General features: G+C 63.2%; 47 protein-coding genes. 20 read left to right on the forward strand and 27 right to left on the reverse strand.

Annotated elements, in window-relative coordinates; translation table 11 throughout:
- Together Q0S16_RS05385 and Q0S16_RS05390 are read right to left on the reverse strand one after the other, a co-directional pair.
- Positions 1-1,412 (reverse strand): ABC transporter substrate-binding protein (locus tag Q0S16_RS05385; protein ID WP_295845894.1); only part of this gene is annotated, 1,412 nt, incomplete at its 3' end.
- Positions 1,413-1,462: 50 nt separating this feature from the next.
- Positions 1,463-2,236 (reverse strand): class II aldolase/adducin family protein, encoded by a 774-nt coding sequence (locus tag Q0S16_RS05390; RefSeq protein ID WP_295845895.1) that lies wholly within the window; start codon positions 2,234-2,236, stop codon positions 1,463-1,465.
- 128 nt (positions 2,237-2,364) lie between these two features.
- On the opposite strand from Q0S16_RS05390, the gene Q0S16_RS05395 reads away from it, so the two are divergent.
- The 4 genes from Q0S16_RS05395 to Q0S16_RS05410 all read left to right on the forward strand — a co-directional run bounded on the left by Q0S16_RS05395 (position 2,365) and on the right by Q0S16_RS05410 (position 6,950).
- On the forward strand, positions 2,365-3,063 hold the full coding sequence (locus Q0S16_RS05395; RefSeq protein WP_295845896.1) for a GntR family transcriptional regulator: 699 nt from the start codon (positions 2,365-2,367) through the stop codon (positions 3,061-3,063).
- Positions 3,060-4,085: a histone deacetylase family protein gene (locus Q0S16_RS05400; protein ID WP_295845897.1), complete on the forward strand. Its 1,026-nt coding sequence runs from the start codon at positions 3,060-3,062 to the stop codon at positions 4,083-4,085. Before Q0S16_RS05395 ends, Q0S16_RS05400 begins: the two co-directional genes overlap by 4 nt.
- A 136-nt stretch (positions 4,086-4,221) precedes the next feature.
- The gene (gene gabT, locus Q0S16_RS05405; RefSeq protein WP_295845898.1) at positions 4,222-5,499 is read left to right on the forward strand and encodes a 4-aminobutyrate--2-oxoglutarate transaminase; all 1,278 of its coding nucleotides are present in this window, start codon (positions 4,222-4,224) and stop codon (positions 5,497-5,499) included.
- A 161-nt stretch (positions 5,500-5,660) separates the two neighbouring features.
- On the forward strand, positions 5,661-6,950 hold the full coding sequence (locus tag Q0S16_RS05410; RefSeq protein ID WP_295845958.1) for an ArgE/DapE family deacylase: 1,290 nt from the start codon (positions 5,661-5,663) through the stop codon (positions 6,948-6,950).
- Positions 6,951-7,003: 53 nt separating this feature from the next.
- Here the strand turns inward: Q0S16_RS05410 and Q0S16_RS05415 are convergent, their stop codons facing one another.
- Positions 7,004-7,876: a LysR family transcriptional regulator gene (locus Q0S16_RS05415; RefSeq protein ID WP_295845899.1), complete on the reverse strand. Its 873-nt coding sequence runs from the start codon at positions 7,874-7,876 to the stop codon at positions 7,004-7,006.
- A gap of 151 nt (positions 7,877-8,027) precedes the next feature.
- Between Q0S16_RS05415 and Q0S16_RS05420 the strand changes: the two genes are divergently transcribed.
- The 10 genes from Q0S16_RS05420 (at position 8,028) to Q0S16_RS05465 (ending at position 18,550) form a co-directional block, all read left to right on the forward strand.
- Entirely contained in the window at positions 8,028-9,182 is a 1,155-nt protein-coding gene (locus Q0S16_RS05420) for an ABC transporter ATP-binding protein (RefSeq protein ID WP_295845901.1), read from the forward strand.
- Complete coding sequence (locus Q0S16_RS05425; protein ID WP_295845902.1) at positions 9,175-10,122, forward strand: sugar ABC transporter permease; 948 nt, start codon at positions 9,175-9,177, stop codon at positions 10,120-10,122. Before Q0S16_RS05420 ends, Q0S16_RS05425 begins: the two co-directional genes overlap by 8 nt.
- On the forward strand, positions 10,119-10,955 hold the full coding sequence (locus Q0S16_RS05430; RefSeq protein WP_295845903.1) for a carbohydrate ABC transporter permease: 837 nt from the start codon (positions 10,119-10,121) through the stop codon (positions 10,953-10,955). Before Q0S16_RS05425 ends, Q0S16_RS05430 begins: the two co-directional genes overlap by 4 nt.
- Positions 10,956-10,984: 29 nt before the next feature.
- The gene (locus Q0S16_RS05435) at positions 10,985-12,265 is read left to right on the forward strand and encodes an ABC transporter substrate-binding protein (RefSeq protein WP_295845904.1); all 1,281 of its coding nucleotides are present in this window, start codon (positions 10,985-10,987) and stop codon (positions 12,263-12,265) included.
- A gap of 80 nt (positions 12,266-12,345) precedes the next feature.
- Complete coding sequence (locus Q0S16_RS05440) at positions 12,346-13,170, forward strand: phosphodiesterase (protein ID WP_295845907.1); 825 nt, start codon at positions 12,346-12,348, stop codon at positions 13,168-13,170.
- Positions 13,167-13,985: a phosphodiesterase gene (locus Q0S16_RS05445; RefSeq protein ID WP_295845909.1), complete on the forward strand. Its 819-nt coding sequence runs from the start codon at positions 13,167-13,169 to the stop codon at positions 13,983-13,985. Before Q0S16_RS05440 ends, Q0S16_RS05445 begins: the two co-directional genes overlap by 4 nt.
- Before the next feature lie 352 nt (positions 13,986-14,337).
- Positions 14,338-15,333, forward strand: coding sequence for an ABC transporter ATP-binding protein (locus tag Q0S16_RS05450; protein ID WP_295845911.1), 996 nt, complete (start codon positions 14,338-14,340; stop codon positions 15,331-15,333).
- A 53-nt stretch (positions 15,334-15,386) separates the two neighbouring features.
- The gene (locus Q0S16_RS05455; RefSeq protein WP_295845913.1) at positions 15,387-16,679 is read left to right on the forward strand and encodes an extracellular solute-binding protein; all 1,293 of its coding nucleotides are present in this window, start codon (positions 15,387-15,389) and stop codon (positions 16,677-16,679) included.
- Between the two features lie 97 nt (positions 16,680-16,776).
- Positions 16,777-17,658, forward strand: a complete 882-nt coding sequence (locus tag Q0S16_RS05460) for an ABC transporter permease (RefSeq protein ID WP_295845964.1) — start codon at positions 16,777-16,779, stop codon at positions 17,656-17,658.
- Between the two features lie 13 nt (positions 17,659-17,671).
- A complete protein-coding gene (locus Q0S16_RS05465; RefSeq protein ID WP_295845915.1) occupies positions 17,672-18,550 on the forward strand; it encodes an ABC transporter permease in 879 nt (292 codons plus the stop codon).
- 2 nt (positions 18,551-18,552) lie between these two features.
- Here the strand turns inward: Q0S16_RS05465 and Q0S16_RS05470 are convergent, their stop codons facing one another.
- Complete coding sequence (locus Q0S16_RS05470) at positions 18,553-18,933, reverse strand: hypothetical protein (RefSeq protein ID WP_295845917.1); 381 nt, start codon at positions 18,931-18,933, stop codon at positions 18,553-18,555.
- Positions 18,934-19,152: 219 nt separating this feature from the next.
- On the opposite strand from Q0S16_RS05470, the gene Q0S16_RS05475 reads away from it, so the two are divergent.
- Positions 19,153-19,563, forward strand: coding sequence for a DUF6455 family protein (locus Q0S16_RS05475; protein ID WP_295845918.1), 411 nt, complete (start codon positions 19,153-19,155; stop codon positions 19,561-19,563).
- 222 nt (positions 19,564-19,785) lie between these two features.
- Here the strand turns inward: Q0S16_RS05475 and Q0S16_RS05480 are convergent, their stop codons facing one another.
- Genes Q0S16_RS05480 through Q0S16_RS05500 form a run of 5 tightly spaced genes read right to left on the reverse strand, consistent with a single transcriptional unit; the run spans position 19,786 to position 23,536 of the window.
- Entirely contained in the window at positions 19,786-20,568 is a 783-nt protein-coding gene (locus Q0S16_RS05480) for a MetQ/NlpA family ABC transporter substrate-binding protein (protein WP_295845919.1), read from the reverse strand.
- Between the two features lie 50 nt (positions 20,569-20,618).
- Positions 20,619-21,284 (reverse strand): methionine ABC transporter permease, encoded by a 666-nt coding sequence (locus Q0S16_RS05485; protein WP_295845920.1) that lies wholly within the window; start codon positions 21,282-21,284, stop codon positions 20,619-20,621.
- The gene (locus tag Q0S16_RS05490) at positions 21,274-22,344 is read right to left on the reverse strand and encodes a methionine ABC transporter ATP-binding protein (RefSeq protein ID WP_295845921.1); all 1,071 of its coding nucleotides are present in this window, start codon (positions 22,342-22,344) and stop codon (positions 21,274-21,276) included. The genes Q0S16_RS05485 and Q0S16_RS05490 overlap by 11 nt, the downstream gene beginning before the upstream one ends.
- A 32-nt stretch (positions 22,345-22,376) precedes the next feature.
- Entirely contained in the window at positions 22,377-22,592 is a 216-nt protein-coding gene (locus Q0S16_RS05495; RefSeq protein WP_295845922.1) for a hypothetical protein, read from the reverse strand.
- Positions 22,574-23,536 (reverse strand): aliphatic sulfonate ABC transporter substrate-binding protein, encoded by a 963-nt coding sequence (locus Q0S16_RS05500; protein WP_295845923.1) that lies wholly within the window; start codon positions 23,534-23,536, stop codon positions 22,574-22,576. The genes Q0S16_RS05495 and Q0S16_RS05500 overlap by 19 nt, the downstream gene beginning before the upstream one ends.
- A gap of 415 nt (positions 23,537-23,951) precedes the next feature.
- On the opposite strand from Q0S16_RS05500, the gene Q0S16_RS05505 reads away from it, so the two are divergent.
- From Q0S16_RS05505 to Q0S16_RS05515, 3 genes are all read left to right on the forward strand, one after another.
- Complete coding sequence (locus Q0S16_RS05505) at positions 23,952-24,878, forward strand: aliphatic sulfonate ABC transporter substrate-binding protein (protein ID WP_295845966.1); 927 nt, start codon at positions 23,952-23,954, stop codon at positions 24,876-24,878.
- Positions 24,879-24,918: 40 nt separating this feature from the next.
- Positions 24,919-25,737, forward strand: a complete 819-nt coding sequence (locus Q0S16_RS05510; RefSeq protein WP_295845924.1) for a MetQ/NlpA family ABC transporter substrate-binding protein — start codon at positions 24,919-24,921, stop codon at positions 25,735-25,737.
- A 164-nt stretch (positions 25,738-25,901) separates the two neighbouring features.
- Complete coding sequence (locus tag Q0S16_RS05515; RefSeq protein ID WP_295845925.1) at positions 25,902-26,600, forward strand: dihydrofolate reductase family protein; 699 nt, start codon at positions 25,902-25,904, stop codon at positions 26,598-26,600.
- Between the two features lie 535 nt (positions 26,601-27,135).
- Here the strand turns inward: Q0S16_RS05515 and Q0S16_RS05520 are convergent.
- Together Q0S16_RS05520 and Q0S16_RS05525 are read right to left on the reverse strand one after the other, a co-directional pair.
- Entirely contained in the window at positions 27,136-30,588 is a 3,453-nt protein-coding gene (locus Q0S16_RS05520) for a YhaN family protein (protein WP_295845927.1), read from the reverse strand.
- Positions 30,585-31,811, reverse strand: a complete 1,227-nt coding sequence (locus tag Q0S16_RS05525) for a DNA repair exonuclease (protein WP_295845928.1) — start codon at positions 31,809-31,811, stop codon at positions 30,585-30,587. The genes Q0S16_RS05520 and Q0S16_RS05525 overlap by 4 nt, the downstream gene beginning before the upstream one ends.
- A 581-nt stretch (positions 31,812-32,392) precedes the next feature.
- Here Q0S16_RS05525 and Q0S16_RS05530 point away from each other — a divergent pair.
- Together Q0S16_RS05530 and Q0S16_RS05535 are read left to right on the forward strand one after the other, a co-directional pair.
- A complete protein-coding gene (locus Q0S16_RS05530) occupies positions 32,393-33,385 on the forward strand; it encodes a hypothetical protein (RefSeq protein ID WP_295845929.1) in 993 nt (330 codons plus the stop codon).
- Between the two features lie 67 nt (positions 33,386-33,452).
- Complete coding sequence (locus Q0S16_RS05535; RefSeq protein ID WP_295845930.1) at positions 33,453-33,740, forward strand: hypothetical protein; 288 nt, start codon at positions 33,453-33,455, stop codon at positions 33,738-33,740.
- A gap of 114 nt (positions 33,741-33,854) precedes the next feature.
- Here Q0S16_RS05535 and Q0S16_RS05540 read toward each other — a convergent pair whose 3' ends face one another.
- The 16 genes from Q0S16_RS05540 to Q0S16_RS05615 all read right to left on the reverse strand — a co-directional run.
- Positions 33,855-34,916, reverse strand: coding sequence for an isocitrate/isopropylmalate family dehydrogenase (locus tag Q0S16_RS05540; RefSeq protein ID WP_295845967.1), 1,062 nt, complete (start codon positions 34,914-34,916; stop codon positions 33,855-33,857).
- Positions 34,913-35,779, reverse strand: a complete 867-nt coding sequence (locus Q0S16_RS05545; protein ID WP_295845931.1) for a TauD/TfdA family dioxygenase — start codon at positions 35,777-35,779, stop codon at positions 34,913-34,915. Before Q0S16_RS05545 ends, Q0S16_RS05540 begins: the two co-directional genes overlap by 4 nt.
- 86 nt (positions 35,780-35,865) lie before the next feature.
- Positions 35,866-36,591: an ABC transporter ATP-binding protein gene (locus Q0S16_RS05550; protein ID WP_295845934.1), complete on the reverse strand. Its 726-nt coding sequence runs from the start codon at positions 36,589-36,591 to the stop codon at positions 35,866-35,868.
- Positions 36,584-37,354: an ABC transporter ATP-binding protein gene (locus Q0S16_RS05555; protein WP_295845935.1), complete on the reverse strand. Its 771-nt coding sequence runs from the start codon at positions 37,352-37,354 to the stop codon at positions 36,584-36,586. The genes Q0S16_RS05550 and Q0S16_RS05555 overlap by 8 nt, the downstream gene beginning before the upstream one ends.
- A complete protein-coding gene (locus Q0S16_RS05560) occupies positions 37,351-38,310 on the reverse strand; it encodes a branched-chain amino acid ABC transporter permease (protein ID WP_295845936.1) in 960 nt (319 codons plus the stop codon). The genes Q0S16_RS05555 and Q0S16_RS05560 overlap by 4 nt, the downstream gene beginning before the upstream one ends.
- A gap of 1 nt (position 38,311) precedes the next feature.
- Positions 38,312-39,211 carry a branched-chain amino acid ABC transporter permease gene (locus Q0S16_RS05565; protein WP_295845938.1) on the reverse strand — a complete coding sequence of 300 codons (900 nt, stop codon included), beginning with the start codon at positions 39,209-39,211 and terminating at the stop codon, positions 38,312-38,314.
- Positions 39,208-40,092 carry an NAD(P)-dependent oxidoreductase gene (locus Q0S16_RS05570; RefSeq protein WP_295845940.1) on the reverse strand — a complete coding sequence of 295 codons (885 nt, stop codon included), beginning with the start codon at positions 40,090-40,092 and terminating at the stop codon, positions 39,208-39,210. The genes Q0S16_RS05565 and Q0S16_RS05570 overlap by 4 nt, the downstream gene beginning before the upstream one ends.
- A gap of 4 nt (positions 40,093-40,096) precedes the next feature.
- The gene (locus Q0S16_RS05575) at positions 40,097-40,849 is read right to left on the reverse strand and encodes an SDR family NAD(P)-dependent oxidoreductase (RefSeq protein ID WP_295845941.1); all 753 of its coding nucleotides are present in this window, start codon (positions 40,847-40,849) and stop codon (positions 40,097-40,099) included.
- An 83-nt stretch (positions 40,850-40,932) separates the two neighbouring features.
- Positions 40,933-42,135, reverse strand: coding sequence for an ABC transporter substrate-binding protein (locus Q0S16_RS05580; protein WP_295845943.1), 1,203 nt, complete (start codon positions 42,133-42,135; stop codon positions 40,933-40,935).
- A gap of 142 nt (positions 42,136-42,277) precedes the next feature.
- On the reverse strand, positions 42,278-42,922 hold the full coding sequence (locus Q0S16_RS05585) for a GntR family transcriptional regulator (protein ID WP_295845945.1): 645 nt from the start codon (positions 42,920-42,922) through the stop codon (positions 42,278-42,280).
- A gap of 73 nt (positions 42,923-42,995) precedes the next feature.
- Positions 42,996-43,805 carry an N-acyl homoserine lactonase family protein gene (locus tag Q0S16_RS05590; RefSeq protein ID WP_295845946.1) on the reverse strand — a complete coding sequence of 270 codons (810 nt, stop codon included), beginning with the start codon at positions 43,803-43,805 and terminating at the stop codon, positions 42,996-42,998.
- An 11-nt stretch (positions 43,806-43,816) separates the two neighbouring features.
- Positions 43,817-44,398, reverse strand: a complete 582-nt coding sequence (locus Q0S16_RS05595; protein ID WP_295845947.1) for a cysteine hydrolase — start codon at positions 44,396-44,398, stop codon at positions 43,817-43,819.
- A gap of 25 nt (positions 44,399-44,423) precedes the next feature.
- Positions 44,424-45,431, reverse strand: coding sequence for an ABC transporter substrate-binding protein (locus tag Q0S16_RS05600; protein ID WP_295845948.1), 1,008 nt, complete (start codon positions 45,429-45,431; stop codon positions 44,424-44,426).
- 48 nt (positions 45,432-45,479) lie between these two features.
- The gene (locus Q0S16_RS05605; RefSeq protein ID WP_295845951.1) at positions 45,480-46,292 is read right to left on the reverse strand and encodes an ABC transporter permease; all 813 of its coding nucleotides are present in this window, start codon (positions 46,290-46,292) and stop codon (positions 45,480-45,482) included.
- Positions 46,289-47,113, reverse strand: coding sequence for an ABC transporter ATP-binding protein (locus Q0S16_RS05610; RefSeq protein ID WP_295845954.1), 825 nt, complete (start codon positions 47,111-47,113; stop codon positions 46,289-46,291). The genes Q0S16_RS05605 and Q0S16_RS05610 overlap by 4 nt, the downstream gene beginning before the upstream one ends.
- A gap of 91 nt (positions 47,114-47,204) precedes the next feature.
- On the reverse strand, positions 47,205-48,433 hold a 1,229-nt coding region (locus Q0S16_RS05615; protein ID WP_295845956.1), incomplete at its 5' end, for an acyl-CoA dehydrogenase family protein.

A 48,433-nucleotide genomic window follows, 5' to 3' on the forward strand; every position in this document is an offset into this window, starting at 1 on the left:
TTCTGCGCCTTGTCGTAGAGTTCCTTGCGCTTAGAGTCCGGGGTTGCGGTCGCGCCCTCATCGAACAGCCGGTCGACCTCGGTGTTGGAATAGCCCTCGACGTTATTGAACAGCTGGCCCTTGATGATCTGACTGGTGATGTAGTTGCGGCCGACACCGAGCGCCGGATCACCATATTGGTAGAGATAGGTGAAGGCCATGTCGTAGTCCCACTCGCTGATCTTCTGGTTCGATCCGGGGACGTCGGTGGCGATGGTCTCGATATTGAAGCCGACATCGATCAGGTTCTGCTTCACCGCTTCGCCCCAGCGCGACCAGGTCTCGCCATAGGGCAGCGGCATCAGGCGGATCTTCTCGCCCTTGTAGCCGGCTTCCTTCAGCAACGCCTTGGCCTTGACGGGATCGTAGGGGTACTTCCTGACGTCGTCGGTATAGAACTTGATGGTCGAGGCTGACGGGCCGGTGGCAACCTTGCCGAGCCCGTTCCAGATCACGTCACGGGCAAATTCGCGGTCGACCGCATACATGATCGCCTGCCGGACCAGCTTGTTGGCGGTCGGGCCGGACCGGTTGTTGAGCCACATCCAGGCCAGAGGTGAGAAGAATTCCCAGCCCTCGCCGGTCACGCAGGTGTTCTTCAGCTTGCTGATGCGCGGCACATCGAAATTTTCCACCGAGCCGCCAGGCAGCACGTCGACCTTGCCGGTCTCGTAGGCCACCGAGCGCGCCGCGGCGTCGGGGATGATCTGCCAGTAGATGCCGTCGATATAGGGCTTGCCCTTGACGTGGTAGTTCGGGTTCTTCACCAGCTGGATGAACGAACCCTTCTTCCATTCCTTGAACATGAACGGCCCGGTACCGATCGGCGTATTGTTGTTGGCGTTGGTCTTGTAATCGGTGCCTTCATAAATGTGCTTCGGCACCATCGGCATCGAGCCAACCTCGAAGATGCCGAGGAACGGGCCGAACGGCTGCTTCAGCGTGAACACCACGGTGAGATCGTCGGGCGCCTCGACCTTGTCGAGTTGCACGAGGTTGTTGCGCGCGCGCGAATGGGTCTGCTTCAGCATCTCGATCGAGAACAGCACGTCGGCCGAGGTGAACGGCTTGCCGTCATGCCAGGTGACGCCGGGCTTCAACTTGAACGTATAGACTTTGGCATCCTCGCTGACGGTCCAGCTCTCGGCGAGGCCCGGCTGCGGCACCAGCTTCTTGTCGTAACGCAGCAGGCCTTCATAGATATTGCCCGACACCATCTGGGTCGGGCCGTTCTGGATCTGCGCCAGCATCAGACCCGGCGGCTCCGGCTGAATCACGGCATTGATGATGCCACCCAGCTTCGGCTCCTGCGCCAGCGCCGCCGTGCAAAGACTGGACGTCAGAGCCAGACCCAACAAAAAATGCTTCAGCATGGTTTTCCCTCAGCCGCCCTTGTTACGTTTTGTTAAAGTGTTGAAGCAGATCAGTCCTTGTAGCCAGGATCGGTGCGATCGAGCATACGCTTGAACGCATCCCACTCGCTATCCGGCCTGCCGTCGACTTCGATCTTCGCATAGCCCTTGTCGTACTGACCGGCGGTGTGCTGGGCGACCGCCAGCGAAGGCCGCACCACTTCCGCGCCCGATGCCTGTATCGCGAGCTGGGCGCGGCACGAGCGCTCCATGTTGTGCATCAGCTTGAAGGCCTCGCCGACCGAACGGCCACAGGTCAAGAGGCCGTGATTTCGCAGGATCAGTACGAATTTCGTACCGAGATCCGCGACCAGGCGTTCGCGCTCGGACAGATCCAGCGCGATACCTTCAAAGTCGTGATAGGCGATCCGGTCGGTGAACTGCATCGACCACTGGTTCAGCGGCAACAGACCCTCCTTCAGGCACGACACCGCGACGCCGGCCACGGTGTGGGTATGCAGCACGCACAGCGCATCGTGACGCGCGGCGTGCACGGCACTGTGGATGGTAAAGCCGGCCGGATTGATGCCGAGGCCGAGCGGATCGTCGATCACCACGCCGTCGACATCGACGGTGACAAGGTTCGATGCCGTCACTTCCTCGAAGCGCATGCCGTAGGGATTGATCAGGAAGCGATCGAAGGTGCCGGGCACACGCACCGAGATATGTGTGTAGATGCTATCGTCGAGTCCGAGGCGATGGATCAGACGATAGGCCGCGGCCAGATCGACGCGGGTCTGCTGGATTTCGGCGGCGGTCGGCGCAATGGTTGCATGGATATTCACAGGCGTGGTTCCCGTTGTGAGGTCCTCCGCAGAAGACACAAACGCATGGCAGCCGGCAAGATTAAACTGTCGACAATCGACGATTAAATCTTGTACAGGGCATCAAACGGGTTCCCTGCATGCGTTTGATGACACCTCCAGTCGGGCTCACGGCCCTCGCCGATACCGATCTTGTCGGACAGGTGGCGCGCATCCTCACCCAGGCCATCATCCGCGGCCAATTGCAGCCCGGTGCCAAGGTGGTCGAGGCGGCGGTCGCGCGTGAACTCGGCATCAGCCGCGCGCCGGTTCGTGAAGCAGCGCGGCTGCTGGAGCAGCAGGGACTGATGGTGTCGCACCCGCGTCGCGGCTTCTTCGTGCGCAAGCTGGAAGCGACCGACATCGACGAGATCTACGATCTGCGGATCTGCGTGGAGTGCCACGCTGGCGTGCTCGCCGCCAAGAACCTGACGCCAACCACGCGCGATCTACTGCGCCGGCAGATCGACGTGCTGCACGAGACCGCCGATCTCGACGACCCCGCGCGACAGGTCGAGGAAGACTACCGGTTTCACCGCATGATCTGCGAGATCGCCGGCAGCGCGCGGCTGCTGCGGCTGTTCGACGATCTGGCATCGGAACTACGCATGGTGATCGGCCTGATCGGCCGGCTCTATGACGATCCGCGCCGCATCGCCGAAACCCACATCGCAGTGCTCGACGCCATCGAAGGCGGCCACCCCGACATCATCAATGCGCGGATCGACTATCACATCGGCGCCGCCTGGCGCGAAGTCGCGAAACTGGTTCGCGACATTCCACCCCCAACCCCCGGAGCTGCCACGTGAAGGCCGTCTATAGCGACAAGCACCGTAGCCACGACCCGCAATTCTTCCTGGTGCGCGGCCAGGTACGGCGCACCACCGAACAGCCGGAGCGCGCCGATCGCCTGCTCAAAGGCCTGCATGACGGCCGGCACACGCTGGTCGAACCGGGCGACTTCGGCCAGGGGCCGCGCGCGCGGGTGCACTCGCCGGACTATCTGCGCTTCCTCGAAGGCGCCTGGGAAGAATGGACACAACTGCCCGATTACGGCCCGGAGATGATCGCCAATTTCCATCCCAACCGCGTCGCCGGCAGCTACCCCTCCCATATTATCGGCAAGCTCGGCTGGCACACCGCCGATACCGCCTGCCCGATCGGCGTCGGCACCTGGGCCGGCGCTTGCGCCTCCACCGACGTCGCGGTCACCGCGGCGCAGCTGGTGATGGACGGCGAGGACGCCGCCTATGCGCTATGCCGTCCGCCCGGCCATCACAGCTACCGCGACATGGCCGGCGGCTTCTGCTTCATGAACAATTCGGCGATCGCCGCCGAACATCTGCGCCTCAAGCACGAGCGCGTTGCCATCCTCGACGTCGACGTGCATCACGGCAACGGCACCCAGGGCATTTTCTATGCGCGGTCCGACGTGCTGACGGTGTCGATCCACGCCGATCCCCAGAGCTACTATCCATTCGTGTGGGGCTATGCCCATGAGCGCGGCGAAGGCAATGGCCTCGGCGCCAATCTCAACATCCCGCTGCCGATCGGCACCGGCGATGACGGGTTTGTCGACGCGATTGGCGTCGCCGCGAAGACGATCAGATCCTTCGCGCCAACGGCTTTGGTGCTCGCGCTCGGGCTCGACGCCTCCGAGCACGATCCATTAGCCGCGCTGAAAGTCACCACCGCCGGTTTCCACCGCATCGGCGCCGCCGTGGCACGGATGGGCCTGCCCACCGTGATCGTCCAGGAAGGCGGCTATCTGTCCGACATCCTCGGCGCCAACCTCACCTCCACGCTCAAGGGCTTCGAAGCTGCGCGCTGACTCTCTCCGTCATTGCGAGGAGCCCTTGCGACGAAGCAATCCAGTCTTGGCTTTCTGGATTGCCGCGTCGCTTCGCTCCTCGCAATGACGGGGAGAGGCCTTAGAACAACACTGAATAAGAATCGAAGGAATCCTCATGTCCACCAATGCAGAAATCTTTGCGCGCCGCGAGGCTGCGGTGCCGCGCGGCATCGGCCACTCCACCCCGATCTCGGCGCAGCGCGCGCTGAATTCGGAAGTGTGGGATGTCGAGGGCAAGCGCTATATCGACTTCGCCGGCGGCATCGCCGTGCTCAACACCGGCCACTGCAATCCACATGTGATGGCGGCGGTGCGTGAGCAGATGGAGCGCTTTACCCATACCTGCTTCCAGGTTCTTTTGTATGAGCCCTATGTCACGCTGGCCGAGCGCCTCAACAAGCTCGCCCCGATCGACGGCGCGCTGAAGACCGCGTTCTTTACCACCGGCGCCGAAGCCACCGAGAACGCCATCAAGATCGCGCGTGCCGCGACCGGCCGCGCCGGCGTGATCGCCTTCACCGGCGGCTTCCATGGCCGCACCGCGATGACCATGACCATGACCGGCAAGGTGCTGCCCTACAAAAAGGGGTTTGGCGCGGCGATCCCCGAAGTCTGGCACGTGCCGTTCCCGGCGCCGCAGCTCGACGTCACCGTCGAGGAGTCGCTGAAATATCTCGGCTTCCTGTTCAAGGCCGACATCGACCCGGCGCGCGTCGCCGCCATCATCATCGAGCCGGTGCAGGGCGAAGGCGGCTTCCACCAGGCGCCGCCCGAGCTGATGCGCGCGTTGCGAAAAATCTGCGACCAGCACGGCATCGTCTTCATCGCCGACGAAGTGCAGACCGGCTATGGCCGTACCGGCAAGATGTTCGCGATGGAGCATTACGACGTCAAGCCTGACCTGGTCTGCGTTGCCAAGAGCCTGGCCGGTGGTTTCCCGCTGTCGGGCGTGATTGGCAAGCAGGCGATCATGGACGCCGCCGATCCCGGCGGCCTCGGCGGCACCTATGCCGGCAACCCGCTGGCGGTGGCGGCGGCGAATGCCGTGCTCGACGTGTTCGAGCAGGAAAACCTCGTCGCCCGGGCCAATGTCATCGGCGAGCACATCGTCAGCCGGCTGAAGAAGATGCAGCAGCGCAACGACCTGCTGCCAATGGCCGCGGTGCGCGCGGTCGGCGCGATGATCGCGTTCGACATCGTCAAGGAGCGCGGCGGCGAGGTCCCGGATGCCGAGACGACCAAGAAGGTGACGCAGCGCGCCGCCGACGAAGGCCTGATCCTGCTGTCTTGCGGCACCGCCTTCAACACCGTTCGCATCCTGGTGCCGCTGACCGCCGAGGACAGCATCATCGACGAAGGGCTCGACAAGCTCGAACTGGCGCTGTCGGCGTAAGACGAGCTTCAGATCTCAGATCTCAGACCTCTCCCCCGTCATTGCGAGGAGCGAAGCGACGCGGCAATCCAGTTCTGACCTCGACGAAGAAAGACTGGATTGCGTCGTCGCAAGGGCTCCTCGCAATGACGAATCTCAACTTCACCGCCAAGGACGCCCTCATGGCTCTCGATCCCAAACTTCGCGACGACATCATTGCCGCCGTCGACAAGAGCTTCGATGCTCAGATAAAATTCACCCAGGACATGGTGCGCCACGTCTCGACCCGCGGCAACGAGCACACGATGCAGGATTTCATGTTCCGCGCCATGCAATCGCGCGGCTACACCATGGAGCGCTTCGAGATGGACCGCGAGGCACTGGCGCGCCATCCCGGCTCCGGCGCCTGGGATGACTTGCATTCGCATGCGCCGGTGGTGGTCGGCATCCACCGTCCGCGCGAGGAGAAGGGCCGCTCATTGATCCTGCAGGGCCATGTCGACGTGGTACCGGAAGGCCCCGTCAACATGTGGGCGACGCCGCCCTATGAGCCGGTGATCGATGGCGACTGGATGCAGGGTCGCGGCGCCGGCGACATGAAGGCGGGATGCGCCAGCAACATCTTTGCGCTCGACGCGTTGAAGAGCCTCGGGCTGCAGCCGGCCGCGACGGTGTATCTGCAGTCCGTGGTCGAGGAGGAATCGACCGGCGACGGCGCGCTGATGACGCATCTGCGCGGCTACAGGGCGCAGGCCGCCCTGGTCTCCGAACCGTCAGCGGAGACGCTGACACGGGCCAATATCGGCGTGATCTGGTTCCAGCTCGAAGTCCGCGGCGTGCCGGTGCATGTACAGCGAATGGGTACCGGGGCCAATGCCATCGATGCCGCCTACCGCGTCATCGGCGAGCTGCGCGAGCTGGAAAAAGACTGGAACCAGAAGAAGGGCGACAGCGAATATTTCCGGAACATCGAGAAGCCGGTCAACCTCAACATCGGCAAGATCGCCGGCGGCGACTGGGCCTCGTCGGTGCCGAGCTGGTGCAAGGTCGACTGCCGGATCTCGATCCTGCCCGGGACCAATGTCGAGGTCGCCAAGAGGGAGATCGTCGACCGGGTCGCCGCCTTCACGCGCGGCGATGCGTTCCTGTCGAACATCCCGCCGACCATCACCTTCAACGGCTTCCAGGCCGAGGGCTTTGTACTGAAGCCCGGCTCCGACGCCGAAGCGGTGCTCGGCCGCGCCCATGAAAGCGTATTCGGCAAGAGACTGGAGACGGTGACGTCGCTGGCCTATCTCGACAGCCGGGTCTACGTGCTGTTCGACGACATCCCGGCGCTGAATTACGGCGCGATCTCGCGCGGCGTGCACGGCTTCGACGAGGGCGTCAACCTGCCCTCGCTGAAGAAGGTCACCACCGCGGCGGCGCTGTTCATCGCAGAATGGTGCGGCGTGGAGAAGATCGCGGACTGATCTCCATCTGCGGCTGAGATACTACCGGCAGGTCGCCCACAGCGACTTGCCGGTCACGCTCCCGGCATGGGATGGCGGGCATTGAAGAACAGCTCCACCAGCGCACCCTTGGTACCGAATAGCGAAAAGATGTATTCGGGCAACTCGATATCCATTTCAGACACCACGACCTTCGCGATGCGGTCGGTCCGGCTCGAGCCGTGCTCCCACAAGAATCCGACACCGAGACGGTTCGCCACCGCCTCGAGCATGCCCTCGCGGGTATTGACGATGATGGCCGGCTCGGCGCTCAACCCCGCTGCACGGAACGCCTTGTCGACGACCCGCTGGGTCGATGAATTGCGGGTGCGAAACACCAGCGGGAACTGGGCCAGCGCGGCAATCGACACCGGGCCTTGCAGGTTGAGCGGATGGTCAGGGTGGCAGATTGCCACGACCCGCTGATTGAGACAGATCTGGGAGCGGAACCTGCGGTCCTGCGGCACCTCGGGGAGCACGCCCACATCGACGCGCTGGTCGGTCACCGCCGTCATGATCTCCGACCAGTTGCCGATTTCGATGCGGACCTGGATCTTCGGGTACAGCGCCTTGAAGGCGGAAATCAGCGCCATTCCCGGCATTGAATTGCCCAGCCCGACGCGCAGCTCGCCTCCGGCAAGCTCCTCGCGCTGCTCGAGAATGCCGATCGCATCGGCCTCCATCGACTCCAGGCGGCTGGTCGCGGCATACAGCTGACGGCACAATGGGGTGGCCATCAGATGATGGCCGTGGCGGTCGAACAGCTTCACCTCGAAGTCCGCCTCGAGATCGCGCACCAATTGCGCGACCGAAGGCTGCGATACCCCGAGGCGTCTTGCCGCGGCGGAAAAGTTTCCGGTTTCAAACACGGCGTTCACCGCGCGCATCCGCGCTGACGTCAAAGCCATGATGAGTGCCTTCAGTCAGGCAAAGCAATTGCCGCGACAACAGAGGAATAGGTTGGATTCAATATAGGAAAACCCTTTGACTGTTATGTGACTGTCAACTCCGGCTCCTAACCATCGCTCATTGCTGCATTGCAGTCGGGGCACGGACGAGATGGCGAAGATAGAACTGAGTGCGATCCGCAAATCGTTCGAAGCGATGGATGTCCTGAAGGGCGTCGACCTTTCGATCGAACATGGCGAGTTCATCTCGCTGGTGGGGCCCTCCGGCTGCGGCAAATCCACCCTGCTGCGCATTATTGCCGGGCTCGAAGCGCAGACCTCCGGCGAGGTCCGCATCGATGGCGTCCCGGTCGACGGCATTCGCCCGAGCGCGCGCAATCTGGCGATGGTGTTCCAGTCCTACGCGCTGTATCCGCATCTGAGCGTGTTCGACAACATCGCCGTCCCACTGCGCATGAAGCGGCTGTCGACCTTGCAGCGGCTGCCGCTGCTGGGGCGCTTGATCCCGGGTCGGGGCCTCGCCGAGCGCGGCATCCGCGACGATGTGGAAAAGGTCGCCGCCCAGCTTGAAATCTCGGCGCTGCTGCAGCGCAAGCCGGGCCAATTGTCCGGTGGCCAGCGCCAGCGCGTCGCGGTGGGACGGGCCATCGTGCGCCAGCCAGTGGCGTTCCTGTTCGACGAGCCACTGTCGAATCTCGACGCCAAGCTTCGCGTCCACATGCGCGCGGAGATTGCCCAGCTGCATCGCCGCCTGAAAACCACCTTCATCTATGTCACCCACGACCAGGCCGAAGCCATGACCATGTCGGGGCGGATCGCGGTCATGATCGGCGGCGAACTCGTGCAGGTCGGCACGCCGTCCGACGTTTACGAAAATCCGCGCGACATTCGCGTCGCGGAATTCGTGGGCAGTCCGAAGATCAACGTTCTGCCAGGCGTCATCCGCGCCGACGGCGGTCTCGAAGTATTGGGTCGCAGCCTCGGGCTTTCAACGGGGAGTGCCGCCGGCATGTGCCGGATCTGCGTACGTCCGGAGCGGATCGAGCTTGGAACCGGCGCGTTCAGCGGCCGCGTCGTGCATCTGGAGAACATGGGCTCCGAGGCGTTCGTCCACATCGGGCTCGAAAGCATGGGCAGCCCCGTGGTCGCCAGGATCAACGACCCGCGCCGCTTGCCGTTGATCGGAAGTTCGATCTCCTGCGGCTTTGTCGCCGACGCCGTGCGCGCTTTCGACGCCGGCGGCAGACGCATCGACACCGTCGGCCAGCCGCAGCTCGAACGGGCACGGGAGATCGCCCTTGTCTGACGCCGCGCTGACACTCGCCGGGAATTGCAAGGGGCGCTCGGCGGCGACGGCACCTTCGGGCAGCCGTCGGACAGGTTTGTCGCAGACCGCGCTGTTGTTGGTCGCACCCGCGGCGATGCTGATGCTGATCGTGCTGCTGGGGCCACTGGCCAGCGTGCTGGCACTGTCCTTCACCGACTATCAGCTGGGAGCCCCGTCATTCTCCTGGATCGGCCTCACCAATTACCAGGAAATGCTAGCCGACAGGGTATTCTGGCTATCGCTCCGCAATACCCTCCTTTATGTGGCGATTGTCGTGCCGTGCTCGGTGGCGCTGGGACTCGGCATCGCGCTCCTGATCCAGAGCGGCAGCAGCCTGCGCAGCTGGTACCGCACGATCTATTTTCTTCCGGTGATGGCGACCTTGATCGCCATGGCCATCGTTTGGGAGTTCATGCTGCACCCGCAATTCGGCCTGGTGAACGGCGCCCTGCGCGGCATCGGCGTCCAGGGCTACAGCTGGCTGCAGGACAGCAAGACGGCGCTGTATTCGCTGTGCGCGATCGGCGTCTGGCAGGCCGTCGGCTTCAACATGGTGCTGTTTCTCTCCGGCATCGTTTCGATCCCGAAGCAACTGTATGACGCCGCCGAAATCGACGGCGCCGCCAGCGCGTGGTCGCGCTTCCAACTGGTGACTTGGCCGATGCTTGGTCCCGTGACCGCCTTTGTCGTGGTGATCAGCGCCATTCGGTCGTTCCAGGTCTTCGATACCGTGCATGTCCTGACCAAGGGCGGACCGTCGAAGTCGTCGGAGGTGCTGATTCACACGCTCTACATCGAGAGCTTCGAATTCTTCCGCTCCGGATACGGCGCCGCGCTCACCGTCGCGTTCCTGGTCTTCGTGCTGCTGCTGACGCTGATCAAATCATGCCTGGGCAACCGCGGAGTGCACTACACATGATGTCACGCAAGCGAATTTCGCCGTGGTCCATGCTCCGCCACGCGTTGCTGCTGAGCGGCGCGCTGATCATCCTGATGCCCTTCATCTGGATGATTTCGACCGCCTCCAAGCCCCAGACCGAGATCTTTTCCAGCAGCGTCCACCTGATCCCGCAAACCTTTGCCCTGTGGGACAATCTGCGCACCGCCTTTGCCAAGGCCGACCTGTGGCGCATCCTGCTCAACGGGCTGATCGTCACGGTTTCGATCTTCATCCTGCAGGTCCTGGTTGCCCTGCCGGCGGCCTACGCCCTGGCCAAGCTGCGCTTTCTCGGACGCGACACTCTGTTCGCGCTGGTCGTGTTCTGCATACTGATCCCGCCGCAGGCCACCGCCATCCCGGTGTTCCTGCTGCTGCACCAGCTTGGCCTGCTGGACAGCTATGCCGCCCTTATTTTGCCGTTCACGATCTCGGTGTTCGGCATCTTCCTGATGCGGCAATTTTTCAAGACGGTGCCCGACGACCTGATCGACGCCGCGCGAATGGATGGCCTGTCCGAATTCGGCATCGTCTGGCGGGTGATGCTGCCGACCGCGATCCCGGCCGTGACCGCGTTCGGGATATTCTCGGTGGTGGCACACTGGAACGACTACTTCTGGCCGTTGATCGTCATCAACAGCGAGCAGTTGCGAACGCCGCCGCTCGCCGTCGCCAACTTCCGCAACAATGAGGCCGGCACGGATTTCGGACCATTGATGGCCGCCGCGCTGGTCATCATCACCCCGCTTGTCATCGCCTTCATGCTCGCCCAACGCCGCTTCATCGAAGGCATCACGATGACCGGCATCAAGTAAGTCACCATCCCCACACCCAGGAGACGACCATGCTGAGAAAATGGATTGCCGCGGCCGCCATCGCGTTCGCCGCCAGTGCCGCCGAGGCGCAAACCCAGACCGAAATCACGATTCAATATCCCTATCCGGAACTGTTCACCGAGACCCACAAGCGCATTGCCGAGGAATTCGCCAAGATCAGGCCGGACATCAAGGTCGTCAGCCGGGCGCCCTATGAATCCTACGAAGACGCCACGCAGAAGGTGTTGCGCGAGGCGGTGACCAGGCAGATGCCCGACGTTTCCTTCCAGGGCCTCAACCGGGTCCGGGTCCTGGTCGACAAGAGCATCCCGGCCGAACTCGACGGCTACATCGCGGCGGAAAAGGATTTCGACAAGCAGGGCTTTCACCAGGCGATGTATGATATCGGCACCTCGAGCGGCAAGGTCTACGCCCTGCCCTTCGCCATCTCGCTGCCGATCGTGTACTTCAACATGGATCTGGTGAAGCAGGCCGGCGGCGATCCCGCCAATCTGCCCACGACGTGGGACGAACTGATCAAGCTCGCCGCGAAGATCAAGGCGCTCGGCCCTGACATCAACGGCGTTACCTATGCGTGGGACATCACCGGAAACTGGCTGTGGCAGGCACCGGTATTCGCGCGCGGCGGCACAATGTTGAATGCCGACGAGACCAGGGTGGCGTTCGATGGCCCCGAGGGCCAGTTCGCACTCAAGACGCTGGCGCGTCTGGTCACTGAAGCCGGCATGCCCAACCTCGACCAGCCGTCGATGCGGGCGACCTTCGCGGCCGGCAAGACCGGCATCCACATCACCTCAACCTCCGATCTCAACAAGACCACCCAGATGATCGGCGGCAAGTTCGAGTTGAAGACCCACGCCTTCCCGGACGTGGTGACACCCGCTGGCCGGCTGCCGGCCGGCGGTAACGTCGTGATGATCCTGGCCAAGGACAAGGCCAAGCGCGACGCGGCCTGGGACGTGGTGAAATTCTGGACCGGCGCGAAGGGCGCAGCGATCATGGCGGAGACGACGGGATACATGCCGCCCAACAAGATCGCCAACGACGTCTACCTGAAGAATTTCTACATCAAGAACCCGAACAACTATACCGCCGTCAGCCAGCTCGGGCTTCTCACCAAATGGTATGCGTTCCCCGGCGACAATGGTCTCAAGATCACCGATGTGATCAAGGACCATCTCAATACGATCGTGTCCGGCGCACGCGCCAGGGAACCGGAAGCCGTGCTCGCCGACATGGCCGCCGACGTTCAGAAATTGCTGCCAAGGACGTCCGCGCAAGCCCGCTGACCCGCAAGGCAGCTTGACTTTCCGAACCCGTCAAACAGCGGAGCGCCGTTGGCGCTCCGCGACACCGCATTCGAGGCGCCATGAAACTCATCCATCTCAGCGACATTCACCTGACCACCGCGGGAGCGTCGATCGGCGGCCGCGATCCGCGGGCCAACTTCCAGCGCGCCCTGCGGCATATCCTGAACGACCATGCCGACGCCGAACTGATGGTGATCACCGGCGACCTTTCCGACTGGGGCGATCGTGACGACTATTTGTGGCTGAAAGCGCGACTCGCGGAATTTCCCATCAAGACACGAATGTGCATCGGCAACCACGACCGCCGCGCCACCTTCCTCGACGTATGCCCGGAACTGGCCGCGCCCGACGGCTTCGTCCAGGGCGTATATGATAGCAGCGCAGGCCGTTGTGTGTTTCTCGACACCGCGCAGCCGGACACCCATGCCGGTCGCTATTGCGCAACGCGCCAGTCCTGGCTGGAGGCGCGGCTCACCGAACATGCCGGACCGTTCCTGCTGTTCATGCATCACAATCCGATGCCGACCCATCTCGCTCCGATGGATCAGATCCGATTACTCGACGATGCCGTGTTCCGACAAATCGTCCACCGCCATCGCGATCGCATCAGGCATATTTTCTTTGGCCATTGTCACTTGCCGCTAGCCGGTTCGATCGCCGGCGTTGCCGCCACATCGCTGCGCGGCACCAACCACGCCAGCTATCCGCTGTTCTCGGAGACCGCGATGCTGAGCGCGTCCGACTTGCCCGAGGCCTATGGCGTGGCGTTCTTCGGCGCCGACTATGTCACCGTCCATATGGTGGAGTTCGGCTATACCGGTGCGATCCGGACCGAGGGCTCCCCCGATTACGCCGCCTGGAACCGCGAGAGCATGCTGCGATGAAATTCATTATCCTGACCGACACCCATTTCGTCGCCCGCAACCGCAAGATCTACGGGCTCGATCCGGCCGAGCGGCTCGCCGCCGCGATCAACCGCATCAACCTCGATCATCCGGATATCGCCTTCGTCATCGTGACCGGCGACCTTGCTCATTGGGGCGAGGACCCGGCCTACGAAAACCTCTCCATGGAGCTCAAGCGACTGGTGGCACCGACCATCCTGCTGATGGGCAATCACGACAAGCGCGATGCGTTCAGCCGTCACTTTCCGGACGTGCCGCGTGACGCCAACGGCTTCGTGCAATCCGTGCAGGTGTTTGACGCCGCGACAGTGGTCACGCTCGACACCCTGAACGAGGCCGCGCCGGACCATGCGGGCCTGCTGTGCGAGGCGCGGCTGGCATTTCTGGAGCATGCGCTGATGTCTGCGCCGGCGGACCGGCCGTTGCTGCTGTTCCAGCATCATCCGCCGTTCGACAGCGGCTTGCGCTACATGGACACCATCCGGCTGGCAAATCCCGAGGCGGAGTGGGACGTCATCGCGCGCACGCGGCTGCCGGATTATCTGTTCATGGGCCACCTGCACCGCCCCATCGCCGGCGTCTGGCGCGGCATCCCGTTTCACATCCAGCGCGCTTTGGCTCACCAGGTCGCGTTCGACCTGGTGACCGCCGGGCATATTCCCGGCTCGCATGAGGCGCCGGAATACGCTCATGTCACGGTGAATGGCGGACACATCGTCATTCACCATTGCGCCTTCCTCTACGATGGACCGATCTTCTCGCTGCAGGATCAGGCGGCCCTGAACCAGGCTTGATGGGGAGACGTTGCGATCGAGTCGGTCGTGTAGCCGGGCATCACCACGCTAAACGGCTGCAGATGCCCGGAGCACCGCCGCTCGACCTGACCATGGGTATCGGCCGACGGACGGCGCGATGGCCTTGAGCAGATTTTGCCTAAAAATCACGACGATTGCACAATCTTGATGCGCGTTGCGGCGTGTCCACCGGCGCCTTGCGCGGGCCTATGGCGTTGGCCCGCGCAGGGTCGTGTACAATTCCAGCGTCGGCTGCTGTGGCATACCGGTTGCATTTCCATTGACCGACGGTAACTTCGCGGAGCGCCATGGCGCCCCCGATCCCGGTACGTAAAATGTGGACTGGATAAAGATGCCGGCGACAGCAGCTTTGGAACTGGTGCAGTTGTCGAAAATCTTCGGCACAACCACCGCCGTCGACGCAATCAATCTGAAGATCCCGGCCGGGTCCTATTGCTGTCTGCTCGGCCCGTCCGGCTGCGGCAAGACCTCGACGCTGCGGATGATTGCCGGCCATGAGGCGGCCAGTTCCGGCGACATCATCGTCGGGCCGAAGAACGTCACCGACCTGCCGCCGGCCGAACGCAACACCTCGATGATGTTCCAGTCCTACGCGCTGTTTCCGCATCTGTCGGTGCTCGATAACGTCGCCTTTGCGCTGAAAATGCGTGGCGTCGCCAAGGCCGCGCGTCACACTGAAGCCCGGCGGCTGCTCGAACTGGTGGACATGCAGGCCTATGCCGCACGGCTGCCTGGGCAATTGTCGGGCGGCCAGCAGCAACGCGTGGCACTGGCACGCGCGCTGATCACCTCGCCGCAGATCCTGCTGCTGGACGAGCCGCTGTCGGCGCTGGATCCGTTCCTGCGACTGCGCATGCGCACCGAGCTAAAGAAGCTGCAGCGCGAACTCGGCATCACCTTCATCCACGTTACGCACAGCCAGGACGAGGCGATGGCGCTGGCCAATATCGTGGTGCTGATGAATGCCGGCAGAATCGAGCAGCAGGGCACGCCGCGCGACATCTTCAATCACCCGCGCACCGAATTCACGGCGAAGTTCATCGGTGGCCACAATGTCATCGTCGTCGCTGACCAGGCGTTCGCCGTTCGCAATGACCGCCTGATGCTGAAGAGGCCGCACGACGTCGTTGACGGCCCTTCGATCGCCGGCACCGTCAGCGAAGTCGAATATCAGGGCACCTATGTTCGTGTCGCCATCGTCGCCGAAGGCCGTGGCGATATCTCGGCGCAGCTCACCGAAAGCCAGTTCGACGCCGCCAATTACAGCGTCGGCGAGGCGATCATCGCTACCTGGGATGCCGCTTCCGCCAGTCCGCTCGATTCCTAGTTCTGTAACCTTCACGTCGCCCGACCGGCGACCTGACAATTCTGGAGACGACCATGACCGATCGCCCCAAAAAGCCTGGAAGCCTCGACCGTCGCACACTGCTGAAGGGCGCCGCCAGCATCGCCGGCCTCGCGGCCGGCGCCGGCGCCATCACCGGCTTTCCGGCGGTTCACTCCGCCACGCCAAAAGTGCTGCGCTATCTCGGCACCGCCGTGAACGCCGGCGACGAAATTTCGAAGAAGTGCTTCGAGGATACCGGCATCAAGATCGAATACATCACGGTCACCACCGACGACGTGACCAAGCGCGTCATTACCCAGCCTAATTCGTTCGACGTGCTGGACACCGAATATTTCGCGCTCAAGAAACTAGTGCCGTCCGGCAATATTTTTGCGCTCGACGCCAGGAAGATCAAGGAGTTCAACAATATCACCCCGGTGTTCACCAAGGGTGAGCTGCCCAACGGCAAGAAGATCGGCTCGCAGGGCACCGCGCCCTGGAAGGTACTGTATCTGGAAGGCGCCAACTCCAAGAAGTTCTCCGCGACGCCGACCGAATTCGTGACGCTGATTCCGACCGTCTATAACGCCGATACGCTGGGCATTCGCCCCGACCTGATCAAGCGGCCAATCAATTCCTGGGCCGAACTGCTCAACCCTGAATTCAAGGGCAAGGCCGCGATCCTCAACATTCCCTCGATCGGCATCATGGATGCCGCGATGGTGGTCGAAGCCTCCGGCCAGCACAAATATGCCGACAAGGGCAACATGACCAAGGCCGAGATCGATCTCACCATGAAGGTGATGACCGAGGCCAAGAAGGCCGGTCAGTTCCGGGCGTTCTGGAAGGATTTCAACGAATCCGTCAACCTGATGGCGTCCGGCGAGACCGTGATCCAGTCGATGTGGTCTCCCGCCGTGACCAAGGTGCGCTCGATGGGCACGCCGTGCACCTTCCAGCCGCTCAAGGAAGGCTATCGCTCCTGGGCATCAGGCTTCTGCGTCTCCAAGGCGGTGTCCGGACCGAAGCTCGAATGGGCGTATGAATTCGTCAACTGGTACCTGTCGGGTTGGGCCGGCGCCTATCTCAACCGCCAGGGCTATTATTCGGCCGTGCTGTCCACCGCCAAAGCCAACATGACGGCGGACGAATGGAGCTACTGGATGGAAGGCAAGCCGGCCGTCGGCGACATCAAGGCGCCGGATGGCACCGTGCTGGAAAAAGCCGGCGCCAAGCGCGACGGCGGCTCCTATGACGACCGCATGGGCGCCGTCGCCTGCTGGAACGCGGTGATGGACGAAAACGATTACATGGTCCGCAAGTGGAATGAATTCATCGCCGCTTGATGCCCTGACGGCTTCCGCGCCAGACGCGCGGAAGCCGTTCCGCCACGCTATCCGTGACGACACCCTGCCTCCGCGCGCCCCCGAGAACGGCCATTTCATGACGCTAGATCGCCGTCCCCTCGTCGCGTGGCTGCAGGCCGCACCGATGATGCTGGTGTTCACGCTGTTCTTCATCCTGCCGCTGGTGTTCGTCACCATCGTCAGCGCCTGGGACTACAATGAATACGAAATGATCCCGGCGTTCAGCCTGCGCGGCTACTCCGACACGTTTGAAGGCTGCGTCGCCGAGTTGCCGAACCTGTGCACCATTCTCAAGACCTACGTGAAGACCCTGAAACTGTGCCTGATCACCTGGGCACTGACGTTGTTCATCGGCTTCACCGTCGCCTACTTCCTCGCCTTCCATGTGCGGTCGAAAACCTGGCAGATCGTATTGACGCTGCTATGCACGATCCCGTTCTGGACCTCGAACGTGATCCGGATGATCGCCTGGATTCCACTGCTTGGCCGCAACGGGCTGGTCAACAAGGGGCTTGAGGGCGCGGGGATCATCAAGCAGCCGATCGAGTGGCTGCTGTTTTCGGAATTCTCCGTGGTGCTGGCGCTGGTCCATCTGTTCACCTTCTTCATGGTGGTGCCGATCTTCAACTCGATGATCCGCATCGACAAAAGGCTGATCGAGGCCGCCTATGATGCAGGCGCCACCGGCTGGCAGACGCTGGTGAACATAATCATCCCGCTCGCCAAGCCCGGCATCGTGATCGGTTCGATCTTCGTCATCACCATCGTGATGGGCGATTTCGTCACCATCGGCGTGATGGGCGGCCAGCAGATCGCCTCCGCCGGCAAGATCATCGAGGCGCGGCTCAACGCGTTGCAATTCCCCGCCGCCGCGGCCAATGCAGTGATTCTGCTCGGCATCACCATCCTGATCATTTCCTCCCTGACGCGGATCGTCGATATCCGCAAAGAACTATGAGAGGAGCTGTGAGATGAGCGAGAACCGGTCGCTCTCCTTTTATGTGCTCGGGGCGTTCTTCAGCACCTATGTACTGTTTCTCTACGGGCCGATGATCGCGATCTATATCCTTTCGTTCCAGGGACCGGATGGCGGGCTGACCTTCCCGATGAACGGCGTGTCGCTGACCTGGTTCGCCAAAGTGTTTTCCGGCGGCGGCATCGTGGACATTGGCGCGGCCTTCAAGCGCTCGCTGCAGCTCGGCCTCGTGGTGATGGTGATCACGGTGGTGCTCTCGGTATCGGCCGGCATGGCGTTCCGAAAATCGTTTCGTGGTGCGACGGTGTTGTTTTACACCGCGATCGCCAGCCTGATCATGCCCTCGATCATCACCTCGCTCGGCATCGCGCTGGAATTCCGGCTGCTCGACGACTTCATGAATGCGCTGGGCATCGAAGGCTGGACCACCGCGATGGGGCTGTTCACGTCCGGCCTCGGCGCGCATCTGACCTGGACGCTGCCGTTCGGACTGCTGATCATGTTCGCGATCTTCAACCGCTTCGATTCCCGGCTTGAGGAAGCGGCGCGCGATCTCGGCGCCACGCCGTGGCAGACCTTCCGCCATGTGGTGCTGCCGATCATCCTGCCGTCGGTGGTCGGCATCGGCCTGTTCGGATTCACGCTGTCATGGGACGAACTGGCGCGGTCGAGTCAGGCGATCGGCTCGGTGAATACGCTGCCGCTGGAATTGCAGGGCCTGACCACGACGGTGACCAAACCCGACATTTACGCGCTGGGCACCTTGACCAGCGCGGTGTCCTTCCTGGTGATATTCGCGGCGCTAGCCACCATCCTGGTGCTTCAGGCCCGGCAACGCCGCCATGGCTCCGATGCCGGCAAGGGCATGCTGTAAAACTAACGCTTCCAGTTGCAGATGCCGCCGGAACGGCACGGCCAGACCTGGGGGCGCGTATCGGTGGCGTTGGCGTCCAGTGGGTTGCCGCGGGCTCGTGCCACCTTCCGGACAGCCGCCGTGCGCGGCTTGACACTGGCGGCCTTCGCCGACTTAGCGGGCGCCAGTTGTGTCGCCTCGACCTTTGCCTCGGTGTCAGCCTTGGCTTCGATCTTCACCGCCTCGAATTGCGCCGGCGGCCCGAGCGGCTTCGGCGACAGCGCTGCCTGAGTGATATTCAAGGTGAGGAACTGTCCCGGCCGATAGCTGTCATCCTGTGCCACCGCACTGCCGATCAGCAGCATGGATGCGAGCATCGCCGCGAAAAGATATTTGATGGTCATGATAGCCTCCATGAGGCCGGACGAGCCGGCGTCTGGACTGACAGCTTTGAATTATGCGCGATTGCCGGCATTTCCAGCCCCACAGGACAAGCCGCCGCGGCGCCGCCGGTTCCATGGTTGTTTCGCCGCGCGCGACCCGGCATTGATCCAGAACAATGCAGCGGCGGGTCGTGAAGCCGATCCTGTGGCCGAGCCTCAGCCCATAGCGGAGACCGCGCCATGACCCACCCAGCCCAGCCCTATCCCGCCGTCACAGTCCTGATCGATCAACTCGCCGGCATGGTGCAGCGCTGGCGGGCGCGCAGCGAGATCAGCGAACTGGATTACGGTGAATTCCACCGTATCGCCCGGGAAATGGGGCTTTCCTCCGCCGGGCTTGAGGAGTTGGTGAGCCGGGGCACCCACGCCGCCGACGAGTTGCCGCGGTTGCTGAAAGCACTGGGATTCGACGATGCCGCCATCGCGCGGATCGAGCAGCCGGTGTTCAACGACATGCGGCGGGTCTGCGCCAATTGCGAGCACAAGCCGGAATGCCGGCACGATCTCGCAGCCGGCGCCCTGGCTGACCACTATCCGGCCTATTGCGCCAATGCCGTCACCATCGGCGGACTGGCCGTCGCCGCGAAGTAAGAATCTTGCCCGCCTTCGCCGGCATTTGCCGGAAAGCGGCGCGGGTAAGGTTGATTGGTTAGGTTAAGAAACGCTTTAGATTGCGGGATTGCGCAACTCCGCTACCGTAAGCCTCGTCGCGCAGGGGGACGCGGAAGTCGCTTTCCAGCCCCGATTTTAATAGCACGACAAGGGACCGTCGTTATTTCCCGCGTCGACGGTCCCACTTTTTCAGCCAACCGGCTACCAGGTCGCCAGTACCGCGCCCTTGAACTTGGTGGCAATGAATTCCTTGATTTCAGGCGACTGATAGCTTTCCACCAGGGTCTTTACCCAGGGCTTGTCCTTGTCGACGCTGCGCACCGCGATGACATTGGCATAGGGGCCCTTGGGCTCCTCGCGCAGCAGCGCGTCCTTCACCGGGTCGAGGCCGGACTGGGTGGCGTAGTTGGTGTTGACGCCGGCGGCGTCGACGTCATCGAGGGTACGCGGAGTCTGCGCCGCGTCGATCTCGATCACCTTCAACTTCTTCGGGTTGTCGGTGATGTCGAGCATGGTCGGCTTGAAGCCGACGCCATCCTTGAGCTTGATGACGCCCTTGTCGCGCAGCAGCAGCAGCACGCGGCCGCCATTGGTCGGGTCATTGGGGATCGCCAGCGTGGCGCCGGTCTTGACCTCGTCCCAGCTCTTCACCTTCTTCGAATAGATGCCCATCGGGAAGTTGACCGTGGTGCCCACGGATTCGATCTTGTATTTGCGGTCGGCGATCTGGTTGTCCAGATAGGGCTGGTGCTGGAACGAATTAGCCTGCAGGTCGCCGGCTTCCAGCGCGGCGTTCGGCACCACGTAGTCGGAGAATTCGACGATCTGGATATCGAGACCCTTCTTGGCGGCAAGCGCCTTGACGGCCTCCATCACCTGGGCGTGCGGCCCGGCGGTGACGCCAACCTTGATGGTCTCGGCATGGGCCAGGCCCGTCAGCGCGAGCGCGGCGACGGCGGAGAGTGCGAGATGGCGGAGCGACATGATTTGATCCTGCGGTGAGTAGATATTGATTTGAAGCGAGCAGCGCCCACTCACGAATTGCGGTTGCGCTTGTCGAGCCGGCGCGAGAGGCGGTCGCCGATGGTCTGTACGCCCTGTACCAGCACGATCAGCACGATGACAACGGTGGCCATCACCTCCGGCATGAAGCGCTGGTAGCCATAGCGGATGCCGAGATCGCCGAGCCCGCCGCCGCCGACCGCGCCGACCATGGCCGAATAGCCGATCAGGCTGACAATGGCGAGAGTCAGCGCCAGCGTCACCGCCGGCAGCGCTTCCGGCAGCAGTACTTTTTGCACGATCTGCAACGGGCTGGCGCCAAAGGCGCGCGCGGCCTCGACCAGCCCCTGGTCGACTTCGCGGATCGCGCCTTCAATGACGCGGGCGATGAACGGAATCGCGGCGATGGTCAGCGGCACCACCGCGGCGCGGGTGCCGATCGAAGTGCCGGCGATCAGCCGCGTCAGCGGCACGATGGCCACCACGAGGATGATGAACGGCGTCGAACGCGTAGCGTTGACGACGAGGCCAACGATGCGATTCACATTGGGCGCCGGAAACAATTCATTGGCGCGGCTGGTGGCGAGAAACACGCCGAGCGGCAGGCCGATCAGCGTGCCGAAGCTGCCGGCCAGTGCCACCATGGTGAGGGTATCCAGCGTCGACCAGGCGATCAGCTGCAACAGTTCAGGCGACATAGCCAAGATGCTCCACTTTGTTGCGGCTGGCGGTGATTTCGCTGACCAACGTCGCCAGCAATTCCGGCGACGCCGGCACCGAGGCGATCAGCGTGCCGAACGGCTGTCCGGCGACGGTCTCGACCTGGCCGTGCAGGATGTTGAAATCGACGTCATAGGCACGGGTCAGGCGCGACAGCACCGGCTGGTCGGCATCGGCGCCGGTGAAGACGATGCGGATCACGGCGCCGCGGCCGGGCTGGAAGTCGGGCCGCAGTTTCTCGCGCAGCCAGTCCGGCAAATTGCCGCCGGTGACGGAGCCGACGAAGCGCTTCGTCGTCTCGTGATGCGGATTGGAAAAGATCTCGTAGGTCGAGCCCTGCTCGACGATGCGGCCGCCCTCCATCACGGCGACATGATCGGCCAGTTTCTTCACCACCGACATTTCGTGGGTGATGAACAGGATGGTGAGGTTGAGCTCGGCGTTGATCTGCTTCAGCAGCGTCAGGATCTGGCTGGTGGTCTCCGGATCGAGCGCCGAGGTGGCTTCATCCGACAACAGCACTTTGGGCTTGGTTGCGAGGGCGCGGGCAATGCCGACGCGCTGCTTCTGGCCACCGGACAGTTCGGCCGGATACCGGTCACGCTTGTCGGCGAGGCCGACCATGTCGAGCAGCGGACCGACGATGCCGGGAATATCGCGGCGCGGCGTGCCGGCGATCTCCAGCGGCAACGCGATGTTGTCGAACGCGGTACGCGACGACAGAAGATTGAAATGCTGGAAGATCATGCCGATCGAACGCCGCGCCTGGCGCAGGCCGCGCTCGTCGAGGGCGCCGATGTCGAGGCCGTCGACATGGACATGGCCTTCGCTCGGCAGTTCGAGGCCGTTGATCAGCCGGATCAGCGTCGACTTGCCGGCGCCGCTCTTGCCGATCACGCCGACGATGGCGCCTTCGGGCACCTTGAGGTCAATGGCATCGACCGCTCTCACCTCGGCGGAATCGTTGCGCGCCGGAAAGATCTTGCTGACGGCATCGAAGGAAATGATGGCACGCCCCTGCGGATCAATCGATGGCACGGGCGCTCCGGTCGGTTGCGGGATAAGAGCATTCATAGAAGGACATTTCTGCTTCGATGGAAATGGGCGGCTTGCCAATCATGGCCGGCCGCGACCGGCAACCTACTGATTTTGCCGCCCATTTCAACCGCACCGCACAAAAGAGCAGATTTCTGCCACCGGTTCGCCATCAGCGGCACAAAGACGCCGCAAGACTTGGTTTTTGCAGCGGGAATCGGCTTTTGTATCGTCAGGACCCGGGTGTCCATTTCCAGACGATTTCCTTCACCTCGACCGCCTTGGGGATCAGGCCGAGCTTGAAGAAGCGGTCTGCGGTCTCCTGCTGGGTGGCAATGATCCTGTCGGTGACCGGTGTCACGGCATATTGCGACCGGTTCACGGCGCGGATGGTCGCTTCCTTGTCGACCCCGGTGGCCTCGCGCAGGCTTGTTGCGACTTCTGCGCGGTGATCGACCGCCCACTTCCCCTCTTCCGCGAAAGTCTGGTTCAGCAGAGCCACGATGTCGGCATGTTTGGTGGTGAAATCCTTGTTGGCGAGGAAGAAGGAATTCGACTCCTGCACGTCCTTGGAGAACGCGATGACGCGCACCTGGCCGTTCTCGGCCAGCGCGAGATAGGGATCCCAGATCGCCCAGGCATCGATATTGCCACCGGCGAACGCCGCCACCGCATCGGCCGGCCCCAACGTCACCGGGATGATGTCTGTATAGGCCAGCCCGGCCTTCTCCAGCGCGGCGACGGTGGTGTTGTGCGCGCTCGAGCCCTTGGCGAAACCGACCTTCTTGCCCTTGAGATCGGCGAGCGTTCTGATCGGTGAATTGTCGGCAACGACGATGCCCTGATTGTAGCCGGCGGACGGCACGGCGGCGACATAGAGCAGGTTGGCACGCGCCGCCTGCGCGAAGATCGGCGGCGCGTCGCCGGCATAGCCGAAATCGACATTGCCGGTGTTGATGGCTTCCAGGATCGGCGGCCCGAACTGGAATTCGACCCACTTGACCTGGATGCCGCGCGACTTCAGCGCCTTCTCCAGCGTGCCGCGCTGCTTCACCGCGGGAAAGATACCGGCCTTCTGGAAGCCGATGCGGACTTCCTTCAATTCTTGCGCCTGGACCGGCGAGGCGACGATGCCGGCCGACAGCAGCAGGGCTGCCGATAGGCCTGCGACAATGGCGCGTCGGGATTGAGACATGGGTTCTGCTCCGAAAAAAGGGCCAGCGCGGCGCGATGGCTGCGACCGCGAACGCTACGCTGAAGCACCGAGATTGTGCTTTCAAAGGTAGCGGCTGCCCCGCAACGTTTCTGAACCGCGGACGCCTGGCGCGAGCAACTTCATCTCTTTGGATCGGATGACTCACGGCCTGTCATTCCGGGCAGGAAATGTGCCGGAGAATTTTTCATCTGCAAAACAGCGCTCGCACAGCAGGCTCGTATCGCCATCACCACAACAACGAATAGCCGTTCCATTGACTGCGAGACCCCGGCGGATAGCTTGCAGCCTGGCTGGGACATGCGTTGTCCGCCCGCCATCGATCGGCGCCACGCTATCTTTCCCCTGACGGAAGTGCCCCATGTTCAAGCGCCTCGCCGCCCTTCAAGTCGCCGCCATGGCCTCGATCCTGTCGGTGTCTTTCGCCTGCGCGCAGACGCCGGCGGCGAGCAGCCTTGTCCGGATCGGTTACCAGAAATCCTCGACCCTCACCGCCATCCTGAAGACCAATGGCGAGTTGGAGAGGGCGCTGACGCCGCTCGGCGTCAAGATCAGCTGGCATGAATTCGCCAGCGGCCTGCCGCTGCTCGAAGCCATCAACACCGGCAATGTCGATTTCGGCGCGGATGTCGCGGACACCGTGCCGCTGTTCGCGCAGGCCGCCGGCGCCAGGCTGGCCTATATCGCCGAAGAAGCGCCCTCGCCGTCGGCGCAGGCGATTCTGGTCGCGGCGGAATCGCCGATCAGGACGCTGGCCGATCTCAAGGGCAAGAAGATCGCGGTGACCAAGGGCGCCGGCAGTCACTTTCTGCTGCTCGCGGCGCTCGGCAAGGCCGGCCTCAGCTTCAAGGATATCTCGCCGGCCTATCTGCCGCCCGCCGATGGTCGCATCGCCTTTGTCGGCGGCAATGTCGACGCCTGGGTGGCGTGGGATCCGTTCCTGACCAGCGCGCAGAAGCAGTCCAATGCGCGGGTGTTGACCGACGGCAGCAACGGGCTGGCCAGCTACAAGCGCTATTATCTGTCCTCCGCGGCCTTCGCCGACAAGCGCGGCGACGTCCTGAACGTGATCTACGGCAAGCTCGACGAGACCGGCAAATGGGTCAAGGCGCATCCGAAGGATGCCGCCGCGCTGCTGGCCGGTCTGTGGGGCATCGATGCCGCCACCGTCGAGGAGGCCAACAGCCATCGCACCTATCAAGTCGGCGCCGTCACGACCGCCGGCCTGTCCGAGCAGCAGCGCATCGCCGACGCGTTCTTCGCCGAAGGCCTGATCCCGGTGAAGGTCGATGCCGCCGCCGCCAAAATCTGGGCGCCGAAATAATTCCACTATCCACGCCACTCCCGATCTGAAAGACAGACCGATGAAGACCCCCCTCCTTGTCGTCGCCGCGGCCGTGCTGGCCCTGTTCAGCTCCGGCGATGCGCCGGCTCGCGCGCAGGACGCCGCCAAGTCCGAGATCAAGATCGGCTTCGTGCCGGGGCCTTATATCGACGGCTTCAAGGCCGGCGTGGAGCCGGAGCTGAAAAAGAAGGGCTATACGGTCAAGTACTTCGAATTCAGCACCGGGCTGGAAGCCAATACCGCCGTGTTCCGCAACGATATCGACGCCAATGTGATGCAGCACACGGTGTTTCTGGACGCCTACAATCAGCGCCAGAAGACCGACCTCGCCGGCATCATCGCGGTGCCGACGCCGCCGATGGGGCTGTATTCGAAGAAACACACCAGGGCCGAGGCGGTGAAGGCCGGCATGACCGTCGTGGTGCCGAACGACCCGGTGAATTTGCAGCGCGCGCTGAAAATCCTGCGCGACCTCGGCTGGATCGACATCAAGGACAGCAATCCGGTCGATGTCACCGAACTCGACGTGGTGAAGAATCCGAGCGGCATCAAGATCGTGCCATTGGAAAACGCGCAGGCGCCGCGCGCGCTCGACGATGTCGACTTCGCCGCCGTGCAGGGCAATTTCGCGATCTACAGCGGGCTCAAGCTGACCGAAGCCTTCGCGCTGGAGAAGATGACGACGCCGTACAGCAATGTCGTCGCGGTGAAGCGCGGCAATGTCGACGCGCCATGGGCCAGGGACATCGTCAGCGCCTACAAGTCGGACAGCTTCAAGAACGCGATCCGCAACGACAGGTTCTACGCCGGCTTCGTGCTGCCGGATTATTTCAACTGACGCGGCGACCGCGCACCGCTTCCGACCGAAATCTGTCACACTATACATCCGAAGCCTGATCCAGCGCGCTTGAACATTGCAAGTCCCGTCCCGGCTTGTCGTGCGGCTGAGCGCTGCTGCATGGCCGATGGAGACGCTACCACCCTGTTTTCCGGAGATCATTGATGAAGCCTTACGTCGTCTGCCACATGGTGACCTCGCTCGACGGGAGCCTCGCGCCCGGCCAATGGACGAATAGTCCGGACGGAACCCGCGGCGACTGGTCCGCGACTTATGCGGCGCTGCATGAAAACCAGAAGGGCGAAGCCTGGATCGTCGGCCGGGTCACCATGGCCGAGATGACGAAGGCGCTGCCGCATCCTGTGCCCGACCGCCGCGCCGACCGGCCGCATCATTTCGCCGCCAAGGCCGCGGCGCCGTTCGCGATCGCACTCGATGTTTCGGGGAAACTGCATTTCGACCAGCCCGATATCGACGGCGATCATATCGTCGTGCTGCTGGGGCCGGATGTTGCCGACAGCCACCTCGCCGAACTGGCCCGGGACGGCATTTCCTACATCGTGTCGGACACGGCGCCGATCGATCTCGCGGCGACGCTCGATGTCCTTGGCCGCGAACTCGGAATCCGGCGGCTGTTGCTCGAGGGCGGCGGCGGCATCAACGGCGCCTTCTTCGCGGCCGGCCTGGTCGACGAGTTCAGCGTGCTGCTGGCCCCCGCGCTCGACGGCCGCGGCGGCCACCGTTCGATCGTCGAGGCGGGCAGCGCGGGCCTCGCGGGCTTGGTGCAACTGTCATTGATTGCCTGCGAGCCGGCAGCGCATGGCGCGATTCACCTGCGCTACGCGGTCAAGCCGGACGCGTGATCCAGCGAGCGGTGACCTGCTCTGGAGCGTGACGGGTGACCGTTGAATCATGTCCCGGACGCGATGCATCGCGCCCATTTGGGCGTGGTGCTTCGCAGAGCCGGGACCATACCAAGCATTGGCGTTCGCTACGGTCCCGGCTCAGCGAAGCAGCACTTCGTGCTGCATCGCGTCCGGGACAAGTGCGACCCTGTTCAGTCCGTTACGATCAACCTGACGCGGGATGACTTTTTGTTAGTTCGAATCGCTAGAGCATGATGACTCTATGTTAGTTCAAATCACTCACCCCGTCATTGCGAGGAGCCCTTGCGACGAAGCAATCCAGTTCTTGCGGAGCTCGTGGCTCTGGATTGCCGCGTCGCTTCGCTCCTCGCAATGACGGGGGGATGGGACACCGATTCATCTTTAGGTCATCATGCTCTAGTCCCCGTCATTGCGAGGTCATCCCGCCCTGGCGGCTGGTGGACGCCATCATTGGCGGCGGATAGCGCTCGCCTCGACCGTGATCGCGGCGGGTCGGCGACGCCACCGCGCGCTACAGATCGATGACGTCGATCGATGGCCCGTCGACCGAACGCGCGAGGTCGACGACATGGCGGTGATGGGTGAACAGGATGATCTGGCGCTGCTGTCCCGCCGCCGCCAGCAGCCGCAGCATCGCCAGCGTGCGATCCTCGTCGAAACTGGACAGCAGGTCGTCGCCGATGAAGGGCAGCGGTTCCGAGGTGCGGCGCTCCAGCAGCGCGAGGCGCAGCGCCAGGAATAGCTGGTCGCGGGTGCCTTCGCTGAGCCCGCCGACCTTCACCTGCTCGCCATCATGTCGCCTGGCTTCCAGCCCCGGCTGGTCGTCATCGCCATAGGCGATCACCAGCCCGGAAAAAGCCTCGTTGGTGGCCATCGCGAACAGGGTGCTGGCGCGGGCGATCAGCGGATCCTGCACCAGAGCGCGGTGCCGCTCGATGGTGCGCGACGCCAGCCTCGCGGCCGCGGCACGCAACAGCCAGCGCCCGGCGACGGACAGCAATTCGGCGCCCGCCTCCGCGCGTTCGGTGGCATGGGCCGGCGCATTGCGGCCCTTCAGCAGCGCATCGCGCGCGTTGTTGCGATCGTGATGCAGCGCGAAGGCCTCGCCAATATCCTTCAGCAACTGCTGCTGGCGAATTTCCTCACGCGCGATATCGCCGGGCAGCAAATCGGGATCGAGCCCCTCGCGCTGCTGGCGCAGATCGTCCTCGTCATGGCCTTCGCTCTCCCGCAGATCGCGCCGCAGGCTGGCGCGCTCGCTCTCCAGCGCATGCCGCGTGGCCATCCGCGCGATGACCGCGGGCAGATCAGCGACGTCGGTGCCGAAGATCCGACACACCTCTTCGAGCGACGCGCTGGCGGCGTGCCGCCGCAGCAATAGCGCCTGCCGCATGGCCGCGCGCTGTGTCGCGCCGTGGCGCAGCCGCTTGCTGGATTCGCTGTTGGTGCGCGCTTCTGCCAGGGCTACCGACAACCGCGCCAGTGACTCCTGCGCGGTGCCGCCTTTGAGCCGCGGCGCGACGCGGTCGATGATGTCGAACACGTCCCGATCAAAGGCGCGCAGATCCGCCTCGATGGTCTCGACGCGGTGGCTCTCGCTGTCGCGGCTGGCCTTGGGCAGCGCCACCGACTGCCACACGGCCAGCGCCGCCTCGGCTTCCGCGGCGCCGGCCGACTCGTCCAATCCGATGCTGTGCATCGCCGCCGGCCAGCTCTGCCGCAGCGCGGCCAGCGCCGTCTGCGCCGCGGTCACCGCCACCGCCGCCTCGGACAGGTCGCGCTCGACGCGCTTCCTCGCCACCGCCCGCTCCCTTGCATCGGCCCACGCCGCGCGCAATTCATCGACGCGGGCTTTCGCCTCGCGAAACAGCATGTCGGGCGACGCCGCCACATCCGCCGCCCGACCGACGCTGCCGAGGAACGCGATCAAGGCGGACTTGCCGGACTCCAGCGTCGCGGTCAGCGCCTCGAGATTGACCTTGTGCGCGTCGAGCTGACCGAGCCGGGAGACGATGTCCTCAACCCTGGTTCGCCACGGCAGCATCTCCGCCGGGTTGCGCGGCACCACGCCGGCGGCCGCCCAGCTATGCCGCCAGGCGGTGACGACCTCGGCCAGGCCGGCGCGCAGGCTGGTCAGTTTGGCGAGGTCGCGTTCCCGGGTCGCCCGCAGCGTCGCCAGCCGCTGCATGGCATCTTCATGACGGGTGGCGCGTTCAGTATCGCTCAGCAGCAGATCGGTGATGCCGTCGATCGCCTGCGAGGATTGCGCGACTTCCGCGAAATGGCTTTGCCGCGCGACGGCATCGCCGTCGAGCACGGCACCTAGCGCGTCGAGCTGATCGTCGCGTTGTCGCCGCGCGCCAAGCAGATCGGCGCGACCCGGCACCGCCCCGCCGCTGCTCAGCCGCGCCAGTTCGGCCTCGGTGGCGGCGATCGCGTCATCGGTGGCTGCCAGCGCCTCGCCGAGACGCCGGATCTCGCTGTCGCTGATTTCGGTCGTATGGGCAAAGCGGGCGATGGTGGCGGGATCGGGCAGCGGCAGCGCCCGCAGCCGCTCCAGCGCGCCGGGCGCGGGATCGATGGCCGCCAGCGCGGCGCGCAGCGCTTCGATCTCATGGCCCAGCGCCGCCTTGTCGCGGCGCTGCCGATCGGCCTGCGCGGCAATGTCGCCAAGCGCGTCAAAGCGCTGCCGGATGTGCTCGACATCGAGCACGGCGTGGTGCTGGCCGTCCTCGGCGGCAAAGGCGTCGTGCTCGCTCCGCGCCCGCGCCTGCCGCGTCCCGGCTTCCGCCAGCGCCTGGGCGGCGCGGATCAGCTGCGCGATGGCCTCGCGGGCGCGCGCCAGCGCCGCGTCGGTGGGAAGAAGCCGCGGCAGGGTGTCATGCGAAGCGAGGCCAAGCCGCCGCGCCAGTTCGTCGAGCTGGCGTTCGGCCTCGTCGCGCGCCTGGCGCCGCTTCGGCAGATCCTCGATGGCCTTGCGTACCGCGCCGAGCCGCTCGCGCAGCGCGTCGATCGCGGTGGCTTGCGCCAGCACGCCTTCGTCCACGGCCAGCGCGGCGATCTCGGCGGCTTCGATGGCGTCGGTGCTGTCGAGCGCGGTGATGTCGCGCAACAGCGCCGCATCGCTCTCCTGCGCCTCGCGCCAGGCGGCCAGCGCTGTCGGCGACACCTCCGGCAGGTCGGCCAGACCAGCCAATTCATTGGCGATGTTGTCGAGCTTCGCCAGCCGCGTCCGCACGCGCAGCGTCCGCTGCCAGATCGCTAGCGTGCCGCCGCCGCGGCCGTGCTCGGCGTTCAGCGCGTCGAGATTATCGCGCGCCTGCTGCACGGCGGCTTCGAGATCGCGCACCGCGTCGCGGGTGACGATGGCATCGCGCAGCGCCTTGTCGGCCTGGTCGCGGCGGTCCGCCGCGACATAGAACGGCTTGCCGGCGGATTTTCGCGGCGTGAACAGTTCATCGGCCTCGCCTTGCAACGTCTCGCGCAGCCGCGACAGCGCCGTCATGCCCGCCGAACTTGCCGCCAGGGTTTCGGCGAGGCGACCGCCGGCATGCAGAAGCTCTTCGCCACCATCGCGCAGCGCCTGCGCGGTGAGGCCGAATTCGCGGTTGAAATTTTCACGCGACAGCCCGCCAAGCAGCGGCGCCAGCGTGTCGTCGGGCAGCGCCAGATCGTCAGTGCCGATCAGCGTGTTCTTGTTGCCCTTGCGGCGGCGGGCTTCGATCAGCCGTCCGTCGGAATGGCGGAACGCGCCGCCGATCCGCAGGTTCTTGCCGTCATGGCGGAAACCATAATCGGTGCGGCCGCCAAAGCCGAACAGCAGGTCGCCGATCGCCGACAGCGCCGAGGTCTTGCCGCCTTCATTGGCGCCGTGCACGACATGCAGCGCGGCATCGGGGCGAAAGCTCAGGCTGCGGTCGGTGAAGATGCCGTAGCGTTCGAGATCGAGGCGTTCTATTTTCACGACAGCGCTCCGGCGAGCAGCGCGCGCGCTTCGTCGGCGAGTGTCTGCTGCGGATTGTCCGCGACAAGATCGTCCTGCAGATCCTTCGGCAGCTTGGCGCGTACCGTCTCGATCAGGTCGGCGAGCGTCGCTGCGAACTCCGCGTCGGCCAGCGTCGCATCCAGCAACTGGTCGAGGTCGAGGCTGTCCTCGGACGATAGCTGCGCCAGCGGACGCGGCGGCGATGTGGTCCGGACCTTGAGCTGCTCGATCCAGCAATCATCACCGAACCGCAGGGCGCGGGCGCGGAGGTCTTCCTCCAGCCATTCGCGCCGCGCCACCAGATGATTGTGCAGCGCTGTCGCGCCCGTCAGCGTCACCCGGATCGCCAGCGGGCGGCCTTCGGCCCCGGCATGGGCGTCGGCGATCGCGGCGGTGATGCGCGCCACGACCTCGTCCTCGGCGTCGGCACGGGCAATATCGAGGGTGAGATGCGCCCAGCGCGCGCCGTCGAGCACGATTGGCGCGACCTCGACGATGCGACCATCCTCGACGGTGACGCGCACGGCGCCCTTGGCGCCGGTCTCGCGGATGCCGCGGCCCTGCAGATTGCCGGGAAACACGATCCACGGATCGCGATCGACAATCTCGTGGGCGTGAATGTGGCCGAGCGCCCAGTAGTCATAGCCGAAGCGCTTGAGGTCATCGACGCTGCACGGCGCGTAGCCGGCATGGCCGGGGCGGCCGTCGAGCGAGGTGTGCAGCACGCCGATATTGAGCCAGCCGTCATGGCGCGCCGGATAGGTGGCGACGAATTCGTCGATATGGCGGTTCGGGAAACTGCGGCCATGCAGCACGACGCGGCAGGATTCGAGCGCGATGCTGCTGGCCTGGCTGGCGGAAAACACCCGCACCGAATCGGGATAGGGCAGATCGCGCGCGACCACGCTTTCGGCGTCGTGATTGCCCTTGACGATGAAGGTCGGAATGCCCTCGCGGTGCAGCCGGCCGATCGCGCCGACGAAGAACAGCCCGGTGGTGACATCCTTCCAGCTGCCGTCGAACACATCGCCGGCGATGATCAGGAAGCTGGCCTTGCTGGCGATGGTCTCGGCGACCAGCGCCTCGACCGCGCGCCGCCCTGCCTCGGCAAAGCGCGCCGCCACCGCCGCATCCTTCAGCCGCAGCCCGGCGAGCGGGCTGTCGATATGCAGATCGGCGGCATGGATGAAACTGAAGCGCATGAGGCAAAAATGACTCGGGAATGCAATTAACAGCCGCGCGAAACGAGTTGGAACCGGTGCGATCCGGCCGCCGGCTACCTTTAGAGTAGAGTCGGCGCCTGCGGGCAAGCCCGTAATCCTGAATCAACCGATCCCGCGGCGATCATCGCGCGGGGCTCGGCCATTGATCGCCCACGCGGTGCTGCCGAGGCCCGAGCGGGAAGCAACGCTGCCGCTCCACCGTACCACTATTGATTTCTCTACTCTTTTCAACGCTGTTCGGAGCCATCCAACACGGTCCGTTCACGGTCATACGGTGGTTATCTGGTGGTTGGGATCTGCAGGCGCGGTGACTGGAAACGACGTGGCGCCCCTGCATCGCCTGTCCAGCGAACTCGGAAGCACGATCGTAATGGGCGCATGGTCGGCGCTTCCGAGCTTCCGCTGGACCAGCGGCGATCAACCACTCAACCAACGATCGAATTATTATCGTGAAAATGTTATTTCACGATGTATTGACGTTTGCCTCCATCTGCAAAGTGCCCTAAGTCTGTTTTACGTTGTGACGATGTGATCAAACATATGAACGGATTTTACCTCAAATGGATAAACTCTCCCCAAAGACTGAAATCAACACAGCCGAGCGCGCCCAGATCTTCTTCGAGCAGTACGGCAATGACTTTGACGGCGCCGCAGCGCTGCCTGATTTTATCATCGCTGCCGGCGACTACATCAGCCGGATTGTTGGCCAGGAGACCACTGACGCTGGAATGGCGCTGATCGTGCAGGGCGTGGTCAATACAAGCGGCCACATCATGCACTCGCCCGGCGACTGGCGGGAGGCGCTCAAGGACAGCAGCTCCAGTTGCTATTCCGAGTGGCCCATCGGTGAGCAGCTTTTCGAACTCGCTGCCTACGCTGAATACGGGATCGTGCTGGACGGCGACGGCGCCATGCAGACCAGCGACGCCCCCAAAGTGCTCGCCGGCAAGATCAAGACTCTGTTGGATCACGCCCAGGAGCTGGAAGCCTCGACGCCGATCGCCCAGTGGCAGATCAGCGCCTCCAATGAGCTTTCACGCCTTGTCATGGTGGCCCGCAATCGCTGGGCGCTCGACAACAACCAGCCGGTCGAACCCGCCGCCCTCGCGCATTTTGGTGGCATCTCGGAAGGCCGTATCCGCAACATGATGTCCGGGGCTGAACGCGCCTTTACACCGGCTGACGGCCGTATCCCGGTCGCCGAGGCCCAGAAATGGTTGCAGGGTCGTCCCGAATTCTGGAACTCGATCTGGAAAGAGCAGAGCCTGGTTCAATACGACGACACCAGGACAAGCCCCCTGCAGCAGCCTGTTTTCGTCCCCGTCGCGCGGGACGGCACGCTTTTTAATCCGGGACTTCAGCGGGCGGGCTCTTACACCATCGGCAAACGCGGCGAGGAAGAACGGGTCGCCGACTTTAACGCTGCGCTCGACAAGCTTCATCGCATGCCCGTCGCTTACTGGCGCCGGCCCAACGACAAGGGCAACTGGGGCATTGTCGTCGCCGACCATTGGGAACGGGTCGATGCCACGGACTTCAAGATCGCCAACTAGCGCGACGCCAACGCCGGACGCCACAGCCCATCCCCTTGCCTATTTTTCACTTGGACGGAGGACCATCATGCGCTCGCCCTATAAATACACCCGCCACGCCAATGAGAGGTCAAGCGCGCGGGTTATCCCGCCGATGATTGCGGAAATCATTATCGAGTACGGCGAACCGCGAGATGCCGGCGACGGAGCCCTGAAGTACGCACTCACCAAACAGAGCATGCGACAGCTGCGGCAGGTGGCAGGCCGACAGCTCGCCAAGGCGATCGAACCGTACCGGAACCGGAACGCCTACGTGGTCGCCGCTGGCGGCCGCATCATCACCGTCGCCTACGCCTCCTATCCCCTTTTTCATTGAGAGATCCCATGGCCAACAATCTTTTCTCGACCTACGCACCCAAGGTTCTCGCCAACGAGCGACGCGGGATGACCTGCGTTCCAGGAAACCGCTTTAGCCGAACGACTCCGCTCATTAAGCTCCATTGATACGCGTCGCGAGCGCCACGGCGGTGGCTTTCGTTCCCAGGCGCCCGCCGACATCCCTCGTCGCATCGCCGCTTGCGATCACCGTTTCGACGGCGGCTTCGATTGCTGCGCCCGCAGCGACGAAGCTTTGCGCGCCAGACCGGCGTCCGTGCCAGCCAAGCAGCATCGCAGCGGACAGAATCAGAGAGAATGGGTTGGCGACGTCCTGGCCGGCAATATCAGGCGCCGAGCCGTGCGCAGCCTGCGCCATCGCGTGGCTGGTGCCTGCATTCAGCGAACCGCCGAGCCCAAGGCTTCCGGACAGTTCGGCCGTGAGGTCGGACAGGATATCGCCGAACATGTTGGTGGTGACAATGACATCGAAGCGGCGGGGATCGCGCACCACGTAGGCCATCATCGCGTCAACGATTGCGGTGTCCAGCGTGATCTCGGGATACTCCGCCGCCACTTCGCGGCAGGCGTCAAGAAACATGCCATCGCCGATTTTCAGCACATTCGCCTTGTGCACGGCAGTGACGCGCCGGTCGCGCTGCATCGCGAGGTCACAAGCCGCGCGGGCAATCCGCAGACAGCAGGACCGCGTGATGCGACGAAGCGAGATCGCCACATCCGGCGTGACCAGAATCTCGCCGTTACCCATCTCCATGTTGCGATCGGCGTAGAAGCCTTCGGTGTTTTCGCGGACCACCACCAGATCGAACTTACCGACCTTGCCGGGCAGCCCGTCATAGGTGCGCGACGGCCGGATGTTGGCGAACAGGTCGAGACCCTTGCGAAAGAATTTCGACGGATTGATCTCACCCTTGCCCTCATCATGGAAGTCCATGCTGGCGGTGGGACCAAGGATCAGTCCGTCGGCTTGCCTTGCCGTTTCCAGCAGCTCAGGCCGCACGGTTGTCCCGTGCAGGCTGTAGCTGGCGTGGCCGACGACGTCGTGGACGAAGTCAAGCTTGACCTTGAAGCGTTCGCCTGCGGCCTGCAGGGCGATGACGGTGGCGTCGGTGATTTCGGGGCCAATGCCATCTCCCGGCAGGACAAGGAGTTTCACTTCGGAACGTCTCCGGCGATGGTCACGCGATGCATGATGCGGCGATGACCGTGATAGTCGTTGATCGGGTTGTGCAGGGCACAGCGATTGTCCCACAGCGCGATCGAGCCGGGCTTCCAGGAGAAGCGGCAGGTGAATTCCGGCTTCGACTGGTGCTCGAACAGATAGGCCAGCAGGCCGGCGCTTTCCTCTTCCGTCATGTCGGCAAAGCGCAGGGTGTGACCGATATTGAGGTAGAGCGCCTTGCGGCCGGTCTCGGGATGGGTGCGCACCACCGGATGTTCGGCTTCCAGCACCTGGCGTTCCTGGCCGGGCTTGCGGTCTTCACGGGTGCGGGTCTTTTCCGCCTTGGTGGAGCTGTTGAGGGCGCGCAGCGGGTCCAGCATGCGCTTCATGCCATCCGACAGCGCCTCATAGGCGGCATAGCCGCTGGCGAACAAGGTATCGCCGCCATAGGGCGGCACTTCACGCGCGACGAGCATGGTCGCCATCGGCGGCTTGTCGAGATAGGCGGTGTCGGTGTGCCAGAGGCCGCCGAAATTGACGCGCTCGTTCTCGAGCTTGGCGACGGTGATCACTTCCGGCGCTTCGTCGAGGCCCTTGAGGAAGGGGTAGTGCACGACGTCGCCGAAACGGCGGGCGAATGCGGCGAATTCCTTTGGCGGCAGCGGCTGGTCGCGGAAGAAGATGACCGAATACTGCAGCCAGATCTTACGGATTTCAGCGACTTCCGCATCGGAGACTCCGCCCACCAGATCCACGCCATGGATCTCGGCACCGATCGCGCCGGCAATGGGATGGACCGTCAAATGGTTGGCGGAGTGGCTCGCCGGCCGTGCGGCCTGGGACGCTGTTGAAGTCATCGGAATTTCCTCCTTGGTCTCTTCGATAATGCACAATGCACAATCTTGTTTGAGGCGTCAATGCCGTAGTGTGGTGTGCTTGTCGTTTAATGCGCTGCGCCGAGATAGCTCTCGATGGCCTGCTCGCGTGCTGCCGGCCCCTGCAGCTCAGCCGCACCGCGGTGTCCGACAATGCCGCCGCTGCGCACGAAGTAGACGTCGTCGGCGAGTTGCATAGTCATGCGAAAGTTCTGCTCGACCAGCACCACCGACAGCGCACTCATCTGCCTGATGGTGTTGAGTCGCTCGAACACGCGCTTGACCAGCAGCGGCGCCAGGCCGAGCGAAGGTTCGTCGAGCAGCAGGAGGCGCGGACCGGACATCAGCGCGCGACCGATGGCCAGCATCTGCTGTTCGCCGCCGCTCAGCATCCACGCGGGCGAATGCACGCAGTTGGCAATCTCGGGAAACAGGCCGAGCACCATCTCCGAGCGCTGCCGCAGCGTCGGGCGATCGAGATGATAACCACCGAGCGTGAGGTTCTCGCCAACCGACAAGGTCGCGACGATCTGACGGCCCTCCGGGACGTAGACGATGCCGCGGCGGACGCGCTGCCGGGTGGAGAGCGTCCCCAAGGTTTCGCCATCGAAGATGATCTCGCCCTGAGTCGGCACCAGGCCTGCAATCGCCTTGAGGATCGTGGACTTTCCCGCACCATTGGCGCCGAGCAAGGCGACCACTGCGCCGGGGCCAACGTCGATGGCCACATCGCGCACGGCAGGCAGAATGCCATAGCTCACCGAAAGCCCCTGGGCCTGTAAAAGCTTACTCATCGTCAGTGCCCAGATAAATCCGCACGACCTCGGGATCGGCACGCACCACGTCCGGCGGGCCATGCGCCACCAACCGGCCGAAATTCAGCACGTAGATGCGATCGCAGATCTGCATGATCAGATCCATGTCATGTTCGACGATGATCATCACCAGGTCGGGCGTGATCAGCCGTCGCAGCGCTGTGGTCAGCTCACGGGTTTCCGCGGCGTTCAAACCGGCGGCAGGTTCATCAAGCAACAGGATGCGCGGCGACGCGGCGATGGCGCGGGCGATCTCCACGAGGCGCAGCGTTCCCGGCGGCAAGGCGGCAGGAAGCACATCGGCGATGGCTTCGATGCCCAGGCGCGCGAGTGCTTCATTCGCCTTGGCGCGGGCTTGCTTCATTTCGGCGCGCGCCTTCGGGAGGCCAAGCAGTGCAGAAGCCCAGCCGGCGCGGCCCTGAATGGTCAAGCCGACCATGACATTTTCGATGACGCTGAGATCGGGGCACAGAGCGACATGCTGAAAGCTGCGCGCCAGACCCTGGCGGGCGCGCACCGACGCCGGCAGTTTGTCGAACGCCTTGTCGCCGAACACGATCGATCCGCTTTGCGGGCGGTACAGCCCGGTCAGGCAGTTGAACAGGCTGGTCTTCCCTGCCCCGTTCGGTCCGATCACGCCGGTGACTTCACCGGGGTGAAATGCCACGTCGAGATCGTGCAGTACGGTCAGACCGCCAAAGGCCAGTGACATGCCGCGGGCTTCGAGAACAGCGCCGCTCATGACCGTCGCCCCATCATGGCACGGAGGCGCGGCGCGTAGTGGCCGCCGAGAATGACGATGAGCAGCGCCGAGCCATACAGCACCGGAATCCAGTTGCCGGCGCCGGCGAGCAGCTGTGGTACCAAAGTCAGAAACATCCCGCCAATTAGTGCCCGCGCCAGCGACAGGCCGTAGAGACTGACCACCGACCCGACCAGCAGGAAGATCGAGGACCACAAGGTAAAACTGTTCGGCGAGACGGTGGAGCTGGTGAAGGCGAGAATGGCGCCCGAGCATGCAGCCAGACCGCCGCTGAGACCCATGACGCTGAGTCGCGCCCAGTCCCGCGTGATACCGAAAGATTCAGCGGCTGCCGGATGCGATCGTGTGGTCAGCAGAGCCAGGCCTTGCCGCGAATGGCGCAGCCGGTCGACCGCCAGCACCGAGCATACCAGAACGGCCAGCGCCACGTAATAATGCTGCATGGTCTTGCTGACCCATGGGACCAGCACGCCGGAGACGTACAGACCTTCGAAGCCCCCTGCGACCGGCCCGGCGTGTAGAATAATCTCCGGCAGAGCGAGCGCCATCGCCATGGTGGTGACGGCCAGATAGACACCGGACAGCCGGCGCGACGGATAGGCCAACGCCAGACCGAGCGCCGCGCCAAATGCCAGCGCCACGGGAAGACTCACCAGCAGCGACAGGCCAAACTGCTTTTCAAGAATGGCCACCGCATAGGCTCCGGCGGCCACGAACACGCTATGGCCGATGGACACTTCGCCGCCAAACCGAAGCAGCAACGTGACGGCGAGCACGCCAATGCTGTTGGCGAAGCACAGGCCCAGACTGTAGAGCCAGAAGCCGCCGACGGCGAAGGGCAGCAACGATAACAGCGCAAGCAGCGGCAGCATGCCGTCCTGGCCGAGCACAATGTTGAAGGCCGGTGCCGACCTGCGCGGAACCGTAGTGGTCATATCAGACACGCGAGCCCACCCTGTGCTGCAGCAGTCCATTGGGAAACAGGTTGAGCGTCACCAGGATGAGGCCGAGCATGAAGGTGTTGTTGAATTCCGGCGAGACATAGAAGGTGAACAGGTTGACGACGATGCCGACCGTGATGCCTCCCACGGCGGCGCCAGGCAGACTGGCGAAGCCGCCGACGACGGCAGCCGCAAAGGCATTCAGCATGAACGACGGCAATGTGGTGGAGCTGAGAAACGTCGTCGGCACGATCAGCAGCGCGGCGATGACGCCGAGAAGCGATGCTGCCACCCAGGCGAACAAATGGACCGAGCGCATGTTCAGGCCGCAGACCTCGGCCGCGAACGGGTTGCTGGAGACGGCGCGAAACGCGATGCCGAGCCGGGTGCGATCGATGATGAAGAACAGTCCACCGATACAGATCAGCGTGGTGGTCAGAATGGTGAGGTCATAGCTGGAGATGCGCAAGCCGAGCACGACCATACTGAAACGCGGGATCGGCAGATCGAGGTTGACGATATCCGATCCGAACAGCAACTGGATCGCGCCCTGCATGATCAGGCCGATGCCCAATGTGGCGATGGTGCTGGTGAGATCGGATTCGAACACGATCGGCGCGATCACGGCGTAGCTAAGAATAGCGACCATGATGCTAATGGTCAGCGCCAGCAGCACGGCGGAGCCCCACGACAGGTTGAGAAACCAGCCGCCGGAGAAGCCGTACACGAGAAACGCCGCCAGCCCCGCGGCATTGCCGTGGGAAAAATTCACCACCTTGGAGCACTTGAACACCATCACCAGCCCCAGCGCGCCGAACGCATAGAGGCAGCCGGAGATCAGACCGCTCCAGACCAGTGAAAACAGATCACGGCCGATGCTGGCAAATGTCGTCATGGCTTGCCCTGCTTCTCGATCAGCTCGAGCACCACCGGAAAGTAACGGCCGCCGAGACCGGCATCGATCGCGCCCTGGTAGTAGCGCTGAGCGGTCTCCGCGACATTGGCCTTGACGCCGCTGGCTTCGGCCAGCTCGAGCACGTAGCTGATATCCTTCAGCACGTATTCCGGCGGAAATGCCTTATCGGGAAAGCTTCGCGTCAGCATCGCCTTGCGGCCGTGATTGCGCAGCACAAAGCTGTCGCCCGAACCTTTCGAGACGGCATCGAGCATCACTTCCGGTGCCACGCCGGCACGTTCCGCCACCACCATCATCTCGGCCAGCGCCGCCACATGCTCGAACACCAGCATGTTGTTGACCAGCTTCAGCACCTGGCCGGTGCCGACCTTGCCGCCATGGGTGATGTCGGATGCGATCATGTCGATGAACGGGCGAATGCGGGCATACAGCGCGTCGGGCGCGCCGACCATCACGCTCAGTTTGCCCTGCTGCGCCGCCTCTCTTGTGCGCGCCACCGGCGCATCGGCGAAAGCGATGCCGTGGCCGGCCAGCATGGTGTCCACTTCCCGCGCCACTGCTACCGACGTGGTGCTGAGATCGACGATGGTGGTCCCGGATTTTGCGTGGCGGGCGATTTCAGCGGTTACGGCTGTGACCTGCTTGCCACCTGGTAGCGACAGGAAGATCACATCCGAATGTGCCGCAAGTGCCTCGATGGTGGAGACGAATTCGGCCCGCGTGTCCTGCAAAATCGAGAACGCGGCGGAGTCGAGGTCGAAGGCCACGAGCCGGCCGGTGTGCTTCACAGCCATGTTGCGGCACATGGGACCACCCATGACGCCGAGGCCGATGAAGCCGATCGTTACTTGCTTGTCCATGCGCTCAATCCATCAACATGCCGCCATTGACGTCGAGCACCGTGCCGGTGATCCAGTTCGACGCTGGCGAGCAAAGAAACAAAATGGCCTGGGCGATATCTTCAGGCTGACCGTAGCGACCGAGCGGCACGCTGTTATGCGCGGACGGCGGCGCACGCTGCGTCACCTTCTCCCACATCGGCGTTTCGACGGGACCGGGCGCAACCACGCTGGCATAGACACCCTTGCCGGCGCCGGCCTTGGCGACCCACTTGAACAGGCCGTGCACCGCAGATTTAGCGGCGACGTAGGACGGACCTGCGGCAACGCCGCCGATTTTTGCTGCGATCGAACCCACGGCGACCATCTTGCCGTAGCCCTGCGCCGCCATCACCGGGAACATCTTGCGCACCGGATTCAGCACGCCGAAGAGATTGACGTCGAGAATCGACTGCCATTCCTCGTTGGTGGATTCCGTCAACGGACGGTGCGAAATGCTGCCGGCGCAGAGGATCAGAACGTCGATCCGTCCGGTCTCCTTGAGCACATCGTCGATGACCGTATCGGTATCGGTCAGCGAGGTGACGTCGTAGCGACGATAGGTAATGCCTGCGGCACCGCCGAAATCACCAGTTTCGGCGATATCGGTGGCAATCACCCGGGCCCCTGCGGCGGCCAGCGCCAGAGTAGTGGCACGCCCGATGCCGCCGGTCGCGCCTGTGACCAGCGCCACCTGTCCATCGAGACGCGCCGGGGCGCTAAGCGGGATATTTACCATTGGTGCTCCTTGGTCTTTTCGTCTGGTTGGTCGCGAATACCTGGCGCCGTACTGGACGCCAGGTACCTGTTTGGTGTCGAAACTTACTTGGCGTCGAAAGCAACCGCCGGATACGGCTTGAACGTACGGACCAGTTCGAAGCTGCCGTTCTTTGCCTGGATGATGGCTTCCTGACGGGTGCCGCGATGATCGCCCGGCGCGAAGGTGACGCTGTGAGCACCACCCACCGTCGCATCCTTCAGGCCATCAAGCGCAGCCACGAGGTTCTCGCGAGTCAGAGGCTTGCCGCTGGTCACCAGTTTCTCGAAACCCTGGCCGAACAGAGCCGCGTTGCTCCAGCCGTTGAGGCCGAACACGCCGATCGGATCGTTGGGATAGTATTTTGCCACCGCTTCGCGATAGGCCTTGATTTCCGGATCGTCGCCAGTCACCGGCAGCAGCCACGACGAAAAGAACACGCCATTCAGCAGATTGCCGGCGAGCTTGAAGGTGGAGGGATCCGCGGTGAAAAACGGCGCGAACCACTGGGCCTTCACATCCTGGCGGTCGGCAGCCTTCAAGGCGGAAGCGAGGTTAGCATTCGAGCCGAACAGGATCACAGCCTCCGCGCCGGAATTGGCGATGCGGCGGATCTGCGGGCTGAAGTCGGTGGCGGTTACTTCGAACGACAGCGATTCCGCCGGAGTCACGTTCTTGCTCGCCATGTAAAGATCGAAGCCGCGCTTGGCGGAGCGTCCAAGTTCGTCGTTCTCCCACAGCAGCGCGATCTTCTTCAGCTTCAATTCTTCCAGCGCATACTGGGCATTGGATGCGGCGGACCAGCCGTAGTCGGGCAGCAGCGGAAAGACGTTCGGTTCGTTGAAGAACGCGCTGGCGCCGCCGATCGGTCCGATCATGGCGAGCTTGGTTTCCTTGGCGTAGGGAATGACCGCCATGTTGGTCGCCGTGCCGACCGCGGCAACGAGGGCAAAAATCTTGTCGTCCTCGACCAGCCGCTTGGCGACGCCGACGCTGCGGGCCGGCTCGTAGCCATCGTCATAGGTGACGTACTTGATCTTCCAGCCGGCGATGCCGCCTTTGTCGTTCATATGGCGGAAATAGGATTCAGCCGCATGGGTGAGGATCGCGTAAAACGGCACCGGGCCGGTGATCGGCGTGAAGCCGCCGATGGTGACGGTCTTGGTGACGGTGTCGATCCCGACCGACGCGTCCTGGGCATGCGCTGACGGCATTGCGCCGAAGGAGCAGGCGGTGACGACGGCCAGAGTAGCTGCGATTGATCGCATTGTTCCCCCCTTTGTTTATATCGTTACCCGACTTATACAACGGTTCTAAAAACGCACAATGCACAATGCGTCATTTCCGTAGAATTGCTCAGTATTTCCGCACCGGTGCGCACCTCCTTTTTCAGGTGTTCGGAAATGCCTGCTACTTGCGCGGCTCTTCGATAGTGTCGCGCAATTCTTCCCAGCCGGATTCGATGTGGCGCCGCATCGTCAGCGTGGCGGCAGCCACGTCACCGGCACACATCTGCTGCAGCAGTTCCTTATGCTCGGCTGCAGCCCGGGTGGCCCGGCCGTCGATCCGGTTGATGACATCGAACGGATAGCGGGCCCAGAGAATCTGGACAAAGTGGAAGGTCTGTTTCTGGTCTGCGATCGTATAGAGTCGACGATGAAACCGGTAGTTCACGCCGCGCGCGAGGCTGCTGTCCTGATTCACCGCAGCTGCCTCGAATTCAGCCGCCAGAGCCTGCAGCTCCTTGACGTCCTCGGAAGTCAACCGCTCAACTGCGCCACGGACGAGTTCTGCTTCCAGCAACATGCGCAGGTTGATGATCTCGCGCGAAGTCGTGGCGTCGAACGAGACCACCGTGGCCCCCTTGAAGGAACTGCCGCTGAGATAGCCTTCGGCCGCCAGTAGCTTCAATGCCTCGCGCACCGGGGTAATGCTGGTCTTCAGCAGTTGCGCGATCTCCACCTGCTTGATGCGCGCGCCACGCGCGATGCTGCCGGAGATAATGCCTTCGCGAAGGAAGTCCGCGACCTGCTCTTCCTTGGTTCGATATTCCATCGTGATCCTGCGTTCATGCGCCGTTACGAGTCCCGGGTCGCCAGGAACTTCCTACGCACGATGCGGTGCGCCATCAACCCCCGTGAGCTTGCGGCGGCAAATCCAGCCGCACCACAAAACCTTCCAGGTCGGCCCGCGGTGCCCGATAGCGGCTCATGACCAGCGGGTCATGGGCCGGCACGATATGGTCGTCAGAGTCAGCCAGTTCGCGAATGGTCGCATGCGCGGCCAGCATCCTGGAGATATCATGCGCCACCGCGAACGGGATCGTCCGCTCCAGTTCCTCGTAATAATGCAAGGCATCGGAGGCCAGCACAAGCCAGCCGCGCTGCGTGCGGACCCGGACAATTTCCTGGCCGGCGGTATGGCCGCCGACATGATGCAGCGAGATGCCCGGCATCAGGTCGAGCACCGGTCCATGCACAATTACGCGCTCCTGATACAGCAAATCGATGACGCTGTTGATCTCCTTCGGCCCATACGGACGGCGCAGGAAATAATATTGCATGTCCGGACCGGTCGCATACTGCATCTCGATCTTTGGCACATAAAAGCGAGCGGCCGGGAACTTGTCGAGATTGCCGATGTGATCGTAGTGCAGATGGGTCAGGATGACGGTCTCCACCGCAGCCGCGTCAAAGCCTAGCGCCGTCAAAGCCTCGGTCGGACACCGCAGAAATTGCAGATTCTGCCGTTCGATGACCGTTTGCGAGGTGCCGGTATCGACCATGATCGCGCGGCGGCCTCCAACCAGCAGCCAGCAGAAAAAGTCCATCGTATGCGGCTGCAACGGGTTCGCGTCGGAGATGAAGTTCTGGCCACGAAGCCGTGCCGTGTTGGTGGCAAAGCGGATGGCGTAGACTTCGTAGGTGGTATCGTCCATGCCGGTTGTCATCACGTGCTGGCGAAACTGACGTCGCGGGAAGTCGTCACTTCCGCATAGCGGCGCAGGCCGCCCAAGGCGAATTCGTGCTCCTCGTCGGTGGCGCCGCAGCAGCAATCCTCGAGAATGGTGCAGGCATAATCGCGATCATGGCCTTCGCGGGTCGCGCCCTGCACGACGCCGTTGGTCGAAACGCCGCACAGCACCAGGCGGCCGATGCCCTGCGCGCGCAGGATCGGCTCGAGGCTGGTGCCGTAGAATGGGCTGACGCGATGCTTGACGATGTCGAAATCGCCGGGCTGCGGCGCGAACTCGTGATACACTTCTGTGCCCCAGGTACCCAGCTTGAACAGTCCGTTGTCACGGGCCTTGGAGAAGATCGGCGAATTCGGCGGACACTCGCGATAGTCCGGCGAGAAGCCGACGCGGACATATCCGATCTTGACATTGGCTGCGCGGGCGGAAGCGATGGCGCGCACTGTGTTGGCGTACATCCCGCGCTCGGTTCCACGCGCAACGTAGGTTTTGGCGTTCACGCCATCGGAATGAACGAGATCGTTCATCATATCCATGACCAGCAGCATCGATTTCATATTGGTATCATCCTCTGAAAAGTTCTCAGGTCAACGCATCGATCACGCTGGAATCAATGACATCCTTGTAGTTTACGGATTTCACCTCGTCGCCGAATGCCTGCATGAAATCCTTATTCTGGTCGAAAGCCTGCTGCGTCAGCGTCATCCGGCGCGCAAAAGCGGTGCGTTGATCGGTGACCGCATGCTGCACCAGCGCCAGATCGGTCTGGCTCCAGATCGCCTTCTGGACCGCAGCTGCGGCTTTCGCCGGGTCATCGTGGATCAGCACATTGGCTCGGGCGAGGCCACGGGCCAAACCACTTAGTTCTTCGCGCTTCGACTTCATCGCCGTCGGGTTGGCCGACAGAATGGTGTAGACGAAGTCCCGCAACCCAGGCACCTGGCCCTGCGACGGCCTTGCGACCCAGACGGCGAGTCCTTCATCGATGGCACGGATATTCGCCGGCGCCGTGGTGTTGTAGCCGTCGATCTGGCCCGCCCTGAGTGCCGGATACATCTGGTCGAGCTTGATCACCGTCAGGGTCACGTCTTTGTCCGGATCCATGCCGGCTATCTTGAAAAGGTATCGCCACATCTTGTCGATACCGCTGCCGCGTCCGCTGACCGCGAGGGTCATGCCTTTCAGACAGCGGATCCGCTCGATCAACGGCATGTCGGGCCGCAGCCCTGCTTTGTCGGCCGCGGCCTTGCTGATGATCGCGTCACTGGCATATTGCGTCATCAGCGGTGCAAACACCGAAATGCGCTGGCCTTTGGTGGCCGCCAGGATCACATCGCTGAGCACCAGGCCACAGATATCAAAACTGCCGCCCAACATCGCCGCCATCGCAGTGGTGCCGCTTCCGGTCTGTACCAGTTCGACGTCCAGCCCCTCCTCCACTAGAAAGCCTGCGGCCTTGGCGACAAACAGCGGCAGATAGGCAAAGGTAAAACCGCCAACGCCGATGGTTAACTTTCGGACCGGGGCGGCAGCAAATACGGGACGACCGAGTCCCAGTGCGACACCTGCGACAGCGCCTTGAATCAACATCCTTCGTGTTGTCATCGTGACCTTCCTGAAAAATCTGTTATTTCAATATCAGCGCCAGCGGAATAGCCAGCGCTCCAGCCAGCCAAGTCCTTCGTTCAGCGTCGTGGTCACGGCCATCAGCGCGAACAAGGCGGCGAACACGCCGGCTGTATTGAACTGGCCGGCCGAATCCTGGGTCAGGAAACCGATGCCCTGGTTGGACGCCATCATTTCCGCCGCCACCGCGCCGACAAATCCGTAGGGTAATCCAAGCTTCAGCCCGGTGAAAATCCACGGCAGCGCCGCAGGCAGCACGACGTTTTTCTGGATATAGAACTTGCTGGCGCCCATCAGGGTCATGGCCTCGATCAGCCGACGATCGACTAGGCGAACGCCGCTCATGGTGTTGAAGAACATCAGGAAGAACACGCTGACCGCGGCGAGCACGATCTTCGGTGTCATGCCGATGCCGAACCACATGATGAACAAAGGCGCCAACGCCACTTTCGGGACACCATAAACAGCCGTCACGAACGGATCGACCGTGCGGCGGGCCGTTTCACTGCGGCCGATCGCGAGCGCTGCGGCGATCGCAGTGACCGACCCGATCAGAAAACCGATCAGGGTTTCCTGGAACGTCACCAGCAAATGTCGCTGCAGCAATCCGGAGCGCGTCCATGTCACCAGCATTGTTGCGATCTCAAGCGGGCTGCTTAGCCAGAACGGGCTGACCAGTCGGCCGGACGCGCCTTGCCAGGCAGCGAGAAAAACAACGGCAACGATGATCCGATAGAGGACGACGCGATCCTTGACCGGCGTTTCGTCATGCTCGACAGGAGCGATGTCGCCTCCAGCCTGTAGGATTGTTGAAATGGTGCTCATGCGACAGCCTGCTCGCGGCGCAACTCGATCGCGTTCCACAGCGCGCGGTAGTGCGCTTCGAAGTGCGGCGAGAACCGCACCTCGTGCACGTCGCGGGGCCGCGGGATCAGAATGCGCTCTTCATGTTTTATGACAGTGGGTTGCGACGACAGCACCAGCACCCGGTCTGACAGTGTAATGGCTTCGGCGATGTCGTGGGTGACGAACACGATCGTCTTGCCGGTGCCGGTCCAGAGACGCAGCAACTCTGCCTGCAATGCAAGTTTCAACTGCGCATCCAGCGGGCCGAACGGTTCATCCATCAGGATGGTTTTGGGATCGTAGATCAGCGTGCGCGCCAGCATGGTACGCTTCTGCATGCCGCCGGAAAGCTGCCGCGGGTAGTGCTTGCCGTAGCCTTCGAGGCCGACCTTCGCGAGAATGCCGTCCACCGCGCGAGCCCGCTCCGGCGCAGGCACGTTGCGAATTTCGAGCGGCACGCCGACATTCTCGGCCACCGTGCGCCACGGCAGCAGACTGTCGTGCTGCGTAAGATAGGCGATGGTTTTGCTGACGCCCCTGACGCGGCTTCCATCATAGGTGATGGAGCCCGATGTTGGCATATCGATACCAGCCAACAGATTCAGGATGGTGGATTTGCCGCTGCCGCTCGGACCGATCACCGAGACGAACTCGCCCGGCGCGATATCGATGTTCACATCGCTGAGAATTTCCGAGCGCTTGCCAGCCGAGACGAAGGATTTACCGACATGCTGCAGCCGGGCAAGGAATTGGCCATCCGCAACAGCGGATTCCCGGTTCGGCAAAATCATCTCTCCCATGCGTGTCGCGCTCCAATGACCGACATCGTATTAGTATGCATTATCCACGATATATTCTGGCGCAGCAAGGATTGTCGTCGAGCGTGCGGATCTAGTTCAGGCGATTGATCAGGCCGCGCGCGATCACCTGTGCCTGGATTTCCGCAGCGCCTTCGAAGATCGACAGGATGCGCGCGTCGCAGAGCACGCGGCTGATCGGATATTCGATGGCGTAGCCGTTTCCGCCATGAACCTGCAGGGCGCAGTCGGCGTTCGACCAGGCGACGCGCGCGGCGAGCAATTTGGCCATGCCGGCCTCGATGTCGCAGCGATGACCGCCGTCCTTCTGCCGTGCGGCAAAATAGGTCAGCTGACGCGCCATCATAGTTTCCGTCACCATGAACGCGATCTTGGCGCTGACGCGCGGAAAGCCGAGAATGGCCTTGCCAAACTGGATGCGGTCGCGCGCGTAGTTGGCCGCGAGTTCCAAAGCATTCTGCGCCACGCCGAGCGCGCGGGCGCCGGTCTGGATACGCGCGCTTTCAAAGGTCTCCATGAGCTGCTTGAAGCCCTGGCCTTCGACGCCGCCGAGGAGATTGCCCACCGGGACCTTGAAGTTGTCGAAGCCGATCTCGTATTCCTTCATGCCACGATAGCCGAGCACGCGGATTTCCGTGCCGCTCATGCCCTCGGCTGGAAATGGATTATCATCAGTACCGCGTGGCTTTTCCGCCAGCAGCATCGAGAGCCCGCGATAGCCGTCGGTGGCCGGATCGGTGCGCACCAGCAAGGTCATCAGATCGGAGCGCGCGCCGTGGGTGATCCAGGTCTTCGCTCCGGTGACGTAGTAATAGTCGCCGTCGCGAACCGCGCGGGTGCGCAGGCTGCCGAGATCGGAGCCGGTGTTCGGCTCGGTGAACACAGCAGTCGGGAGCACGGCGCCCGAAGCCAGCTCCGGTAGCCAGCGCATCTGCTGCTCCGGTGTACCGGCAAGACCAATGAGTTCAGCGGCGATTTCCGCCCGCGTGCCCAGCGAGCCGACGCCGATATAGCCACCGCTCAGCGCTTCGGAGACCACGCACATAGCGATCTTGCCGAGGCCCGACCCGCCATGCTGCTCGCCGACCGTGAGGCCGAATACGCCCATGTCGCCGAGCTGTTTGACAATCTCGATCGGAATTAACTCGTCGCGCTGGTGCCAGCCTTGCGCATGCGGCGCGATCTCCGCGGCCGCATAGCGCAGGAACTGGGTGCGGATCGCATCGATCGTTTCGTCGGCGAGTCCGACCTCGCCAAACTCTCCCTTCGACGCCGACTGCGCGAGCAGCACCCTAGCTTCAT

This window comes from Tardiphaga sp. (assembly GCF_025356345.1).
Lineage (GTDB): Bacteria > Pseudomonadota > Alphaproteobacteria > Rhizobiales > Xanthobacteraceae > Tardiphaga.

Excerpts from the sequence above, each read along its gene's own strand:
- Q0S16_RS05455 (WP_295845913.1), top strand. The coding sequence starts at position 15,387 with ATGACCGATCGCCCCAAAAAGCCTGGAAGCCTCGACCGTCGCACACTG.
- Q0S16_RS05485 (WP_295845920.1), bottom strand. The coding sequence starts at position 21,284 with ATGTCGCCTGAACTGTTGCAGCTGATCGCCTGGTCGACGCTGGATACC.
- Q0S16_RS05560 (WP_295845936.1), bottom strand. The coding sequence starts at position 38,310 with ATGACCACTACGGTTCCGCGCAGGTCGGCACCGGCCTTCAACATTGTG.
- Q0S16_RS05440 (WP_295845907.1), top strand. The coding sequence starts at position 12,346 with ATGAAACTCATCCATCTCAGCGACATTCACCTGACCACCGCGGGAGCG.
- Q0S16_RS05505 (WP_295845966.1), top strand. The coding sequence starts at position 23,952 with ATGGCCTCGATCCTGTCGGTGTCTTTCGCCTGCGCGCAGACGCCGGCG.
- Q0S16_RS05525 (WP_295845928.1), bottom strand. The coding sequence starts at position 31,811 with ATGCGCTTCAGTTTCATCCATGCCGCCGATCTGCATATCGACAGCCCG.
- Q0S16_RS05590 (WP_295845946.1), bottom strand. The coding sequence starts at position 43,805 with ATGGACGATACCACCTACGAAGTCTACGCCATCCGCTTTGCCACCAAC.
- Q0S16_RS05475 (WP_295845918.1), top strand. The coding sequence starts at position 19,153 with ATGACCCACCCAGCCCAGCCCTATCCCGCCGTCACAGTCCTGATCGAT.
- Q0S16_RS05470 (WP_295845917.1), bottom strand. The coding sequence starts at position 18,933 with ATGACCATCAAATATCTTTTCGCGGCGATGCTCGCATCCATGCTGCTG.
- Q0S16_RS05610 (WP_295845954.1), bottom strand. The coding sequence starts at position 47,113 with ATGGGAGAGATGATTTTGCCGAACCGGGAATCCGCTGTTGCGGATGGC.
- Q0S16_RS05465 (WP_295845915.1), top strand. The coding sequence starts at position 17,672 with ATGAGCGAGAACCGGTCGCTCTCCTTTTATGTGCTCGGGGCGTTCTTC.
- Q0S16_RS05575 (WP_295845941.1), bottom strand. The coding sequence starts at position 40,849 with ATGGTAAATATCCCGCTTAGCGCCCCGGCGCGTCTCGATGGACAGGTG.
- Q0S16_RS05535 (WP_295845930.1), top strand. The coding sequence starts at position 33,453 with ATGCGCTCGCCCTATAAATACACCCGCCACGCCAATGAGAGGTCAAGC.
- Q0S16_RS05530 (WP_295845929.1), top strand. The coding sequence starts at position 32,393 with ATGGATAAACTCTCCCCAAAGACTGAAATCAACACAGCCGAGCGCGCC.
- Q0S16_RS05580 (WP_295845943.1), bottom strand. The coding sequence starts at position 42,135 with ATGCGATCAATCGCAGCTACTCTGGCCGTCGTCACCGCCTGCTCCTTC.
- Q0S16_RS05565 (WP_295845938.1), bottom strand. The coding sequence starts at position 39,211 with ATGACGACATTTGCCAGCATCGGCCGTGATCTGTTTTCACTGGTCTGG.
- Q0S16_RS05605 (WP_295845951.1), bottom strand. The coding sequence starts at position 46,292 with ATGAGCACCATTTCAACAATCCTACAGGCTGGAGGCGACATCGCTCCT.
- Q0S16_RS05460 (WP_295845964.1), top strand. The coding sequence starts at position 16,777 with ATGACGCTAGATCGCCGTCCCCTCGTCGCGTGGCTGCAGGCCGCACCG.
- Q0S16_RS05430 (WP_295845903.1), top strand. The coding sequence starts at position 10,119 with ATGATGTCACGCAAGCGAATTTCGCCGTGGTCCATGCTCCGCCACGCG.
- Q0S16_RS05545 (WP_295845931.1), bottom strand. The coding sequence starts at position 35,779 with ATGACTTCAACAGCGTCCCAGGCCGCACGGCCGGCGAGCCACTCCGCC.
- Q0S16_RS05570 (WP_295845940.1), bottom strand. The coding sequence starts at position 40,092 with ATGGACAAGCAAGTAACGATCGGCTTCATCGGCCTCGGCGTCATGGGT.
- Q0S16_RS05445 (WP_295845909.1), top strand. The coding sequence starts at position 13,167 with ATGAAATTCATTATCCTGACCGACACCCATTTCGTCGCCCGCAACCGC.
- Q0S16_RS05600 (WP_295845948.1), bottom strand. The coding sequence starts at position 45,431 with ATGTTGATTCAAGGCGCTGTCGCAGGTGTCGCACTGGGACTCGGTCGT.
- Q0S16_RS05510 (WP_295845924.1), top strand. The coding sequence starts at position 24,919 with ATGAAGACCCCCCTCCTTGTCGTCGCCGCGGCCGTGCTGGCCCTGTTC.
- Q0S16_RS05495 (WP_295845922.1), bottom strand. The coding sequence starts at position 22,592 with ATGGACACCCGGGTCCTGACGATACAAAAGCCGATTCCCGCTGCAAAA.
- Q0S16_RS05420 (WP_295845901.1), top strand. The coding sequence starts at position 8,028 with ATGGCGAAGATAGAACTGAGTGCGATCCGCAAATCGTTCGAAGCGATG.
- Q0S16_RS05410 (WP_295845958.1), top strand. The coding sequence starts at position 5,661 with ATGGCTCTCGATCCCAAACTTCGCGACGACATCATTGCCGCCGTCGAC.
- Q0S16_RS05415 (WP_295845899.1), bottom strand. The coding sequence starts at position 7,876 with ATGGCTTTGACGTCAGCGCGGATGCGCGCGGTGAACGCCGTGTTTGAA.
- Q0S16_RS05435 (WP_295845904.1), top strand. The coding sequence starts at position 10,985 with ATGCTGAGAAAATGGATTGCCGCGGCCGCCATCGCGTTCGCCGCCAGT.
- Q0S16_RS05595 (WP_295845947.1), bottom strand. The coding sequence starts at position 44,398 with ATGAAATCGATGCTGCTGGTCATGGATATGATGAACGATCTCGTTCAT.
- Q0S16_RS05550 (WP_295845934.1), bottom strand. The coding sequence starts at position 36,591 with ATGAGTAAGCTTTTACAGGCCCAGGGGCTTTCGGTGAGCTATGGCATT.
- Q0S16_RS05480 (WP_295845919.1), bottom strand. The coding sequence starts at position 20,568 with ATGTCGCTCCGCCATCTCGCACTCTCCGCCGTCGCCGCGCTCGCGCTG.
- Q0S16_RS05555 (WP_295845935.1), bottom strand. The coding sequence starts at position 37,354 with ATGAGCGGCGCTGTTCTCGAAGCCCGCGGCATGTCACTGGCCTTTGGC.
- Q0S16_RS05395 (WP_295845896.1), top strand. The coding sequence starts at position 2,365 with ATGACACCTCCAGTCGGGCTCACGGCCCTCGCCGATACCGATCTTGTC.
- Q0S16_RS05500 (WP_295845923.1), bottom strand. The coding sequence starts at position 23,536 with ATGTCTCAATCCCGACGCGCCATTGTCGCAGGCCTATCGGCAGCCCTG.
- Q0S16_RS05515 (WP_295845925.1), top strand. The coding sequence starts at position 25,902 with ATGAAGCCTTACGTCGTCTGCCACATGGTGACCTCGCTCGACGGGAGC.
- gabT (WP_295845898.1), top strand. The coding sequence starts at position 4,222 with ATGTCCACCAATGCAGAAATCTTTGCGCGCCGCGAGGCTGCGGTGCCG.
- Q0S16_RS05450 (WP_295845911.1), top strand. The coding sequence starts at position 14,338 with ATGCCGGCGACAGCAGCTTTGGAACTGGTGCAGTTGTCGAAAATCTTC.
- Q0S16_RS05585 (WP_295845945.1), bottom strand. The coding sequence starts at position 42,922 with ATGGAATATCGAACCAAGGAAGAGCAGGTCGCGGACTTCCTTCGCGAA.